The organism is Chitinophagales bacterium (assembly GCA_040877935.1).
Taxonomy (GTDB): domain Bacteria; phylum Bacteroidota; class Bacteroidia; order Chitinophagales; family CAIOSU01; genus JBBDNB01.
Genome location: JBBDNB010000059.1, coordinates 1 through 48566 on the forward strand (window position 1 = coordinate 1; position 48566 = coordinate 48566).

Below are 48566 nucleotides of genomic sequence, written 5' to 3' on the forward strand. Positions count from 1 at the left end.
TTATTAACAGAAATCCAATGATAGTATAGTGATTGGAGGTCTCGACCAGACACTAAATATAGGAGTAATGGACAAAATGGAGGCTGAAAAGTAGACGTTTGTCCCTAATGGACATTTTGGAAGTTGTTTTTTTCTTCAAATTAGATGCATGTGCACGTGTTTTTTCAATAAAGATTTAACAGAGTAGTTAAGATTTCAGTAAAAAATCAGTTTTCATCATAAATACTCCTGCATGCAGTGTATTTTTGATGTTTTGGATCCAGTCAATAATCAATCAATTTCAGATGATAAAAATAGGAGTTACCGCTGCCTTTGAATATGAAAGGAAAGACCGCATTGTTTTTGCTCCAAAATATTTGAGCTATGTAGAAAATGATATGATGCGTTATCTTTCACGATCCGGAGTTTTGCCTGTTATGATTCCCGATGTAGCTGAAGATTTGCAAAAAGAATATCTACAGGAAATGGATGGTTTTCTTTTTCAGGGTGGTACTGATCTGGCACCTGAAAGCTATGGGGAAAAACCAATTGGCCGTTGGAAAGGCGATATTTATCGAGATAAGTATGAATTTAAAATTATGGATTTTGCCTTTCAGTCAGGAAAACCGATATTGGGAATATGCCGCGGATTTCAGTTGCTTAATGCCTATTTGGGCGGCACACTTTATCAGGATATTTTTACTCAAAAGGAAGGCTGTATTGAGCACAGAAATGCAGAATTGTACGACAAAATCAGCCATGAAGTGGAATGGGTTCCCGGTAAAATACTGGCAGAAATCCACAAATATGATAGTAGAAATTTGATTAATACTGTACACCATCAATCGGTAAAAAAACTGGCAGATGACCTGGAAGTTTTGGCTGTCAGTCCTAAAGACGGAATAATAGAAGCCGGGGGCTATAAAAAAGCCAAAGCCGGAAAAATAATGGGGGTACAATGGCATCCTGAGTTTTCACCAAGTCTGGGAGAAAATGTTGTAGATGCAGACATTTTGTACAGCCATTTTTTAGAGCATGTAAGAGAAAACTTAAAATCCTGAATAGTATGAAAATTATAAATCCTGCAACAGAAGCCGTTATTACTGAACTGAAAGAAGACGATGCTTCAAGTGTTAAAATCAAATACGAAAAGCTCCAAAAAGGGCGGAAAAAATGGGCTGCACTTCCGGTAAAAGATCGCCTGGATACCATTGTCAAATTTGGAGACCTGGTAAAACAACAGGCCGATGACCTTGCAAGAATTCTTTCCTCTGAAACGGGAAAACCACTTGCCCAAGCCAAAGGAGAGGTGATGGGGTCGCTCAATAGAATTACACATCTGAAAGCCAATGCCGAAAAATGGCTGGCACCTGAAGTAATTTCCTCTGAAAATGGAATGGAAGAAAGCATTCGCTATGAGGCATTGGGTGTAATTGCCAATATATCCGCCTGGAATTTCCCCTACAATGTGGGGTATAATGTGTTTCTATATGCGCTGGTAAGTGGAAATGCAGTACTTTACAAACCATCTGAATTTGCCAGTCTTACAGGGCTTAAATTTCAGGAATTGCTTTGGGAAGCAGGAGTTCCGGAGGATGTTTTTATAACAGCTATTGGCGGAGGGGCAGTTGGAGAAGCATTGCTGGAACTTCCCATAGACGCTTACTTTTTTACGGGATCTTACAGAACAGGTAAATATATTGCCGAAAAACTGGCGGAAAAACTAGTACCTGTACAACTTGAACTGGGCGGAAAAGACCCGCTTTATGTTGCAGATGATGTCTCTGATGTGAAAGAAGCGGCTGAAAATGCTGCTATTGGTGCGTTTTATAATAATGGTCAAAGCTGCTGTGCCGTAGAGCGCATCTATGTGCATGAAAAAATTTACGATGAATTTTTGTCGGCTTTTGTGGAAAGTGTGAAAAATTATAAAGTAGGAGATCCTACTGCTGAAGATACTTTTTTGGGACCTCTAACGCGTAGGCCTCAACTACAAGTACTCAGGGCACAAGTAGAAGATGCCATAAAACAAGGCGCAAAGCTGGAATGTGGCGGAGAAAGAATAAAACAAAAAGGCTACTTTTTTGAACCTACTGTTTTGAGCGATGTCAACCACCAAATGGAGCTTATGCAGGAAGAATCCTTTGGGCCGATAATTGGCATACAAAAAGTAAAATCGGATGAAGAAGCATTAGAATTGATGCAGGATACAGATTACGGCCTTACTGCTGCTGTTTTTTCAAAAGACAAGAAAAGGGCAGAAAAGTTATTTGAGCAATTGAATACCGGAACTGTCTATTGGAATTGCTGCGATCGTGTAAGCCCCAATGTGCCCTGGTCAGGCAGAAAAAAATCGGGACTTGGGTTTACTCTATCCTATTTGGGCATCCGCGCTTTTGTTCAGCCCAAAGCTTATCATTTGAAGGAATAATTGATGCTGAGGCTGGACAATCAAGGGAATTTATGCTTGGAAATTGCCGACAAATTGAAATATTATCGGCATGGGGTTGTGATGTAGGTTTTGTAGGAGGGAAATAAATATTGTTTTTTGTATTTATACAATAACTGCTGCGCTAATTGTGCATTGAAGAATTTCATCCAATTCTTTTTATTAGATCCACAAATGCTTTAGCAACAACTTTTTCATCAGGAATAGGTCGGTATGCTAAAGCTGATAGTTCTGCCTGATATTGTGTTTTAATCTTTTTCCAGAGCGTTGGGAAATCTGTTATCAAAGGCGATTTTGAAATTGATTTTTCTTTCCAACCTTTGGGCTCATCAAAAATTTCCCTGTCGTGTTTCAGAAGGCTGATAAATTGTTTTTTAAATAAATCAGATGCTATGAATTCCTGACATTCAGGGTGTTTGCTTAAAAAATATAAGTCATAAAAGTGTCGGATTTTTTCTGAAATGCTCACTGAGGGATTAACATCAAAGGAAAACCGAACTAGAGCAACCAATTTCTCCAGCATGGTTTGTTCCTTGCTTAGCACATTTACTTTAATCGGATCCAGTTGATATTGCTTTATGTATTTTTCATTGCCTGATTGAGCTAAATAATCGCCCACCATACTTTTGATGATGCGTTCCTGAAAAGGAAAAGGATTGGCGAAGGAGTTTATTTCGACAATGAGCTTATTGTTGGCATTGTGCTTTTCTGTTGTTATATATTCAAAAACCGATTTCCTGAATCTTGATCCTTTACTGGTAATACCTTCCGTGGGTATTTCGGTCAATTCCTTTGTTATTTCTTTCTCTATCTTTCGAATAATCGTTTTGATTTCATTTCCAGATTTTCCTCCATTATTCACAATAGCTAAGTCAACATCTTCAGAAAAGCGTTCAATCAGGTTGTATCCTTTTGACAAAGAAGTACCACCTTTAAAAACAGTCTCCTCTATATAATTACTTTCTGCTAAACGGCTAAGCAACAAAGTAATCCAGTAGTCTTTCTCTATAAATACCAAATTAATATCCATCTGCTGGGATGCAGCTCTCAGTGTATCGGAAAACAATTTTACATCGTGATGCAAGTTCATATGATATTCCATTTATCGGTAGTAGATAAGATTTTTTCTGCTCCAGCTAGTTTATATTTAGTAATTGGGTTTAGGGATTTGTAAAGCGGAATAGCAGCTTTATTCTTCTGTAATTGTTCCAATAATGCTCCCAGTAAAGCCCTTGTAGCAGGTGGGTATTTTAAAGCTAAACGCACCAAGGAATTGATTTCTTTATCAGAAAAATTCTTTATGAGGACTAAAAATCTTTTGCAGCAAGATATTACGCTAGCATCAGGTATCTTTTTAACATAGCGAATGGCATCCAACAATTGCAATGGAGGGATATTTTCTTTGCTAATGGTGTTTTTCTGTTTGATGAATGCAATGGTGTATTGACCTCTTTTAAATTTGGGTCGCGTTTGATTTTTGCCTATTTGTATAATGTCGCTTACCTGGGTAGTTAATCCCAATTGATTGTAAATGCTGTAACCTGTGAGGTAGCCAATGACCTTTCCATCTTCTTCAAGAAGATCTTTTACCACTTGGTATTGAGGTGGTGCCAATTCACCAAAAGCTGTCTTTTCCGGTTTGTAATATTTACCCTTGCTGAGTTTTTTGATCTTTCCAGAAGCAGCCATCCTATTAAGTGCTTTAATGATTGCCTCTTTCTGTTTCACATCATCTATAAAATCTTCATAGGTAAACACAAACCCTTTTGGTAGCCTATCTATGCTCTTTGCTATGTTAACAGTCATTTTCATGTCTTATCTAAAACAAATAAAGATATACATTTTGTCCAGTTTTTTTAGAAATAAACTGGACATTTTTGAAACGTGTTTGCCTGAATCCGATGATTTTCTTGGGTGAAATTTTGAAAACGCTTCCCCGTGTAAGGGGTGGTAGCGGCATCCTTTTGGGTTGGGGGCAATTTTAGTGTTGCGGGATTTGGGAAAGCGACCAGCGGAAGCTCTTTCCAAAGCCCAGCAACACTTTGCCTCCAGCCCAAAAGATATAGCGGACGACCCGACCCGCAGGGATACACCCAGAAAAAAATAATTGATTGACGCAAACGAAGTTTTGTGTTTTGATTTATTAATCGTAATATTGCGATATAGCAATGAATTAATCTATGGGCATTACAAAATCGAATCTATTTACGAGCGAACAAAATGAACTGGCCTTGGCTGCCAAGGCTTTTGCGCATCCGGCCAGGGTGGCGATAATCCAGTATCTGCTGAATGCCAATACTTGTATCAACGGGCATTTGGTAGAGGAACTGGGATTGGCGCAATCTACCATCAGCCAGCATTTGCGTGAGCTCAAGGAAATTGGTTTGATACAGGGCAGCATTGCCGGCACTTCCATGTGCTACTGTATCAACCCCGAAAAATGGACGGAAATAAGAATGCTTTTCGATCAACTTTTTGGGGCGTTTAATATGCCCAATGCAGAAGGTTGCTGTTGAATTTTTAAACTTAAAAAACAAGAATTATGAAATTATCGGAAGTAAAAACAAAATTGGAATCTCTGGAAAAACTCAATTTTCAATTGCCTGACGGTTCGCTTGTGCCGGAGCATTTTCATGTGACGGAAGTGGGTATTGTGAGCAAAAATTTTATAGATTGTGGCGGAACGGTTCGCAAGGAGGAAGTGGCCAATTTCCAGCTTTGGAATGCCGGTGATTACGACCATAGATTGGCGCCCGAAAAACTGGGCAAAATCATCGCTTTATCTGAAAAGGTTTTGGGCTTGAAGGATTTGGAAGTAGAGGTGGAATACCAATCGGATACCATTGGCAAATACGGGCTGGACTTTGAAGGTGGAAATTTCCAATTGACGAGCAAACAAACCAACTGCCTGGCACAGGACAAATGCGGCATTCCCGATGAGGAGTTGACGGTAATCGACAATCAAAAGGATGCTTGTTGTTCGCCCGGTGGCGGATGTTGCTAAAAAAAAGAGTATGGTTTCAGCTAAAACGGAATTTTATCCAAAACTGACCGAACAGATTGCTGTGACACAGGGCAGGGCAATTGACGATTGCAGAAAGCAGGTGCTGCAGCCCTTGATTGATTTTATTCGGGCTAAAATTAAAAAGAAGGAGGCTGTTCGGCTCAATTTTATTTGCACGCACAATTCCCGAAGAAGTCAAATGGCGCAAATCTGGGCGCATACCGCTGCGCTGTATTATGGGGTGGATGCGGCTTGTTTTTCTGGTGGTGTAGAAATTACCGAATTCAACAAGCGGGCTGTAGAAGCCATATCAGAAGCGGGTTTTAGAGTTCAAAGTTCTGGGGATGAAAATCCCAAATACAAAATTTATTGTGCCAATCATATTGCGCCCATAATGGCTTTTTCTAAACTGTATGACGATGCAGCAAATCCCAATAAAAATTTTGCCGCCATTATGACTTGTTCAGATGCAGATGAGAACTGCCCCTATATTATAGGTGCTGAAGTGCGCATTCCCATTCGCTATGAAGATCCAAAAGTGTATGACAACAACCCTAATGAAGGCGAAAAATACATGGATAGATCTATGCAAATTGCCAGTGAAATGTTTTATGTTTTTTCAAAAATCAATGATTAATGGATCACCCGGACAAACCCTCAAAAAAAGAAATTGCATTTTTTGAGAAATTCCTAAGCCTGTGGGTAGCACTCTGCATAGGAGCTGGAATATTAATCGGTCGTTTTCAAGGGGACAGCATTGCTTTCCTAAGTGAATTTGAAATTTACAATGTAAATATTCCCATTGCCATTTTAATTTGGATGATGATTTATCCCATGATGCTGCAAATAGATTTTTCCAGCTTAAAGGATGTGGGCAAATCTCCCAAGGGCTTGGTGCTGACGGTGATTGTCAATTGGTTGATCAAGCCTTTTAGCATGGCGTTTTTTGCCTGGATATTTTTTGAGCATTTGTATTCGGCTTATATTTCTCCCGAATTGGCTGGAGAGTATATTGCCGGAGCTATTATATTGGGCGCGGCACCTTGTACGGCCATGGTTTTTGTATGGTCTTATTTGTCGGATGGAGATCCCAACTATACGTTGGTTCAGGTTTCTGTCAACGACCTGATTATTTTGGTGGCATTCGTTCCGCTGGTGGGGTTTTTGCTGGGCATTACCAATATCAGCATCCCATACGGCACCTTGGTTTCCAGTGTTTTGATTTTTGTGGTGATTCCGCTTGTAGCGGGTGTCATTACCAATAAAATATTGATTGGTAAAAAAGGGGAGGATTGGTTCAAAAATCGGTTTTTGCCAAAATTTAAGCCCGTCAGTATTGTGGCTTTGTTGCTTACCTTGGTTTTGTTGTTTGCTTTTCAGGGGCCAAATATTCTCAATAACCCCTTGATCATTGTGTTGATTGCCGTACCCTTGATTATCCAAACCTATTTTATCTTTTTTATCGTATGGTTTGCCGGCAAAAAACTAAAGCTCTCCCATGCCATTTGTGCTCCTGCTTCTATGATTGGCGCAAGCAATTTCTTTGAGCTGGCAGTAGCTGTAGCCATTGCATTATTTGGAATGCAGAGCCCCGCAGCTTTGGTAACAGTAGTTGGGGTTTTGGTTGAAGTCCCGGTAATGTTGTCTTTGGTGGCATTGGCCAATAGGTGGAAGTATTGATGGGTTTGCAAACACAACTATCAAACTCAGATCAACATAATTATATTTAAAGCAAAAAAAGAACAGCGGTTGAAAGCCTATATCTGTAAATTCGATTAAATTTATTCCAATTTTTAAAATTTTATTTCGATATTTGGAATTAAATCTTGTGTTTACATTATAAAAATTACTGGAAGTTTAAGCCATGCGTATTGTTACCTACAAAAAGATTAAGGAATTTTCAGAATCTCACGCTGATGCTGAAACACCTTTAAACTTTTGGTATCACACTGTAAAGGCAATGAATTGGGAAAACATCAATGATTTAAGACAGGATTTTAATAGTGTTGATTATGTGGGGAACCACCGTTTTGTGTTCAATATCAAAGGGAACAAATACAGGCTAGTTGCCATTATTTCATTCAATGCCAGGAAAGTTTATATCCGATTTATAGGCACGCATTCGAAATATGACAAGATTAAGGATATCAAAAATATCTAACAATGATACAAACAGAAAAAGAATACAAGGCCATTGTTGAAAGAGTGGAAGAGCTACTGCAAAACCCTGACAATATAGAAACTAAGGACTCCAAGGGATATGTGGAGTTAAACTTATTGTCTGACCTTGTAGCAGATTTTGAAGAAAAATATCATCCGGTTAAAAAGCCTACTCTTGCTGATGTTATAAAATTACGCATGGCTGAAATGGGCTTGAACCAAAAACGCTTGTCCGAACTTCTTGGAATCAGTACTTCAAGGGTAAGCGAGTACCTGAATGGAAAAAGCGAACCCACTTTAAAAGTGGCAAGACAAATAAGCATTAAATTGGGTATAGATGCTTCTATTGTCTTAGGAGTGTAGCTATTCATCCAAATTCAAACAATTAACTTTACATAGCCTCCCTTACAATCTCACTCACAATTTTGCTTTGGCTCATGGTATAAAAATGCAGACAGGGAATTCCCGCTTTTACCAATTCCTTTGATTGATTGATACACCATTCCTTTCCAACTTGTTCTACGGCTTTATCGTCCTTGCATTTTTCAATTTCCAATTCCAATTCATCTGGAATATCCACATGGAAAATACTGGGGATTACCGTTGTTTGTCGCCTTTTGGTCAAGGGTTTGAGCCCAGGGATAATCGGTACATTGATGTCCATTTCCCTGCAAGCCTTTACAAACTCAAAAAACTTTTCATTGTCAAAAAACATCTGAGTCATAATGAAATTGGCACCCATCTCTACCTTTTTCTTCAAATGCTTCAGGTCGGTATTCATATTGGGTGCTTCAAAATGCTTTTCAGGATATCCACCCACACCAATGCAAAAATCAGTTTCTATGGCATTGGCCAAATCTTCTTCCAAATAAATGCCCTTATTCATATTGGCAATTTGCTTCACCAAATCAGAAGAATAGGCATGCCCCCCGGTTTCAGGTGTAAATCGCGCTTCCGATTTTGCGGCATCGCCTCGAATGGCCAGCACATTTTTTACGCCCAGAAAATGCAAATCGATCAACGCATCCTCTGTTTCTTCCACTGAAAAACCACCACAAGTCAAATGTGGCACAGCCTGTACGCCATATTTATTCATGATGGCCGCACAAATGCCCACCGTTCCCGGTCTTTTGCGCGTAATTACTTTTTTAAAAAAACCACCGGGCATTTTTTTGTAAATATATTCCGACCTGTGATAGGTGACATTGATAAAAGGCGGATTGAATTCCATCAATCGATCCAGTGAATTATATATAGATTCTATTCCCCTCCCCTTCATGGGCGGCAGTAACTCAAAGGAAACGGGCGTTTTATCTCCATCTTTTTTTCTCAGGTATTCAGTAATCTTCATGCTTTTATTTTAATGCGAAGAAATGCATTATAAATCAAAAATTTCTGTGAAAATAGAAAATGAACAGATTAAACTTTACATTTGCCCCAATTGTTCTAAGAATAATTTTTATCAAGAAAGGTGGAGGGATATGGCCCTGTGAAACCTTGGCAACCTGAATAAATCAAGGTGCCAATTCCATCCCGCAGTATCGGGAAAGATAATAGATAAGCATCTGTTGAATCTCTTCCTGAATTGCGGGCAAGAGATTTTTTTTATTTTAAAAAGGAAATAAAGCAGATGAACATTAAAGAAATCCTCAAAAATCGCATACTCGTACTCGATGGCGCAATGGGAACAATGATTCAGCGACACAAGCTGGAAGAGGAAGATTTTCGGGGAGAAAGATTCAAAGACCATCCTTCCTCTTTGAAAGGCAATAATGATTTGCTCTCCATTTCCCAGCCGGATATTATCAAAGGCATTCATGCTGCTTATTTTGAATCAGGAGCCGATATTGCGGAGACCAATACTTTCAGCAGTACTTCTATTGCGCAAGCAGATTATCAATTGGAAAATTTGGCTTATGAGCTGAATTACGAATCGGCTAAAATCGCCCGGGAAGTAGCAGATGAGTTTACCGCTAAAAATCCTGACAAACCGAGATTTGTAGCTGGTTCCATTGGCCCGACCAACAGAACCGCCTCTCTTTCGCCAGATGTGAATGATCCCGGATTTAGGGCCATCACTTTTGATGAATTGGTAGAAGCATATATTGAGCAAATAAAAGGATTGGCAGAAGGCGGTGCGGATATTTTATTGGTAGAAACAGTGTTCGACACCCTAAATGCAAAAGCAGCACTTTTTGCCATTCAGCAATATTTTGAAGACAGCGGAAAAGAGCTGCCCATTATGGTTTCGGGCACAATTACCGACCAAAGCGGCAGAACGCTATCCGGCCAAACGACTGAAGCCTTTTTGATTTCCATTTCGCATGTGCCTCTGCTGAGCGTGGGCTTGAATTGTGCACTGGGCGCAAAACAACTCCGCCCCTATTTGCAAATTCTGGACAAAAACTCAGAATTTTTCGTGAGTGCACATCCCAATGCCGGATTGCCCAATGAATTTGGCGAATACGATGAAACACCGGAATTGATGGCCAATCAAATCAAAACATTTCTGGACGAAAATTTGGTAAATATAATTGGTGGCTGTTGCGGCACCACACCGGAACACATCAAAGCCATTGCGGATTTGGCCGCCCAATACCAACCCAGACCATTACCTGAAGAAAAAGCATTGACAGCGTGAGTAAAATATTTTCCCCATTAAAATTAAGCGGATTAGAGCCATTGGTTTTAAATCCAGATTCCAATTTTGTAAATATTGGTGAGCGTACCAATGTTACCGGATCTCGCAAATTTTTGCGCTTGATAAAGGCCGGTTATTTTGATGAAGCCCTGACTGTCGCACTCGATCAAGTGGAAGGTGGCGCGCAGATTTTGGACGTAAATATGGACGAGGGTATGATCGATGGCAAAGAGGCCATGGTCAAATTCCTAAACCTGATTGCCTCCGAACCGGATATTTCACGCATTCCCGTTATGATAGATTCTTCCAAGTGGGAAATCATAGAAGCGGGACTGAAATGTGTACAGGGAAAAGCAGTGGTCAATTCTATTTCGATGAAAGAGGGCGAAGAAAAATTCATTGAACAGGCATCGCTCATTAAAAAATTCGGGGCTGCTACGGTGGTCATGGCTTTTGATAAAAAAGGACAGGCCGATACTTACCAGCGCAGAATTGAAATTTGCAAAAAGAGCTATGATATTCTTACGCAAAAAGTAAAATTTCCTGCCCAGGACATCATTTTTGATCCCAATATTTTTCCCATTGCTACGGGAATAGAGGAGCACAACAATTATGCTTTGGATTTTTTCAAAGCCACCAAATGGATCAAGGAAAATTTGCCAGGTGCGCATGTAAGCGGTGGCGTGAGCAATGTTTCATTCTCTTTTAGGGGAAACAATGCCGTGCGCGAAGCCATGCATTCCGCATTTTTGTACCATGCCATAAAAGCGGGAATGGATATGGGCATAGTAAATCCAACTATGTTGGAGGTGTATGACAATATTCCCAAGGATTTGCTGGAAAGAGTTGAGGATGTTTTGCTCAATAGACGGGATGATGCTACGGAACGCTTATTGGATTTTGCTGAAAGCTACAAAAGCGAAGGAAAAGTAAAAGTAAAAGATGATGCCTGGCGAAAAGAAAGCGTGGAAAAACGCCTGGAACACGCTTTGGTAAAAGGTGTTATAGAATTTATAGAAGCTGATATTGAAGAAGCCCGCCAAAAATTCGATCGCCCCATTCAGGTAATCGAGGGGCCATTGATGGATGGGATGAATGTGGTAGGTGATTTATTTGGCTCGGGGAAAATGTTTTTGCCCCAAGTCGTAAAGAGTGCGCGCGTAATGAAAAAAGGCGTGGCCTATCTGCTGCCGTTTATTGAGGCTGAGAAATCAGAAAAGCGACAAGCTGCCGGTAGAGTATTGATGGCCACCGTAAAGGGCGATGTGCACGATATTGGAAAAAATATTGTGGGCGTAGTTTTGGGTTGCAATAATTACGAAGTGATTGACATGGGCGTGATGGTTCCGCCCGAAAAAATATTGGCAGCCGCCAAAGAACACAATGTTGACATCATTGGGCTCAGCGGATTGATCACGCCATCCTTGGATGAAATGGTGCATTTGGCCAAAGAATTGCAAAAAGCAGATTTTGACATTCCCCTGCTGATAGGCGGAGCCACTACTTCAAAAATGCACACGGCCGTTAAAATTGAACAGAATTATCTGAACGCCCCTACCGTACATGTGCTGGATGCTTCCCGTTCCGTAACTGTTGTTGAGAGTCTATTGGCGCACAAAAAAGAGGCTTTTGTAAAAGCACTGAAAGCGGAATATGAAATGATGCGGGAACGGCACAAAAGTCAGCAGGAGACGAAAAACTATATCAGCCTTGAAAAAGCAAGAGGAAATAGAGTGGATATTGATTGGGAAGATAGCCAAATTGATGTACCTGATAATTTGCAGCAAATTGTTTTTGAGGATTTTGACTTAAAGGAAATCGCTGCCTATATCGACTGGACGCCTTTTTTCCAAACCTGGCAATTGAAAGGTCGCTATCCTAAAATATTTGAAGATGAAACCGTTGGGACTGAAGCCAAAAAACTCTTTGATGATGCACAGGATATGTTGCAAAAAATCATTGATGAAAAATGGTTGATTGCAAAGGCTACTTTTAAATTGTTTCCAGCCAATAGCGATGGCGATGATGTGATTGTTTATGCCGATGAAAACAGGGAGGAGGTTAAAACAAAATTGCATTTCCTTCGGCAACAAAATAAAAAGGCTGCCGGAAGACCCAATTTCTGTCTATCGGATTTTATTGCACCAAAGGACTCTGGCAAAGCAGATTATATTGGGGCTTTTGCCGTTACGGCAGGCTTGAATATTGACGCACAATTGGAAAAATACAAAGCCGATCACGATGATTACAACAGTATTTTACTAAAAGCACTGGCCGATCGATTGGCAGAAGCATTGGCAGAATTACTGCACTCAAAAGTGCGCAAGGAATACTGGGGCTATGACGGAAGCGAGCAACTCAGCAATGAAGATTTGATTCGCGAAAAATACAGGGGTATTCGTCCGGCACCGGGCTATCCCGCTTGTCCGGAGCATACCGAAAAAGGCACTTTGTGGAATTTGCTGGATGTTGAAAATAAAGTTGGTATTCAATTGACAGAAAGCTTTGCCATGTGGCCGGCAGCATCAGTGAGTGGATGGTACTTGGCGCATCCCGAAGCCAAATATTTTGGATTGGGAAAAATCGGAAAAGATCAGGTAGAGGACTATGCGCAGCGAAAAGGCTGGGATTTGGAAAAAGCCGAAAAGTGGTTGGCTCCTGTTTTGAATTATTAGATTTTCAATAGTAGGGGCACACGGTCGTGCTATTGAAAAAATCTCGGGTCAAGTCTGCCCTTGACGACAAGCAAACCCGCAAGGCATTAAAGGGATTTTAATTTTTTTTAGCAGATTCTTCCCTGATATAACTGGTAAACCAGACATTAAGCAATTAATTCTAATTCCCTGAATCCAATAAAGCGATTTAGATTACTTGGTTTTTCTTCTTCCATGCACATTTCTATAACTTCTTTAATGTTTTCTATCGCTTCATCTACTGTTTTTCCGTAGGAATGGCAGGCTTTAAAAACAGGGCAACTTACAATATACATACCATCTTCGTCAATTTCTACAAGTATAGGAAGGTGGATAGAATTTCCTTTTTTTATTGTCTTCATAAATTTATAGCTGATTGCTTTTTACCAAAAATCAATATTAAGCTTTAACCCTGAATTTTGCTTAGGGTTAAAACTACTTGCTAAAAGCCTTCAAAACCAATCTCAAAACCCGATATGCTGTTTGAAACCAGGAGCCTTCTCCTTCCGACAATTTTTCCAGATTAAAATTGCGCTGTACATAAGTATCCAGCAACTGTGCTGGTTTGAGTTCGTATTTCGCCAGCTCGTAATTATCTGAAAGTTTTTCTTCCAGAAATTCGTTTTCCAATTGCAGACGCATTCGCTGCAATTTCATATCCTGGTAATTTTTTATTTCGTGTATCGGGGGGAATGAATTTTCAGACATTTTATTGGTTTTTTTGAAACATTAAAGCAATCATCCAGCGCAGCATAGGCAGCTCTATCAGTTTTTTTCTAAAGGCATACAAGCCCAGTAAAATCAATAGCCAAACTCCGGCCATGATGATAAAACCCAGGGGCAAACTGTTTAGCAAATCTCCTATTTGCAAGGCAGCGGCCAATGATAGAAACAACAAAACGATATACCCGAGAAAGGTGAAAAAAAACGCAATGAGCAGGAAGGTATTTATTTTTGTAACACGCTCGGCCATGTCCAGTTTATAGGCATCCATTCGATTGCGGATGTAACGTTGCAGTAGTTCCTTGCTTTCGCTGCTGATGTCAACAATGTCTTTTCTCTTGCTCATGATTTATGCTTTAGCCTTGCTACTCTCTTTTTGGGATTTTTCGTCAGCTTTGGATTTGCTGTCCTTTTTACCCGAAAGCACATCGTTTTTTATCTCTTCAAAACTGTTCTTCATTTTGGTTTCTAGCTCGGCCTCCCAGTCGCTGATCTTTTCATTGAGTTGCCTGCGCTTTTCCTTTCCGGCTTTGGAATTGATGTAAAGGCCTGTTGCCACTCCTACGGCCATTCCCGCTAAAAAGCCCCATGGAATTCCATAGTTTGATGTTTGTTTTTTCTTCTCTGAATTGCTCATGTGTCTTATTTTAAATTTATTGCGTATAAAAATTAGCTAAAAAAAATTGAATTACCTAATTTATAGTTGCTAATATGTAGATGCAAAGTTGCTTTAAAAATGATCAGACCGCATTTTGCAATTATTTAATACCGTCAGACCATTCTTTGTTAGTTGACTTGATTTTGGTGAATGGATGCTTATTCCTGAAAACCATAAGTGGCTAAATCTCTGTTTTCAAGAAAGTTTTAGCCGGATATAGCTTAATCTATTGGCTTGAACAGTGCGTTCATTTTCAGCTCATTTTGCACCAGCTCCAAGCTGTAGGGGTTTTGTTTCAATCCATAAGTGGTAATCATGGTAAGGAATAAATTCTTACGGGTATTGCTGTTTTCCCTAAATAAATTCACCTTGTTTCTGAGCTCATTGGCATATTTCTTATCGATAGTGAATTCTGCGCTGTAGAATTTCATTTCACAAATATTGATTACATTATCCGCCCTGTCTATAAGCAAATCTATTTGTGCGCCTTCATCTTCGTTTTTGTCAGACCAACTGTGGTTTTCAGAATCAACGGCTGCTATTCCAAGCGCCTTTTTTATTTCTTCTATGTGTTTTAGGCAAACGGTTTCAAAGCTAAATCCCAACCACGATTTATAGGCTTGTCCATTGGATTTCGCCAACCATGTTCCCTTGCCTTTGGCCCTTGATTGCTCAATAAATTTGAGATAAAACAAAGAATACTCATCGTTTAATCTGTACAGGGCATCTTTTTTTAAATTCCCAAATGAATGATATACTTCTATAAAACCAGACTCCTCCAATTCTTCAAGTGTTTGAGTCAATCTTCCGCCTGTCACTAAGCCTGTTTTCTTCAATATCTGTTTTCTGCTAATTCCTTTCCTTGAATTGGCTAAGGCCCGAATGACTGCGCTGTGTCTTTCATGATTTTCAAATAATGAAGCAAAAACATCCTTAAACTCATTCCTCAACGGAGCGTCCTTGTGAAAAAACATGCGGTCAATTGCCTGAGGAACACTTTCGCCTTTTTCAAGTTTATCGAGATAAAATGGAACACCCCCAATTGTCATATAAATTTTAAGGATATCGTAATCAGAATAATGAATTTTCTTGCTTTTCAGAAATAATTTGGTTTCATACAAATTGAATGGCAGCAGCCTTATTTTTTCTGTAATCCGGTTGTGCAGACCGCCTTTATTCCTAACAATTTTCTTTACCATATAGGAGGCAGCCGAACCGCAAATCACAACGATTAGGTCATTTTTTTTGACTGCATAGCTGTTCCAAAAATGCTCAAATGCCATCAAAAACTTCGACTTTCTCGTTGCCAACCAAGGAAATTCATCTATAAAAATAACTTTCTTCTTTTTTGAACTAAGGCCATCCATGTATTCTGACAATTGACCAAAGGCCTGAAGCCAGCTTTTGGGTTTTTCAATACTATCTAGTTTATTGGAAAGCGAAAAATGGAAATTTTCCAACTGATCGGCCATTAGACCATTGTGCAAACCAGTAAGCTCAAACTGTATATGCGATTGATAGACTTCCCTGATCAAAAAAGTTTTCCCAACTCTTCTTCTGCCGAAAATAGCGATCAATTCCGCTTTATCAGATTTCAAAGCTTTTTCAAGCCTTTTGACTTCTTTTTCCCTACCTGCAAGCATTTTTCAAAACTTATTTAAAGCATTTATAAGTGGCCAAATGTACAAAAATAAATTAGATTTGGCCACTTATAGAGTTGATATGTTTTGGAAAATCGATTGAATAGACCATTGAAATCACTAGAAAATATCTGAAAAATTTAAAGCAGAGCATCTTTTATAAGTGGCCAAATCTATGGTAAAATATCAGTTTTGGCCGGATATAGCTCTGTTTTGACATCAAAAGCAAACTTCTGGTTGGAGGATTATAACCGTCCTATGTTCAAATAGCAAACGCATAAGAAATGCGCACTTAAAATAATTAATTATTTGTTGCTTTATAATAAATTCCTTATAATCATAAAATGAAATTATTGCCAATACTCTTTCTATTATTGAGCCTTTCAAATCAGCTCTTTCCCTGTACCTATGTTCAAAATTCATTTTGCGTTTCGAATTACACCTATCCCGAAGATGCGCTAATAGCAGGAAAGATTGTCCAGGTTGATTCCAATGGAATTGACTTAGAAATAATAGAGGTATTAAGCGGATTGGAAATAAGAGATACAATAAGGATTTGGGACATTCCAGATGTTGAATGTAATGGGATTTGGCCAATGTCGGCATCAGAAATGGGCGACCTTAATGATTCAATAATAGTAAACATGTCTTTAATCGACTCTATCAAATACTCCTGGGATGTTTTGGATGATTATAGAAGACCAAAGGATTTGGCCGTTACCCGATACCTGAAATTTTCAAATGATAGTGTTTTTGGTTTTATAAGTGGTTACATCTATGCACCATATTCTGAACAAAACCGAAGCATGAAATATGGCAATTTCAAGAACTTCTTAAATGATTCGGAATGCCAAAGACTTGTGAACATCCAAGAAAGGGCTAAGGATCAAAGCCTTAGTTACTACCCAAATCCCGTTCAATCTACTTTAGAAATTCATCTAGGTGAAGATGATAAGCAAGAAAAAAACTTTGAAGTTTATGCGCTCAATGGAAAGAGAATTCTAAGCTTGGTGAGCAAATCTGAAAAAGTCCAAATTGATTTTTCTTCATTTTCGACAGGGGTGTATTTAATAAGGATCCATCAAAAGGGACATGCTGAAAGTATCCTTAAAGTTTTCAAGGAATAATTATCTAGTTTTATTCGTGCACCTGACTGCCGTTAGGCAAGTTTAGTGGCAAATCCCCAAAATTTTCAATTAATTCACCCCAATCCACCATTTTCCGCAAATTTTTATGGAATTTTAAGGGCATGTCTGAATCCAATGTGCCCCAAACTGAATTAAAACGTACACTCGGCCCCATCATGTTGTGGGGCTTGGGCGTGGGATATGTGATTTCCGGCATGTATTTCGGCTGGAACCTCGGTTTGGCAGAAGGCGGTACTTTAGGCCTTGCCATTGCCACCGGATTTATCATTGTCATGTACCTATGTTTTACTTTTAGCTATACCGAACTGGCCTGTGCCATTCCTAAAGCCGGAGGTGCCTTTGCCTATGCCGATCGTGGGCTGGGCAAGAAAATGGGTTTTTTGGCGGGCATGGCGCAAAACATAGAATTCATTTTTGCCCCACCGGCCATCGCAGCAGCTATTGGTGCTTATTTTAATATCTTTTTTCCAGCCATTCCGGTCATTTACATTGCCATATTTGCCTATCTGGTTTTTACAATCTTAAACATCACCGGGGTAAAAGCGGCAGCTACTTTTGAATTGCTCATTACGATTTTGGCGGTAGCAGAATTGCTGATTTTTGCGGGCGTTACGCTTCCTCATTTTGAGTTTGAAAACCTAAAAGCCAATGCCCTGCCCAATGGTTTTCAAGGCGCATTTGCCGCCATCCCCTTTGCCATTTGGTTTTTCTTGGCCATTGAGGGCGTGGCCAATGTAGCAGAAGAAGCCAAAAATCCACAGCGCAATGTGTTGATTGGTTTTGGCTCCGCAATATTGACTTTGGTGGTTTTGTGTCTCTTGACTTTTGCCTCATCGGTGGGCGTAGCGGGCTGGGAAGCAGTCGTTTATCCTGCCGGAAGTACCGAGGCGTCCGACTCACCCTTGCCACTGGCATTGGCCATAATTGTGGGTGAAAATCATTTTCTCTACCACCTTTTGATTACCGTAGGATTATTCGGATTAGTGGCCTCTTTTCACGGTATTATTTTGGCGGCAGGTCGCTCCACTTTTGAGTTTGGCAGGGTAGGATATGTGCCCAAAAAATTGGGGCAGGTACATCCCAAAACCAAAACGCCCGCCAATGCTTTGGTGGTGAATATGCTCATTGGCATCATTGCCTTATTGACGGGCAAAACGGGTGAAATCATTACCATCGCTTGTTTTGGTGCATTGACGCTTTACATCGTTTCCATGTTGGCATTTTTTGCCCTGCGTAAAAACGAACCCGATTTGGAAAGACCCTTTCGTGTGCCTTTTTTCCCAATCTTTCCAGCCCTGGCATTGATTATTGCCACCATTGCCCTAATTGCCATTACCGTTTACAATCTCAAATTGGCGCTGGTATATGCAATTATGCTGGCACTGGCATATTTGTATTTTTATGTGGTCATCCTAAAAAAAGAAAATCGTACTTAAATTTATCCGTAAAGAATACAAAGAAAGAAGCAATGAGTCCACTCCGAAAACTTAAAAACCTGGAAAATAGCGGTCAGACGGATTTCTTAATAGGATGTAGAACAAATTCAAACCTATTGAAAAATTAGATAAGTAAGCCGTCAGACCGCTTTTAAAAATAAAGAAATGACTAAATGATCAAATAAAAAAATGCACATGACTTTAGAAGAAATCATCTCGAAAATAAAGGACAGCGAACACAACAAAGTGAAAGTTGCCGTGAGCGACCTGGAAGGCATTCTTTGCGGAAAATTCATGCACAAGGAAAAATTCCTTTCGGCTTTGGAAGGAGGCTTTGGCTTTTGCAATGTGGTTTTCGGTTGGGATACCGATGATGAATTGTATGAAAATTCCAAGATTACGGGCTGGCACAGCGGCTACCCCGATGTGGAGGCGCGCATCGATCCGCAGACTTATCGGCATATTCCCTGGGACAATGATGTGCCATTTTTCTTGGCAGATTTCAGTCGCGAGGCAGAAGAAGATTGGGCAGCTTGTCCGCGCAGTTTACTGAAAAGGGTCCGCAAGAAAGCATATTCCATGGGCTACAAACCCGTTTTTTCACAAGAGTTTGAATGGTTCAATTTTGAGGAAAGCCCTCAGAGTTTGGAGCAAAAGGATTACCGAAATCCCAAACCCATGACGCCCGGCATGTTTGGTTACTCTATTTTGAGATCTTCTTTGAAAAGCGAATTTTTCAACGACCTGTTTGATTTGATGGAAAAATTCGATGTGCCATTGGAAGGCCTGCATACCGAAACTGGCCCTGGGGTTTATGAAGCGGCCATTCGCTATGGTGAAATTCTGGAGTCTGCTGACCGAGCCGTGCTGTTTAAAACTGGGGTAAAGGAAATCGCTTACCGGCATGGGATCATGGCAAGCTTTATGGCCAAGTGGAATGCGGAATTGCCCGGCTGTAGCGGTCATGTGCATCAAAGTCTTTGGGACGAAAAAGGGGAGCAAAATCTTTTCTACAATGAAGAAAACGAAGGCATTAGTGCCTTGATGGAAAGTTTTATGGCGGGTCAATTGGCTTGTTTGCCTTATATTTTGCCCATGATTGCGCCTACCATCAATAGCTATAAAAGATTGGTGGAAGGAGCCTGGGCACCCACTACATTGACCTGGGCCAAGGACAATCGAACGGTTGCATTGCGCACCATTCCTGCAGGTCCCAAAGCCACGAGATTGGAAAACAGAGTGGTGGGTTCAGATACCAATCCCTATTTGGCGATGTCGGCCTGTTTGGCTTCCGGCCTTTATGGTATTGAACAAAACTTAAAACTCGATTCACCAGAAACCGTAGGCAATGGCTACAAAGATATGGGGTCGGGGAAATTGCCCGCAACATTAAAGGAAGCTACTGCCGCCATGAAAAACTCGGAAATTCCAGGACTCTTGTTTGGTGAAGCTTTTGCCGATCATTTTGTGCGCACACGGGAGTGGGAATGCCAAAAATTTGAGCAGCACGTAACAGATTGGGAGTTGAAAAGGTATTTTGAGATTATTTAAAGCGGATAAAAAAATATTAACAACTAATTTTCCTTTTTTTGCATTGTACCTGTAATAAACAGCATAAAATATTATTATGAGTTTGCCTAAGCCACATTATATTAAAGATGATTCCGGTAAAAAAGTAGCAGTAGTTTTTTCTATGAACCAATATGAAAAAATATTAGAGGAATTAGAAGAACTAGAAGATGTAAGAGTTTATGACCAGGCCAAAAAAGAAGATGATGGCACTAGGATTCCTTTAAAAGAATACATAAAAAAACGCAAAGCCCGTAATGCCTGAATATGAGGTACAGCTTACTGGAAAAGCCAGAAAGCAACTGGATAAACTATCAGATAATATTGCTGATCCAATAATAGAAGCCATTGATCATTTAGCTGAAAATCCTCGACCAAGATCCTGTAAAAAACTTAAAGGGAGAGCAGCTTATAGAATTCGCAAAGGAAAGTACCGTGTTATTTATGAAATAAAGGACAAGCAACTAATCGTAATTGTTATTGCTGTTGGACTTCGAAAAGATATTTATAGGTAAAGGTTCATTCAAATCTCAATACATTGCTTACATGCAATGGCATACCACTCCAAAAACTTTGCTTAACTTTGAAGCCAATAATTTAAAACAGATGAAATACAATACCACCAGAAACCAATTGGTTTTTAAAGAATACGGCAGGAATGTGCAGCGCATGATTGAGCACATTACCACCATGGAAGATTCCGAAAAGAAAAAAGAATTGGCACTGGCCATTATAGATTTACTTGGGCAAATGAATCCGCACTTGAAAAATGTGGACGATTTCAAACACAAATTGTGGGATCACCTCTACATGATGTCGGACTACAAACTGGATGTAGATGACGCACCCTATCCCGCTCCACCAAGATTAGAGGATCAGCCCAAACCAAAACATCCCGGTTATCCAAAGCACAAAATCAAATTGCGCCACTACGGCAAAAATGTGGAATCGCTGATAGAAAAAGCCAAGGAATTTGATGATGAGGAAAAGAAAAAGGCTTTTGCAGAAGTGATTGGCAATTACATGAAATTGGTTTATCAAAACTGGAACAAGGAAAATGTGAATGACCAAATCATAATGGAAGACATTCAAAAGCTTTCCGGCAATAAATTGGAATTGACTGAAGATTCCAATTTAGACACATTGGCAAAATCCAATAGAAGCAAGCGTAAACCATACTCTGGCAAGAAAAGAAGCAATAACCCCCGCAGCAATAACAAAAGAAATCGCAGGAAATAGTGGATACTTTTGAAGTAAAAGGCGGTAAAAAACTAAGCGGTAGCATTACACCACAAGGCGCAAAGAATGAAGCCCTACAAGTGATTTGTGCCGTATTGCTCACCAAAGAAAAAGTAAAAATTTCCAATATTCCCGATATCCGGGATGTCAATCTTTTGATTGAAATACTTGGCGAACTCGGTGTCAGTATTGAAAAGGAAAACGAACACACTTATATTTTTCAGGCCGATAATGTTGACCTAAAATATTTGCAATCCAATACTTTTAAGAAAAAAGGCGGTGGATTGCGCGGTTCCATCATGATAGTAGGGCCATTGTTGGCGCGCTTTAAGAAAGCATATATGCCACGTCCGGGTGGAGATAAAATCGGTAGAAGACGATTGGATACCCACTTTATTGGCTTTGAAAATCTCGGGGCAAAATTCACTTTCGATCCAGAGGATAATTTCTATTCTGCCGAGGCGAAAAACATGCAGGGCACCTATATGCTTTTAGACGAAGCATCTGTTACCGGAACTGCCAATATTGTGATGGCAGCAAGTATGGCAAAGGACAAAACAACTATTTACAATGCCGCTTGCGAGCCCTATTTGCAACAGCTCTGCAATATGCTCAATAGAATGGGTGCAAAAATCTCTGGTATTGGCTCCAATTTATTGACCATAGAAGGAGTAAACGAATTGGGCGGAACGGACCACCGCCTATTGCCCGATATGATTGAAATTGGGAGTTTTATCGGCTTGGCAGCCATGACCGGTTCTGAAATTACCATAAAGGATGTTCAGGTGGAACACTTGGGCATGATTCCAACTGTTTTCCGCAAATTGGGTATTCAGCTCAATATTGAAAAAGACAATATCCATATTCCTGCGCAAGAGCACTACGAAATACAGACTTTTATCGATGGCTCGGTAATGACCATTGCAGATGCGCCTTGGCCGGGCTTTACACCCGATTTGCTCAGTATAGTTTTGGTGGTAGCAACACAGGCAAGGGGCACGGTATTGATTCACCAAAAAATGTTTGAAAGCCGCTTGTTCTTTGTAGATAAATTGATCGACATGGGGGCGCAGATTATTTTGTGTGATCCACACAGAGCCTCGGTTGTAGGTTTGGATAAAGCCTATCCACTGCGCGGTATTTCCATGTCTTCGCCTGATATCAGGGCGGGTGTTTCACTTTTGATCGCAGCACTTTCTGCCAAAGGCACTTCCCATATTCACAATATCAATCAAATTGACAGGGGCTACCAAAACATCGATCAGCGACTGAACGCTTTGGGCGCTTCTATTAAGCGGGTTTGAGTCTAAGTTTTTAATTATCAAATTCAGGTTAGTAGAGCTGACACAGCTATTCTTTATTTTTGACGCATGCCTAAAACTCTGATTTCAATAATTGGCCCTACTGCTATTGGTAAGACATCCCTTGGCATAGAACTGGCTCAGAAATTCAATACTGATATAATTTCAGTTGATTCCCGTCAATTCTACCAAAATATGGATATAGGCACAGCCAAGCCAAGCCCGGAAGAGCTTAAAAAAATACCACACCATTTTATCGATATGCTTTCTGTAGAAGAAAATTACAGCGCAGGGCAATTTGAAAAGGATGCATTAAAAACAATTGAAGCACTATTTCTTAAAAAAGATGTGCTGATTGCAGTAGGTGGTTCCGGACTATATATCAAAGCATTGTGGGAGGGGCTGGACGAATTTCCTGAAATTCCGGTTGAAATCAGAAAGGAATTGAATGAACAACTTGAAAATGAAGGCTTATTATTTTTACAGAATAAATTAAAAACGCTAGACCCTGAATTCTACAAAAGTGGTGAAATCCAAAACCCGCAACGGGTAATTCGCGCACTTGAAGTTTGCCTGCATTCAAATAAGGCTTTTTCGGAGTTTAAAAATCAAAAACGTGCTAATCGCTCCTTCGATATTTTAAAAATTGGATTGGAAATGGAGCGCAAAAATTTGTATGAGCGCATCAATCAAAGAGTGGATCAAATGCTGGAAGCAGGGCTGGAAAAAGAAGCAAAAGCATTTTATCCTTTAAAGAAGTTGAATGCATTGCAGACAGTAGGTTATCAAGAGTTTTTCGATTATTTCGATTCCAAAACCACAAAGGAAAAAGCAGTAGAATTAATTAAACGCAATACCCGAAGATATGCCAAACGACAATTGACCTGGTTCAGAAATCAGGAAGCAATTCATTGGTTTCACCCCGCAGAAAAAAAACAGATATTTGCCTTCGTTTCTGAAAAGTTGGACAAGTTTTGAAAAACTACATAGATTTCTACACAAAATTAGACAGGCATATTGTTTATCTGTTGATTGCAGAGTTCTTTTTACAGTTTATCAATTCATCCTTTTTTCTACTGCTCAATTATTATTTTGATGCCATTGGCCTGGAGGATTACCAAATTGCCGACCTTGTATCCTATCGTTTTCTAGCAGTAATGCTATTTGCTTTTCCGCTGGGTTTTTTCATTAAAGGAAAAAAAGTAAAGCCCTTTTTCCTGTAGGCAACCGTCATGGTTCCCACCTTTGCGCTGATTATTATTTTCAGTGCGCAATATCATTATTATACTCTGCTAAAAGCTGCAATGGTATTGTGGGGTGTCGGTTTTACTTTTATACAAATTACTGCACTACCGTTTATGTTGTTAAATACTTCCTCTGATAAGCATTCAGAATCAATCACCGCATTTTTCCAGACCTGGAGTATTTCAATATTCATTTGCGGTATTGTAAGTGCCTTTTTACTGGAATATGTTTCGATGTATTTTGATGAAAAAATATTGCTGTTGATCTTTTCTTTTTTGGGATACACCGCCATTTATTTCATTTTGAAAATTGATATTCAGGAAAAAGTGACCCAACGCATTCCCTGGAAAAAACTGGCAGGACACCACGATTGGGGGAGAATAATAATGGTATGTATTCCCACTTTTATTATTGCCATAGGTGCGGGGTTTACCATTCCCTTTATCAATCTGTTTTTTCTTAATGTTCATGGTATAGGAACTTCTGTATTTTCAATTCTCGGCTCTATTACCTATGCATTGGTTGCTGTTGGAATGGTTATGATTCCGAATATTAGAAGAAGATATGGCTATGAAATTGCAATTACTTTTATTCAGACACTTTCTATTCTTGCGCTGGTGTTGATGGCGACAACAGAGTGGTACACTGAAATGGCTTTTGCCGTATATATTGCCGTGACTTTTTACATTATTAGACAACCGCTAATGAATATGGCCGGGCCAATGACTTCTGAGCTGTCGATGTATTATGTAGGGGATAAAAATCATGAACTTGTAAGTGCATTGAATGCAAGTATTTGGTCGGGAAGCTGGTTTATAAGCGGTCAAATTTTCAGGGTCTTGCGGGCGCAGGATTTCGCTTATGTCAATATTTTCCTTATCACGGCTGGATTATATGCTGTGGGTGTGATTTGGTATTATTTTTTGATCAGGGATTTCAACAAGCAAAAAATGCAATTGACTTGACGTTTTTTCCAACAGCTTTAAAGCTTTAATCGAATGAAAAAAATACTCCTTTTGTCAGACACACATGGCTTTCTTGATCCTGCACTGGAAAAATACATAAAAGCAGCAGATGAAGTATGGCATGCCGGTGATATTGGCACAAATGAAGTAACAGATCAATTGAAAAAATGGAATATACTAAGGGCTGTTTACGGCAATATTGATGGAAAGGAATTGCGTCTGGAATTTCCTAAAAATCAAATTTTTGAATTGGAAGGAGTTAAAATATTTATGACCCATATTGGGGGTTATCCTAGTAGATATGCCCCTGGTATTTTACCACAAATTGAAATGCACAAACCCAATATTTTCATCTGCGGACACTCGCATATCCTGAAAGTGATGCCTGATAAAAAAAGGCATTTAATTGCGATGAACCCTGGGGCAGCAGGAAATTATGGGTTTCACAAAATCAAAACTTGTTTGCGCTTTCAACTGAATGCAGGAAAAATTGAAAAACCGGAAGTCATTGAATTGGGATTGAGAGGGCAGGTAAAGTAAATTAATTTTAGAGTTCCCTATACTACTTTTGAGGAGACGGTATTCTTAGACTTGCACAACTTGAGATAAAAATACCCTTAAAAATTATGTAGCAATCTCATCTTTTGTGTTTTCTGAATAAACGGAATCCACCAATTGTTTTCCAAAATCCCAAATGCGTTTGCGCATGCCCAGATAGACAAACAACACCATTAATATTACATAAGCCTGTATTGCGTAAAGCCTCCTGGCAACCATATATTCGGAAGGGATATTTATAGCCGAATCTAAAAGTGCAATTTTAGTTCCCGGAAAATGATAAACAACAAACAACATATAAGCACAATACAGGATGTCCCAGATTAAAAAAGCTATAATAAAACGGTCGGCAATTTTCTTAAACATTTTTGTATTAGGCTTGAAATTTAGATTATGAGATTGTATTATGTTAGACGTAAGCGAATATAAAAAAGTTGCTCAATCATTCAAAAAAATTAATCTTTCCATACAGGCGCTTCATTTTTCCAATTTGGATTGTACTTCACAAACATATTGACCCAGATCATTCGAGCTGTTCGAAACTCATAAGGGATTAATATCAAGTGAATTAAACTGACCACAATAATTGAATGAAGTACACTAAGTCCAAAAATGAAATGAGCAACAGCAATCATGATCAATAACAAACCCACACTTAGCGCATAGCCAATATACATTGCTCCCCAGTAAAAGCCTATTTCTCCAAGCTCGGGATCCTGACCACACACAGGGCAAGTTTTATTCATTTCAAAAAGCCGTGAAATCTTATAGGGGTTTTCTTCCACAAACATGCTCGACTCATGACAGCGAGGACATTTGTGAAAAAATATACTGTACAGAAAGCTGCCCTTTTTAAACATTCTAAATACTTTTAAGTAATTTCAATTTTCTTTTTCAAAAGTAAACTGATAATAAATACTTTTAGCTAAGTTGCTTTGGTTTATTTTTATAAATTAATCTTGTTAAAAAAGAAATGCGGGCTGTTTTCATTTGTTTCAAACAAATTTAATGAGATTTAACAGGCCGCACAATTGAAAAATATGCTTCTCCAAAATCGTGCAAATAAATATTATCTGCTGTTGCTTATCTTTCCTTTATTGTTTTTAACAGAGGCATGTGATAAAAAGGAAAAAACGCGTGATGTTGTTCTCAGAAATTATGCAAATGGTGAACCACAGGTAATTATTACTTTTCAAGGAAAAGGAGAAAATGAAAAAAAGATCAGGCAAATTGAATACTATGAAAATGGAAAAGTAAGAAGTGAGGTAAATTTCAATGGTAAAAAAGAACACGGAAAAGCTACTACCTGGTATGAATCAGGACAAGTTAAATTTATAGAATATTACAATGAAGGCCTCAAAGACAGTGTATATCGTTTTTGGCATGAAAACGGCCAATTAGGTGCTGAAGAATATTACGATAATGGTGAAATTACAGGTGAATCTAAAACCTGGTTTGAAAATGGAAAACTTGCTACACATGCTTTTCATGAAGAAGGGGCTTATGAAGGCGAATTTAAAAAGTGGTATGCCAACGGAAATATAATGCAGGAAGGCCAGTATAGCAATGACAAAAAAGAAGGCATATGGCGTTATATGGGCACCAATGGCCAGGTAGAATCAGAGGGGGGGTATCAAGACGATAAAAAAGAAGGATTTTGGTCTTACTGGTATAAAAACGGACAGAAAAGAGCTGAAGGAAATTATGTGAAAGGTGAAAAGCAGGGCAAATGGCCATTTTGGTACTCTAACGGCAAACTCGTAGCAGAAACATACTTTAACAATGGCCTTAAGGACGGGCTATGGCGAGAATGGTATGAAAATGGGCAGTTAGGGTTTGAAGGCAATTACAAAGATGGCAAAGAACACGGCACAATTACGACCTGGTATGAAAATGGCAATAAGAAGTGGGAGCGAAACTATGTTATGGGCAAGGAACACGGAACTTCTAAAACCTATTGGCCTAACGGTAAAATATCAACCATAGGCCACTTTATTGACGGAAAAGAACATGGCTTATTTATTGGATATTATCAGAACGGACAAAAAGAATTTGAACGATTTTATGAAGATGGCAAAGCTGATGGAGATTTTATACGTTTTGACCGTCAGGGTAATGTTAAGGAAAGATTTTACTTTGAAGACGGGCAATTAATCAGGCGCGAGAATTAAAATACAGTTTACAAGATGAGCACACTCAGGCAGCTCTTTTTATCCAGAGTAGCGCAAACTACTGATTTTCCATTATTACTTGAAATTGAACGTGCCGAGGGCATCTACCTTTATGACACTAAAGGCAAGCAATATATTGATCTGATTTCTGGTATTAGTGTCAGCAATGTGGGGCATTGTCATCCCAAAGTAGTTAAAGCTGTTCAAGAGCAGGCAGAAAAATTTATGTTTCTGATGGTTTATGGGGAGTATGTGTATGCGCCACATGTATGTTTTGCAGATTACTTATGCAAACAATTGCCAAGTTCACTTGATCGCGTTTATTTCGTCAATTCAGGCTCTGAAGCTGTAGAAGGAGCAATGAAAACTGCCAAAAAATATACCGGAAGAGCTGAGATCATTCACTTTAAAAATTCCTATCACGGCAGTAGCCATGGTGCCTTGAGCGTTATGGGCAATGAATATTTTAAAAACCCCTTCAGGCCGCTATTGCCCGGCATCAAAGCACTGGAATTCAACAACAGCGAAATGCTGGATGAAATCACTGATCAAACTGCCTGTGTGATTGCTGAGCCGGTACAGGCAGAATCAGGTATTCACCCGGCAAGTGAGGCATTTATGAAAAAGCTCAGAAATAAATGTACTGAAACCGGGGCCTTGCTAATATTGGATGAAATTCAAACCGGAATGGGTCGTACAGGGACACTCTTTGCTTTCGAACAATATGGTATTGTTCCAGATATCTTGCTCTCTGCAAAAAGTCTGGGAGGCGGAATGCCAATTGGTGCCTTTATTACCTCTTCAGCAATTATGTCTTGCCTAAAAGAGAACCCCATTCTGGGTCATATTACTACTTTTGGTGGGCATCCTGTTTCATGTCGTGCCGGTCATGCAGCGCTGGAAATTTTACTGGAAGAGGGGCATATCGATCAGGTAGAGGAAAAAGGCAAATACTTGGAAAATTTGCTGCAACATCCTTCGATTCTGGCAAAAAGAAGAAAAGGCCTGATGATGAGTTTGGAGTTCGAAAATTTTGAGCAGAACAAGCGCATTATTGATGCCTGTATTGAAAAAGGTGTGGTTACCGATTGGTTTCTTTTTTCGGATAAATGCATGCGCATTGGTCCTCCGCTAATCATCAGTTTTGAGCAACTGAAGAATGCAGCTGAAATAATCATTAAGGCTATTGAGCAGAATGCTTGATAAAAGCAGAATTATCAGTAAAATTCCTTTTCTTAGACTATACTCAGATTCAAGAAAATCAAATCTACAAGCATGAAACAATTCGGAAAATACCTATTGCAAGGTCTGCTTTTATTTGCCCCGCTCATTATCACCGTTTATATTTTTCTGGCCACCTTTCTCTGGCTCGACAATATGGCCAATGACTTGATAGAAACCTTGTTTGGTTTTCGCTTTATGGGGCTGGGTTTTGTGGTAATGATTTTGTTGCTCGCTGCTCTCGGCTGGCTGGGTTCTACCCTTTTGTTCCGTCCATTCTATAATTTTATGGAGCAGGTTTTTCAAAGTACACCTTTGCTTAAAATTATCTACACTTCATTGAAGGATCTGTTTTCTGCTTTTGTGGGGAAAGAGAAAAAGTTTGAAAAAGTAGTGCTGGTCAAATTTGCAGGAAGCGAGCAATTACAAAGAATGGGATTTCTGACACAATCAGATCTTGAAGGCATTGGTTTGAAAGCCAAAGTGGCTGTTTACTTTCCGCATTCTTACAATTTTTCAGGCAATCTGTATATCGTTGACAAAAGCTGTGTAACACTTATTGATATTGACGTATCTACTGCAATGAAATTTATGGTTTCCGGTGGTGTAGCTAAAATTTGAGCATAAAAAAACCTGCCAAATTTATTTGACAGGTTTTTTAAAATTTATGCCTAAAGTTTAGCGCAATACCTGAACCTTGGTTTCCATTAGAATTCTTCCATCATTGTCTCTGCCAATTAAAAAGTACAACCCTTCAGCCAATTCTGCTGTAGAAATAAAGTTTTCTGAACGATCAGCACGGGTAACAACATGTGCTTTTCCATTTAAGTCAATAAGTGATAAAGTAATGTCTTTATCCTGGAAAATATTGCTTTTTACATAAAACCCATTGCTACTTGGATTGGGATACAGTTGATAATCTATATTTGCGCGATAGTCCTCAATACCCGGACAAGCCCCATATATCACATCAATAGATGCTTCGGCAGTACAATTGTTTGATCCGGTATAGGTATAAAACACAGTAGAGCTGTTTAGATTAGAATCAACAAGTACTGTAAGATCCAATGTACTTCCACTCACGCCCACCCCGCTAAAAGTACCTCCGGGTGGTGTCGCCTCTAATGCTAAGGTGCTGACTTGATCAAAGCAAATTGTTGTATCACCAAAAGCAAAATCAACATTTGGCAGTGCATTGACTTCTACAGTTTCCTGTGCAGTGTTTGAGCAAGAAGTATTGTTGTCTGTTACAATTACCGTATAGGTTTCATCAGATGAAGGATTCACCTGGATGCTTGCAGTAGTCTCATTATTATTGCTCCATTCATAATCTGTGCCTCCACTTGCGGTCAAAGTTGTAGTTTCCCCTTCGCAAATTTCCGTGTTCCCGATAATGCTGGCATTTGGCAAGGCATTTACTACAACCGTTTCCTGAATTGTAATGGAGCATGTATTTGTATCCGTAACTATAACCGAATATGTAGAATCAGATGTTGGACTTACTTGAATACTTGCTGTAGTTTCAAAATTGCTCCACTCGTAATCAGTCCCTCCACTTGCAGTCAAGGTGGTCTGATCGCCAGTACATATTTCTGTATCACCTGTAATCTGTGCATTTGGAAGCGGGTTAACGGTGAGCAAAATACTGTCGGTTCCGGTACAGCCCAATGCGTCTTCAAGTTCCACTGAATAGTATTGATCAGCCCCGGGACTAACCAGTATGCTATCATTTCCGGAAAATGTACTCCAAGTAATATTGTCTGTTGTATTTACAAATAAATAAGTGCTGTCTCCTGCACAAATCACGGAATCACCCGTAATTTCAGGCTCGGGATTGGCGTGGAAAGTTACTGTGGCAGTACCTGTCCCTGTACAACTCTGGTCATCCACAGTTACTGAATATGATCCATCTAAAGTAACAGATATAGTCCGGGTGGTATCCCCTGTATTCCATATATAATCCGCCCCTGAATTGGCTGCATTCAACACCACCGTATCGCCTTCACAGGCATCTACATCGTTAAGTGGCACATTCAGGTTTGAACCGGTAGTTACTACTGCTGTATCTGTAATAGAGCAACCAGAAGAAGGGTCGGTAATGGTTACTACATACGTGTCGGGTGTGCTCACGGTTATTGTTTGACTGCTTTCAGTAGTTGACCAGTTGTAAGTGGCTCCCGGATTTTCAGCATCTAATGTTACAGGATTTCCATTACAGATAATCGCATCAAATAATGCAGGGCTTGGCTCGGGAAGTACATTCACCGTCACCTGATCAGCATCAGTACACCCGGTAGCTCCCGTAACCGTTACAGAATATGTACTTGTAGAGGATGGGCTTACAGTAATACTTGCATCTGTAGAATTGTTGTTCCAAGCATAACCCACACCACCTGATGCAGTGAGTGTAACAGTATCACCAGGACAAATATCTTCATCAGCTCCTGCATCGGCTATTACTTCATTGATGGTGATGGTTTTTTCAAGTGTGTCTGGATAATTTCTGCTTGCAATTAATCTTACCGTAAATTGACCGGATGAAGTATAAGTGTGACTTGGGTTTTGCTGTGTGCTTCCATTGCTTCCATCACCAAAATCCCACTGCCATGATGAAGGATTTTGAATGCTACTGTCGGTGAATTGCACCACTTGGCCCACACAGGCGTCTTCAAAGCCAAAATTGGCCAAAGGTTCTGGTGTTGCTTGTGTAATGATCAATGTAGTGGAATCCAGATCACCCTGTAAATCGGTAGAAACCTCTGCTACGGGCAATTTACCTTCTCGGGTATGGAAGTAATAATTTACAAGTGTGTCGTATATAAGATCTACTTGATTCCATTGTGCAGGAAGGCCAGGAAATACGGAGAACTTTGCAAAAATAGTATCAACAATATATTCTACTCTTTTGTCTTTGATGCTTTTGTAAATTCCATAGTCGGTTTCAACTAAACCATGAGCCTCAACAGTATCGAAATGTTCTGACTCTCTCTTCAACCAAACGGAATCAACACCAAAAGCAGACCCATCGCCTTTCTCACTGATTTTATAACTGCCACTAAAGTTTTTGAGGTATTCCAATGGATAATCATAAATAAGAGATGGTGGATCAATTTCGATAGTCATTGTTACCCCTAAATTAAGTGGGTCACCGGCCAAACCAACTAAATGACTGCTTGCTGTCGAACTTTCAAAGTAAACAAAAGTAATATTGTCGGCAGTCATGCAAAGATTGGAACTTGGATAATCAGAAGCATAGGGCGTAGTTGCCGGATCTACAGCATTTGTTACTGCGGTGGTATGTTTATTGTGCCCCCTGAAATCCCAATACAGATCGGCTCCGGTATTCATAAAACCGCTGATGTTTGGAATGGTATCGGTTTCACGGGTTGCATTTTCGCCTATTTGTATGATCTGGTTTTCACTTACAGTGATTTGTGCTGTAGTAATTTGCGTCAGCAATATCATTACAGCAGGAAGTATATATTTTTTCATGGGGTATGGTTTGTTTGGTATAAGATAATAAAAATGGGATTGATTATCAGCTATTGAGCATAACCGGCATTACTAGCATCATCAATTCCTCATTGTCGTCTTTTTCAGCAGGCAAAAGAATGCCGGCACGGGTTGGCCCACCCAATTCAAGATTGATTTCATCGCTTTCTAAAATTCCGAGCATTTCAGCCAAAAACTTGGCATTAAAACCAATTTCCATGTCCTCGCCTTTGAAATTACAGGTCAATCTTTCATTTGCTTCATTGGAAAAATCAAGGTCCTGGGCTGAAACCTGCAGGTCGCTACCTGCTATGCGCATCATTACCTGGTTGGTGGTTTTGTTTGAGAAAATCACAATTCGCTTGAGTGAATCCTGCAATTCCTTTCTTCCTATGGTCAACAGACTTTCATTGTTCGTTGGAATTACTGCATTGTAGTCCGGAAACTTGGCATCAATTAATCTGCATATGAGCTTGATGTTTTCAAAACTAAAAAATCCATTGGAGTTGTTATACGAAACATCTACTACAGCATCTTCATTATTTGGCAAAGCATTTTTCAAAAGATTCAACGCTTTTCTTGGAACAATAAAACTTCCACTTTCATCACTCTTCGTGTCTAACCTGCGGTAGCGCACCAGCTTGTGTGCATCTGTTGCTACAAAAGTAATTCCATCCTCATCTAACTGTACAAGGACTCCTGTCATTGCAGGCCTAAGATCATCGTTGCTAACAGCAAAAAGCGTTTTGCTTATAGCATTGTTCAATACTGAAGCAGGCATATGAATATCAGAAACATTTTCTGCTTCCGGGATTTTCGGGAAATCTTCACCATTCTCTCCGGCCAGTTTATAGCGTCCATTTTCTGATGTAATTTCTATAGCATAGGATTTTTCATCATAACTGAAAGTCAATGGCTGCTCAGGCAGAGTCTTCAAAGTTTCCAAAAGAATTTTTGCAGGCACGGCAATCAGCCCTTCCTTTTCCGATTGAATTTCCAGTGTTGAAGACATGGAAGTTTCCAAATCTGTAGCAAAAACCGTCAGTTTATTGGGTTCTATTTTAAAAAGAAAATTCTCCAGAATTGGCAAGACCGTATTTGCACTGATCACTCCACTTACCAATTGCACTTGTTTCAATAAATTACTAGTCGATACAATAAATTTCATTGCTGTGTTATTTTTATATTTCAAATTGCCCAAAGGGTTTGCAGTATTAATTTAACCTATCCTTTACGATTTATTCCTTTCTGTCACAATTGTCATTTCCATCAAGGGAATTAAAAGGATAATAATTAACTGCCAAATATAGCGATTATCCCGATACGGAACAGGTTTTAAATGAAAATATTTACCCGCATAATTTTCAACAGAGGCAGCAGCTATAAAATAAAATTGCGGCACAAATAAAGCTGTGCCGCAATTTTAAAAAATAATTTCAAGCCATTAGTCGCGTTGCAGGATCAACTTGTGGAAAACAGGTTTTTTTCCTTCAGTTACCAATCGTGCTAAATAAACACCTTCTGATAAATCTGCTGTATTCAGCACTTCTTCATATGTGCTGTTGGCTTGTGCATGGCCATCAAACAATACTGCAATGCGCTGTCCGGCCATATTGAACAGTTCGAGTCTTGCCCTTACCGTTTCTGAAACAGTAAAAGTCAGATAAACTTCATTGGAAAAAGGATTGGGATAACTGCCCACATCTCCAAAGTGACCCGTTTTTTGTCCATTGGCACATGGCCCTACATAATCGCCATGGGCAAGATGAGCAGCCAATGCGCTTGAGTCAATACAAATACTGTGCTCATTGCCCGGATTTCCGGGAGGTACGTGGCATATCAGTACTTTGTTGCTGTCGCAGGACGGCTGCGTTGATGAAGTATCAATTACCTCTACAATTACTTCATCTGAAGAAGTACAGCCATTGGAATCAACAACCGTAAAGGTGTATGAATTTGTTACTGAATCACATACTGTAGTAGATGCTGTAGTGTCACCATTGCTCCAGGAATAATTATAAGGTGCTGTGCCTCCACTTACAGTTCCCATTAAGTCAACACAGGCGGGAGCAAAAAGCGTGGTGTCGGCTCCGGCATCTGCTACAGGTGAATCATACACCACCACATTGATGGTATCTGAAGCACTGCAGCCCAATGTGTCGGAAATTTCCACAAAATAAGTTCCGCTTTGGCTTACTGCCAGGGTTTGAGCAGTGGAGCTGTCGGACCACAGATAGCTAAATGATCCTGAACCGGCATCGAGCATCAAAGTATCGCCCGAACAAAAGGCAGTATCGCTTCCCAGATCAACAGTGCAGGGTGGAGGCGGAGGAGTGGGACAATTGCCCAGGAAACATCCGTGTGCCAAATGTGCTGGAACAGCAGGGGCACCCACACATATGCTATGTGCATTGGCCGGATTGCCTGGCGGCACGTGGCAAATCAAAACTTTGTCGTTGTTGTTTCCACAGCGTACATCCACAACTGTAACGGATACCGTATCCGATGCGGTGCAGCCATTGGAATCCGTAATGCTCACGATATAATCGGTATCTACCGTATCGCAGACGATAATGGAGGCAGTGGTATCGCCTGTACTCCATAAAAAAGAAAACGGGGCGGTCCCCGTTGCACTTGCATTTAATGTGACACAAGAATAAGGCGCATAGCCCAAATAAGTGCTTGTATCATTTCCTGCATCTACCGAGCATTGTGCCTGTAGGTGTTGAGTTGAAAAAAGAAAAACAAAAGCTGATAGAACAGAAAGGGCGAAGATTTGAGTGAGATTTTTCATAGCTGAAAGTTTTAGTGAAACTCCATTAAGTTAATGAAAATCCCTGTCTTAATCAAATTCCATTAGTGCTATGGGGCTGTTAAAAAAGACTAAGAGAGGTATTGTTGTAAACAAAAATGGATTTTACTGGAATAATTTATTAACCCTGCTTTTCCACTCATCTTCAAATACCACCTGAAACTCCACTTTCTTGTCAGGAAAGTCAAGATTGAGTTCTTTCCATGTTTTTTTGGCACCCATTTCATTGCACAGGGCAAATACATCCTGTTTGTATTTAGTGTCTTCATTTTTCAAGTGTAGCCCTTTGGTTTCAAGAACATACACGTTTCCATAATCATTTTCATTTTCTTTGTTGATCTCCGATGCAATGAAGTCGGGATAGATTTTATTCTTTTTCCAACCCTGAATGTGATAATCCTGCTTGCTCATGTTTCGGTACCACCACAATAGGTTTTCTTGCTTGTCAAGGTATATTGCTACCGATCTTTCCAGCTCATTTACATTTTCTTCAGGAACATAATCAAACAAGCTTTTCTTTACGGGTGTATTGTCATCCCTTACCAATTGTTTGTTACTTCTAACTTTTATTCTGGGTGGAATTTTGAAACCTCCCTTATCTGTGATAAGGAAAAAGCAGATTTTTTTCTCTTGTACCAATTTTTTAAAAACTTCTTCTGCAAGTCGGTTTCGTTCTTTTTCCAGTACTTTTTTAAGTTCTTCAATAATGAAAACCAAGTTGGCTGAAACAGCATCCTTATCGTAACGGTCTAAAAAGAGTTGCAAAGCTTTCTTCCCTAAGTCATGACCAATCCACGGATTGGGAATAATATCCAGGATTTGCCTTGTTAGGAAAACATCATCAATTTCCAGTTTTCCAGTTTTTTCAAATCGGCCTTTTTCCTTGAGCAGTTCCTGTTCTTCTTCTGAAATGCCGATGATCAATTCCTGTTCCTTTCGCCTGAAATTGGAAAGTGAAACATCTTTTAAAGCATCAAGATTAACGTGGCTCCAATCTATTTCATTAAGGATATCAGCCTCAAAAATAATATCGCGCCAACTGTCTTTTTCCTGTACCACAAACTTGGGCAGGTAAATTTTGCCTTCATATTTTTTGAATGGTTCCCGATAGCGCATTTCCCTTTCAGCCAAAACTGACCCGTTGGCTTCATCACCGCTGTCAAGCGAAATGCGTCCTGCAATATCGCCCAGACCTTCGCTTTCTAAATTACTTTTGATTCCTTTTACAAGCGTAGCGGCATTTTGGCGATAGGTGTACACATAACATTCGTCCAGGTCTTTTACTTTGGTTTTTCGTGCAAATGGCTGGCGAAGAATCCTGCCAATCAACTGTGTAATTCCGGTTTGTGAGCTTGGGTTTGTCAAAATGGTCAAGATGTAGGCAAAAGAGCAGTCCCATCCTTCCTGTAAAGCATATTTGGTTATGATATACCTGATTTCGCAATCATCTGAAAACAGGTCAATGCCTTCAATGTCATTTTTGTCGCTGCTTTTTATGGCAATGTGCTCTTTGGGAACATTGCATTGCTTGATGAGAAATTCCTTAACATCCTCTGAGTGGATGCTTTTTCCTGTTCGCTGGTCTTTTCCTGTGTTTTCTACCTGGATGAGGTTGATGGGGCGAATATAAGCACCGGTGTTCTGCTCATATTCATGTGCTTTCTTTTCAAGCTGCTTCCGCTTTTCCAATGAGCAAAGCATAGTATCTTTCCAATCCAGGCTGGATTTATTGGTCAGGTGAATATCCAATTTGATCATTTCCTCCTCATTCAATTCCCTGCCTGTAATTTCAATCAACTTATTGGTGTTTTTCGGTGGTGTAGCAGACAACTCAATAAGCATTTTCGGGTTGAAATTCCTAATGGTATTGCGGGCATTGTCACTGTATGCTTTATGCCCTTCATCAATAATTACAATGGGTTGCAGCACTTTCAATGTATTTCCCATAGAGGTTTTTAGCGTTCTTCCAAAAGCCTCTCCTTTTTCTCCGAAATAATCAAGGTTGGGGATTTGCTCCAACAGTGCTTCATTGGCATTGAAATTATCCTCTGATGGGAAAAAATCAGTGAAAGCACCAGAATCCTGGAATATTTTTAATGTCTCCTTGTTTTTTCTATTGGCAGAAGGGAGCATAAGCATTAAAACAACCAGGTTTTCTTCTGTATCCAACCTGTTGAAGTGATCTGTTTTTTCCTTAATAAGCGTTTTGCCCCCACTGGAAATATCCAATGTTTGCCTATATGGATGCTCCCTATTGCGAAGGTTAATAAGGGTTTGGCTGTATATCTGGGTAGTGGGCACAATCCACAGTACAAGCCCAGTTTGTTTTTTCAAGTAGGTTTTGTTGACAAGGTCAATGCTGTGGCAAGCCAAAATGGTTTTACCTCCACCAGTAGGTACTTTGATATAAAACTCGGGCAATGGCTCACCAATCCCATTTGTACTTGAATGATAGACTTTACCAATACTCTTTTCCCATGCCTTTCTCGGAAAGTTGTAATCCATTGCCATTTCCGGGTCAAATTCAATGGCTTTCTCATACTTGCCTTTGAACTCGGAAAGGGCCAAAAGGTATTCCCTCAGCCTTTCAATTACTTTCTTTTGGTATTCTTTTAATTCCATTAGCCTTTCATTTTATAAATTTCAAAAGGCAACTGACAAAAATCTATGCGCAATTCCAGCAAGGTATGCGTATCCACAAATTTGGCGGGCGCAAAGACCAGTCGTTTCCTCCCTTCGCTACCGCTACGGGAGGCAGGCTTGCCATTGTGGGCTCCCAATGACCTGGCACGCTCCAAAGTAAGGGCAGTTGATTTCAAGTATTCCAGATCAGGTTTGTAAAACAGGTAAACTTCATAATCCTTGCTGCTGCCGATGAAGTTTGTCTTTTTATCCAGTTGATCTGCATTGAACTCCTCTCCTGTTGCGGTATAAAACAGATAGCGCGCAAAATCCTCATAAGAAGGGAGATTTTCTCCGTGCAGGATGCTTTCCATTTCTATGGGATCGCCCAGTTCAAAATAGCTGAATGTGCCGCCTGTTCCTTCTTTAAAGTTCTTGGACGATGGTACACCTTTGATAACACGCCTTACTCTTTCTGCAGTAATTTCATTGGCATAATCTTCCATTTCCACCAAAATAAACTTGCGATTGCCACCATCTTCCTTGTTCAGGTCTAAAACGGCATGGGCGGTAGTACCAGAACCTGCAAAAGAATCAAGAACGATATCATTTTCATCAAGCACTAAGTCAAAAACCTCGCTCAACACATCTCTACTCTTTGGAAAGTCAAATTGTTTAGAGCCAAGAATTTCCTTTACAGCAGCAGAGGCAGCTCTACCATCACGATAAAAAACAGACCCGAATGGTTCTTTTGTTACGTCCTTAAGGTATGTTTTACGACATGGAACGGTAGATTCATCTGGCCCAAAATGAATTCTTGGTGGATTTTCAGCCAAGGCTTTCTTTGTTCGCTCTTCATCCCATCGCCAACCAGTGGATGGTTTTTTGCATGGCTTCTTTGTGACAGGATGAATTATGTCATATCTCGGTCGATTTTTTCTGCCATCATCTGGTCCAGCAAAATTATCTGGAAAGTATAATCCTCTTTCATCCGAAAAGCTATAGTGTTTATGCCTTCTCTTTTCATCTTCCTTTGGCAAAGAACTATACCAAAATTGCATTTCTTCACGAATCTTATCGTGATCCTCCTTGTACTTTTTCCTTAGCTTGGAATAATAATCTAAAACCTCATCAACACCGTCTTTGAACTTTCGCCAGTTACCTAATTTTAAGTTCTCTTTTTTATTCTTGGTGTAAACGAGAATGTATTCATGGATTCCAGCGATAAGCTTTGCATCACCTCTTTTTGATTTTTGCCAAACAATATCCGCTACGTAATTGTCTTCGCTGAATATTTCGTCCATCAGGCATTTTAGTCTGTGTAATTCATTATCATCAATGGAAATAAAAATAACGCCATCCTCACTTAGTAATTCACGCAACAACTTTAATCTTGGCATCATCATACAGAGCCATTTGTCGTGCCGGGTCAGGTCGTCCTTGTCCACCACTTTGCCCAGCCAATCTTTTATCATAGGGCTGTTAACATTATCATTGTATGCCCATGCTTCATTTCCGGTATTATAGGGCGGATCAATGTATATGCACTTGACCTTTCCGGCATAGTTGGGCAAAAGGGCTTTCAGGGCTTTGAGGTTGTCGCCCTGCACAATCAGGTTGTCGTATAAGGAAACATTGTCCGTCAGGCTCTTTTCCTTTTTTGGCACCAATTGGTGAAATTTCACCGCCAGGTGGTGGTTCTGTACAAATGTTTTTCCTTTGAAATTGAGTGTTGGCATATTAATTCCTTTTCTTTTTATTGTATGTTATTTTCTCTTCTGCCACCTTCAAAGCCTCCTTTGCTAATTTCTCTCCCTCAATTTCATAAACAATCCGGTCGCTCAACCAAGCAATTAGCATTTCTTTTTTATTGGCTCCAAAATATTTTGCCAACTTTTCCACTTGTTCCTTGCTCGGTTTTCGTTGCCCCGTTTCTATCTTGCTCATTATTGCCTGGTCAACTTGAAGGTAAGCTGCCAATACACGCAAGGGGTCTCCTTTTTCTTCCCGCAATCTGCGGATCATTTTACCAACACTTTCTGTCATTGAAAATTTAATTCATGACAAATATTGTCAACAATGGGGAAAAATCAAAAATTAAAAAAGGAAAGTTATAAACATTAAGAGAGATACTTCCCAACCAACGGCATTCTTCTGCCCATACCGAATGCTTTGGGGGAAACCCTTAGAATTGGAGGGGTCTGGAATCTTTTGTACTCGGTGGTATTTACCATTTTCAGCACCCTTTTTACCAATTCTGCATTAAAACCGGCATTTATCAGCTCTTTGGGCCCCTGTCGTTTTTCAATGTACTGAAAAAGCAGCTCGTCCAATATTTTGTAATCGGGCAAAGAATCGCTGTCTTTCTGATCGGGGCGCAATTCGGCAGAGGGTGCTTTTTCTATAATGTTGCGCGGTATGATCTCCTCATCTTCATTGATGAATTCGGCCAGTTCATACACTTCGGTTTTATACACATCGCCCAAAACGGAAAGTCCGCCACACATATCGCCATATAAAGTGCCATAGCCCACAGCAGCCTCACTTTTATTGGAAGTATTGAGCAGGATATTTCCAAATTTATTGGACAGCGCCATCAGCAAAACACCCCTGGTCCGGGCTTGTATGTTTTCTTCTGCCAGGCCAAATTTCAAGCCTTCAAAAAAAGGTTTCAGGACTTTTAGGTAAGTGTCAAATAATTCCTGAATACTGATTTTATCGTACTTTATGTCCAGTCTCTTTACCAGCTCTACTGAATCATTGACCGAATGCTCACTGGAAAAATCCGAAGGCATTAGGACGGCCCAAACATTTTCTTTGCCCAATGCCCTTTCTGCCAATACCAGCGTAAGCGCGGAATCAATACCGCCTGATAGACCAAGGATGGCTTTTTGAAAACCCAGCTTTTTGAAATAATCGCGAATGCCCAAAATCAGCGCATCGTGTATTTTGGAAATTTTTCCCGAATCCGGGAATTCGCCACCACTGCTTTCTGCCAATTTCCCAGTGTCAATTATTTCAAAATCTTCCCTGAACGAAGCCAGTTGCCTTACAATTTTACCTTCTTTATTGCTCACCAGTGAAGTGCCGTCAAAAATCAATTCAGTTTGTGCGCCTACATGATTCACATATATAGCAGGAGTTCCATAGCGTTGATTATTGGCCTTTAAAATTTTCTTTCGCACATCAGCCTGATCATAATCAAAAGGGGAAGCAGAAAGATTGATAATCAAATCAGCCTTTTGGGCATTCATTTCATCGAGCGGACAAGTTATATACATGGGATTTTCATTGCCAATATTCCAAATGTCCTCACAGATACTTACTGCAATTTTTTGCCCTTTAAATTCTAAAAGCTGAAAATCTTTATTGGGCTCAAAATAGCGGTATTCATCAAAAATATCGTAGGTAGGCAAAAGGGTTTTTTTGAAAATCTGTTTAACTTTTCCTTCAGCCAAAAAACAGGCAGCATTAAAAAGCGGTTTGCCGGTACTGGCCGTATTTCTCATCGGAGTACCTACCAATGCAGCAATGGACTGGCAATGCTTGGCAATCTGCTCAATTGCAACAGCACATTTATTTATAAAATCATCAAACTCCAGGAAATCACGAGGTGGATAGCCGCAAATAGCAAGTTCTGAAAAAACAACAAGGTCTGCGCCTTCATTTTTTCCCCGCTCTATTTGCTCGATTATTTTTCTGCTGTTTTCTTCAAAATTACCAATGTGGTAATTCAGTTGCGCCAGAGCAATTTTCATTTATTTTCCCTGTCTTTATTTTGATAAAAATATTCTCAATGGTTATCCCTAATACAGTATTTATTAAAAGATCACCGCTGCTCTCAGCCCCATATTGTTTATGAAAATTTTGTCTTCATCATTGTCTTTAATGATATTTACAAAACCATTATTGTAGAATAGTCCAGCCTGAATCTTAGTTCGGGTGCCCAGAGAATATTCAATACCTGCACCAATATGCAAGCTCATATTGTAGAATTGTGAGCGAATGCCGAGTTCATTGTCTTTTTTGGTAATATTCACAGTTTCGTTAAATTGATATGGATCCGCTCTTTCAGCATCTGCCGAGCCCTTTATCCTGAATTGATTGATTATCCCAAATTCCCCGTAATAAGTGATATAACCCATTTCATTGGTTTTTAGCTTAAGATATAGCGGCAAGTTGATGTAATGCAGGCTCATTTTTACACGAGTATCACCAAGTGTGTCAAGACTGTTGTTTGTATATGTCATGGTGCCTCCCTGCAACATAACGGATAAGCCGGTTGACAAAGCATAGTTTTCGGTAAAATGTATATCTGTCAATACCCCATATTCAATTCCAAATTTTGCCTTATTGCGTTCGATATTACCATTATCGATTCGCAACCAGGAAACGATCGGGTTGGCCATTAAGCCAATACTTACCTTCTGATCCACTCTTGCCTGAACCAATGTAGATACAAAAAGTAATAGTATAATTGCAGTAAGTTTTTTTTGGAATTTCATAACAGCCATTTTTAATTATTCAATCGTAATAAATGTCTTGCACAATTTTAAAATGTAAAAATACGGGTTCATTTTCTATACTTCTACTAATCGCTGTATTATTCACAGCTTGTGATTGGGGGAATACTCCCTACAAGGTTGATGTTACGAATATTCAGGCAGATTTAAAAATCAAACGTTTTGAAAAAGACCTGCGACAAGTTGCTGATACTAACCAATTTTCAGAAAGCCTGAAAATACTTGAAGCAGATTATCCCGTATTTTTTCCTGTATTTAAATCAGAAATTTTTGGTTGGCACAAAGAAAATGACAGTGCTTTTGTGGCCGATTTTCGAGCCTTTGTATTTGATCCATACGTGCAGGAAGTATATGATACGGTAGAGTTTCGGTTTGGTAATTTCTCAAAATATGAAGCAGAATTGCAAAAAGCATTTAAGCACTATAAATATTATTTTCCGGAGCGCGAAATCCCAGAGATTGTCACTTTTGTTTCCAATTTTACTTATGCCTCTTTTACAATTGATAGCAGTGTGCTGGCCATTGGGCTGGATATGTTCTTGGGAGATACATTTAAATACTACAGCAGTATTTTTCCAGAGTACCTTACACAAACGCTAAAGCCCGAATACCTTACTGCCAACTGCATGAATGTAGTGGGCTCTATGGTTTATGATATTTCACCGGAAAACAACGCTTTGCTAAGTGCAATGATCAGTGCCGGGAAAGAATTGCATTTTATAGACCGCATGATGCCTTCGGCTCCCGACTATCAGAAAATTGGATATACTCCCGAACAGACCAAATGGTGCAAGGAAAACGAAGGGCAAATCTGGAATTTTTTTATCGAAAAGGATTTGCTGTTCAATACCAATCAATCTGAAACAAAAAAATTCATGAGCCCTGGGCCTTCTACGCCCGGTATGCCCAAAGATTCGCCTGGAAAAATAGGGGTTTGGACAGGTTGGCAAATTGTAAGAAGTTATGTGCTCAAAAATCCGGAAACCAAGCTGGATGAATTGATGGAGCTGAAACCAGAAGAAATTCTAAGTGGCAGCAGGTATAAGCCGAGGGTTTAGGTTAAAGCTCCCCACGCGGCAATCACCTCCGTTCCAACCAACGCCTCAGAAACACATCATTAACACGGTATTCTAATTTTTCATTAGAGCGCTCATCATCCACTAAACCTTTGGTGACAAGTGCATTGAGGCTTTTGCTTACCGTGGAAACTCCAGAAAGTTGATGTTTGCGCAGGAACTCTTTGGCTGTTGGTTCTACCAATACGTTTTCTTTGGCAATAGCAGTTAATAGCTGGAGCTGATGTTTGGGCAAAAGCTTGATCAATGTATGGAAATAGGCTTCTTTTTCTGTCAGGATTTCCATCAATAACTTTTTAGTTTTCGCCAAGCTCAACTGTTTCTCTGGCAGTGCATAAAGCCGATTGCAAACAAATTGTGTGTAAAAAGTGTGTATGTCCGTCCATTGAAGAATATAATCCAGAACGGTTTCAGAAACTTCTTTTCCTGCTTCTTTCAGATGTTTTTGGATAAATTTTTTATACTTAGCAAGCCCCAGTTTTTTTAAGCCTAAATGCTGGGTGCTTTGGTAAAACGGCCGTTTGGCATCACTGAACATTGGCAGCAGGAGATGTTTTTCGCTACCGGAAAAAATGTAGTTAGCATTTTTTTGTCGCTGAATATGTTTTCTCAGAATTGCTTCGACATTTTTCTCAGGGTAATTGTTAATCTGCTGGAATTCATCAATTGCTATCACAATTTGGTTTTTATGGTTTTCCAAGTATTTGATAACAGCCGCAAGGGAGTGTTCCCTTTCGGGAGCCGTTCCCAACCCCAATTGCACTTCTGGTATGCCAGTATATTCATCTATGGAAAAACTGGCTTTAATGCCTGAAAAAAGCTCTCCAATACGCTTTATGAAATTTTCTTTTTTACTTTCAAGCGCATTGAGCGCAGCCGAGGAAAAGGCATTGATGAAGCCTTCCAGGTCAAGTGTGTCGTGAATATCCACATAAACAGTGGTGACATTTTTGTCCTTTTTTTTCACCTGATGAAAAAAATGATGAATGAGCCCCGTTTTGCCCAATCTTCGAGGTGAATAAAGAACGATATTCCTGCCGTTTTGATAAGCTTCTGTTAATATTGTAATTTCATGTTCACGGTCACAGAAATAATTTGGGTTTGCATAACCGGCTACAATAAAGGGGTTGCTTGGATTTTTCATATTACAAAGCTATGAAAAAATTTCTTGGTTTCACTAAAAGTGAAGCACTAAAGGTGAAATCACGCACAAACACAAATATTCAAGTCCAAACGCTCAGAGAAAAGTAAACAACCTCCGGGCAAGCCTAGAAGCATTCAAATCTCGATTATCGAGTAAATTTAAGTCGGCTTTATAGGTTAAAGCTCACCCTTTAAAAACCTTCCAGTATGGTTGTCGCTTTTTTGAGCCAGTGCTTCAGGAGTGCCTTCAAACAAAATATAGCCGCCTTTGTGTCCGCCCTCTGGGCCGAGATCCACAATATGATCAGCTACTTTTATCACATCCATATTGTGCTCTATCACAATTACGGTATTTCCTTTTTTAACCAGCTTATCCAGCACCTGCAAAAGCAAACGAATGTCTTCAAAATGCAGGCCTGTTGTTGGTTCGTCTAAAATGTACAATGTACTGCCCGAATCTTTCTTGCTCAATTCTGAGGCGAGTTTTACGCGTTGTGCTTCTCCACCCGAAAGCGTAGTGGATGATTGCCCCAGGGTAAGATAACCCAGGCCAACATTTACCAGTGTTTCTAATTTTCTGGAAATAGAAGGAATGGCTTCAAAAAACTCAGCCGATTCGCGAACGGGCATATTTAATACATCGCTGATGGATTTTCCTTTGTAGCGCACTTCAAGCGTTTCTCGATTGTACCTTTTGCCCAGACATTTTTCACATTCCACATGCACATCTGGTAAGAAATTCATTTCAATAACTTTGATTCCGGCACCCTCACAGGTTTCGCATCTACCGCCTTTCACATTAAAGGAAAAGCGCCCGGGTTTGTAGCCCCTGATTTTTGCTTCGGGCAACTGGGCAAAAATATTTCTGATGTCACTAAACACTCCAATATAAGTTGCAGGATTGGAGCGCGGTGTTCTTCCAATGGGCGATTGGTCTATATCGATTACTTTGTCGATCAATTCCAGGCCGTGAAAATCGGTATAGGGCATTGGTTTTTTTCTGGATTTATACAAATGCTGCCGCAAAATGGGATAAAGCGTTTCGTTGATCAGCGTGGATTTACCGCTGCCCGAAACGCCTGTTACTACAGTATATGTAGCGAGCGGAATGCGCAGATCAACGGTTTTAAGGTTGTTTCCCGTGGCACCGAAAAGCTCAATGAATTTCCCATTGCCTTTTCTTCTTTTTTGGGGAACAGGTATGCTTTTCTCTCCTCTCAGGTATTTTGCAGTAAGCGAATTTTTTTCTGCAAATTCTGAAGGAAGTCCTTCAGCTACAATTTCACCACCCAATTTACCGGCTCCCGGTCCAAGATCAATGAGGTAATCTGCTGCCAGCATAATGTCTTTGTCGTGTTCTACAACCAATACGGAATTGCCCATTTCGCAAAGTTGCTTTAGCGAATTAATCAGTCGCTCATTGTCTCTTTGGTGTAAGCCAATACTTGGCTCATCTAAAATATAGCTGATACCAATGAGTTGCGAACCGATCTGTGTAGCAAGGCGAATGCGCTGCGATTCCCCACCTGAAAGCGTGCGGGTAGGCCGGTCGAGATTGAGATAATTCAAACCTACATTCAGCAAAAAGCCCAACCTGCTGCGGATTTCCTTTAGAATTTCCTTTGCTATGACTTTCTGTTTTTCATTCAGTTTTGCTTCCACATTGTTGAACCAGTCAAGCAGGCTTTGTAAATCCATCCGGCTGAGTTCGGCTATATTGGCTCCACCTATTTTAAACTGCAGTGATTCTTTTTTCAAGCGGGTGCCATCACATTCAGGACAATCTATTTTTTCCATAAAACTCTCAGCCCACTTGCGAATTTTGTCAGAAGAGGAATTGTGATAACTGTGCTTCAACAAAGGAACGACACCCTCAAAAGCATCGGTGTATTTTCGTTCCCAGCGACTCAGTTTGGTGTCTTCTGAATATTGGGGTTTGAAATTTCCGTACAAAAGCAATTCAAGTGCCTTTTGCGGCAATTCTTCTATCGGGACAGACAGGCTGAAATCGTATTTCTTGGCCAATGAGCGCACCTGTTTAAAAATATTATTTTCCCGTACCTCACCAAGTGGAGCGATTGCTCCTTGATTGATGCTCTTTTTATAATCAGGGATAATAGCATTCATATCTATTTCACTAATTACCCCCAGTCCTTTGCAATGCGGACAAGCCCCATAAGGACTGTTGAAGGAAAAAGAATTGGGGGAGGGTTCTTCATAAGCAATACCTGTTTCCGAACACATCAGGTTTTTGCTGTATTGTTTGATTTCGTTGCTTTCATAATCCAGCACCATCAACATTCCCTCGCCCATTTTCAGCCCCTTTTCTATAGCATTGTTAATCCGTTCTTCATATTCTGGCTGAATTAAAAGCCGATCTACTACTGCCTCTATATCGTGAATTTTGTAGCGGTCGATCTGCATATTGGGCAATAGATCTTCAATCTCTCCATCTATTCTTACTTTTAGAAACCCTTGTTTTCTAAGACGTTCAAACAATTCGCGGTAATGTCCTTTGCGTCCTTTTACCAAAGGTGCAAGCACTATGATTTTTTTATCCTTATAATGCTCCAGCAGTTGCGCTTTTATTTGCTCTTCACTAAAGCGTATCATTTCATTGCCCGTAGCCATGGAATAAGCTATACCTGCCCGGGCATAGAGTAGGCGCATAAAATCATAAATCTCGGTGATGGTGCCAACCGTTGAGCGCGGGTTTTTATTGGTGGTTTTTTGCTCTATGGAAATAACAGGGCTCAATCCAGTGATCTTATCTACATCGGGACGCTCCATGCTTCCGAGAAATTGCCTGGCATAACTGGAAAAACTTTCAATATATCTGCGCTGGCCTTCGGCAAAAATAGTATCGAAAGCCAATGATGATTTTCCGCTTCCGCTAATGCCGGTAATTACAACAAACTGATTGCGGGGAATGTGCACATCAATATTTTTCAAATTGTGCACACGGGTTCCATAAACATGGAGGTATTGCTTTTCCTGTTCGCTTATCTGAGGAAGAATTTTAGTGCTGGTACTCTTATTCATAAAGATTTGCAAAAATAAGGGAAATGAAGCGCATTTCTTAGCAATGATTTTTTTGCTTAAATGTTTAGCACAGATTCAAATTGTGCTTTTCAACCAATTTGAGGCAATAAAAATTAGCAGGAAATCAGGGATAAGGAAGAAATTTTAAAAAGGCCTTTCAAAATCCTTTTTTACAAAAGATTTATTGCGCTTAATATAGTAAGAACCTTCCCCTTCCAGCTTTTTGAGCTGTAGAGGGTTCTTTTTGCTCAAGCGATAAAAGAAAGCCAAGGGCGTGAGCATCAGGTAAAAAATTACGGTGAGAATAATCCGGGAATTGACCCAACCTACTTTTTGCCCGATAAACATCCAGGCGGACACGATTTTCTCAGCCCAACTTTGCCGGATGATACCGACCAAACCCAGCAAGGCAGCAAATAAATTGAGCCAGAAAAACTCAAAAAACCACCCCAGCAAACTAAAGCCGATAAGAATAACCAGTAAACTGCTGTAGGTTTTTTTTGCAGTCAAAGCTTAAAACAATGTATAGACAAATGGCGCAGCAGCCGATCCGCCACCAACTACCAATAGCAGGCCAACCAGCAATAAGGTAAGTATGATGGGCAAAAGCCACCATTTTTTGCGCTCTTTTAGGAAATCCCAGAATTCAGATAAAAACTCAATCATGCGATGAAATTATTTAAAAAAAGGGAAAGCGAGAATTTTATTTGAAATTATCTAAAGTTGTTGTTAAATGTTCTTGAAAATGGGGAAGGGTTACAAAGTTGGGGGCGCACGGCCGTGCGTCCCCAACTTTGTAATCTACTCTTTTCTCAAAATCATAGTTGATCTTCCAATATTTTCTCCAATTACAGCTTCAATTTTATATCCGAGATCATACCATTTAGCCAGTTCTTCCTTTATCCTTATTGTATTGAGGGCTAATGTTTCTGGCTTGTCGTAAAATACATTTTTCAACTCTATTGTTTCAATGGAATTGTCAGGCTTGGTTACTAACATCATATTTAGTGTCTGGTCGAAAAGCACCATAAATCTAAGATTCCATTAATTTTTCAA

At 39.8% G+C, this 48566-nt stretch carries 48 protein-coding genes and 1 riboswitch; of the genes, 25 read left to right on the forward strand and 23 right to left on the reverse strand.

The features are described 5' to 3' along the window. Window positions 1-284: 284 nt before the first annotated feature. On the forward strand, window positions 285-1040 hold the full coding sequence (locus WD048_16485; GenBank protein ID MEX0813817.1) for a gamma-glutamyl-gamma-aminobutyrate hydrolase family protein: 756 nt from the start codon (window positions 285-287) through the stop codon (window positions 1038-1040). A 5-nt stretch (window positions 1041-1045) separates the two neighbouring features. Continuing rightward, complete coding sequence (locus tag WD048_16490; protein ID MEX0813818.1) at window positions 1046-2410, forward strand: aldehyde dehydrogenase family protein; 1365 nt, start codon at window positions 1046-1048, stop codon at window positions 2408-2410. A 163-nt stretch (window positions 2411-2573) separates the two neighbouring features. Here the strand turns inward: WD048_16490 and WD048_16495 are convergent, their stop codons facing one another. After that, complete coding sequence (locus WD048_16495; GenBank protein ID MEX0813819.1) at window positions 2574-3518, reverse strand: nucleotidyl transferase AbiEii/AbiGii toxin family protein; 945 nt, start codon at window positions 3516-3518, stop codon at window positions 2574-2576. After that, window positions 3515-4234, reverse strand: coding sequence for a DUF6088 family protein (locus WD048_16500; GenBank protein MEX0813820.1), 720 nt, complete (start codon window positions 4232-4234; stop codon window positions 3515-3517). Before WD048_16500 ends, WD048_16495 begins: the two co-directional genes overlap by 4 nt. Before the next feature lie 374 nt (window positions 4235-4608). On the opposite strand from WD048_16500, the gene WD048_16505 reads away from it, so the two are divergent. The 6 genes from WD048_16505 to WD048_16530 all read left to right on the forward strand — a co-directional run bounded on the left by WD048_16505 (window position 4609) and on the right by WD048_16530 (window position 7955). Then, window positions 4609-4944, forward strand: coding sequence for a metalloregulator ArsR/SmtB family transcription factor (locus WD048_16505; GenBank protein ID MEX0813821.1), 336 nt, complete (start codon window positions 4609-4611; stop codon window positions 4942-4944). A gap of 26 nt (window positions 4945-4970) precedes the next feature. Then, window positions 4971-5432 (forward strand): DUF6428 family protein, encoded by a 462-nt coding sequence (locus WD048_16510; protein ID MEX0813822.1) that lies wholly within the window; start codon window positions 4971-4973, stop codon window positions 5430-5432. A 10-nt stretch (window positions 5433-5442) separates the two neighbouring features. Then, window positions 5443-6069, forward strand: a complete 627-nt coding sequence (locus WD048_16515) for a protein-tyrosine-phosphatase (GenBank protein MEX0813823.1) — start codon at window positions 5443-5445, stop codon at window positions 6067-6069. After that, window positions 6069-7112, forward strand: a complete 1044-nt coding sequence (arsB, locus tag WD048_16520) for an ACR3 family arsenite efflux transporter (protein MEX0813824.1) — start codon at window positions 6069-6071, stop codon at window positions 7110-7112. The genes WD048_16515 and arsB overlap by 1 nt, the downstream gene beginning before the upstream one ends. A gap of 184 nt (window positions 7113-7296) precedes the next feature. Further along, window positions 7297-7593, forward strand: a complete 297-nt coding sequence (locus WD048_16525; GenBank protein ID MEX0813825.1) for a type II toxin-antitoxin system HigB family toxin — start codon at window positions 7297-7299, stop codon at window positions 7591-7593. A gap of 2 nt (window positions 7594-7595) precedes the next feature. Further along, window positions 7596-7955: a helix-turn-helix domain-containing protein gene (locus WD048_16530; GenBank protein ID MEX0813826.1), complete on the forward strand. Its 360-nt coding sequence runs from the start codon at window positions 7596-7598 to the stop codon at window positions 7953-7955. A 28-nt stretch (window positions 7956-7983) separates the two neighbouring features. Here the strand turns inward: WD048_16530 and metF are convergent, their stop codons facing one another. After that, complete coding sequence (metF, locus tag WD048_16535; GenBank protein MEX0813827.1) at window positions 7984-8943, reverse strand: methylenetetrahydrofolate reductase [NAD(P)H]; 960 nt, start codon at window positions 8941-8943, stop codon at window positions 7984-7986. A 105-nt stretch (window positions 8944-9048) separates the two neighbouring features. Beyond that, a riboswitch (SAM riboswitch) is annotated at window positions 9049-9149 on the forward strand. A 73-nt stretch (window positions 9150-9222) separates the two neighbouring features. On the opposite strand from metF, the gene WD048_16540 reads away from it, so the two are divergent. Both WD048_16540 and metH read left to right on the forward strand, forming a co-directional pair. Continuing rightward, complete coding sequence (locus WD048_16540) at window positions 9223-10233, forward strand: homocysteine S-methyltransferase family protein (protein ID MEX0813828.1); 1011 nt, start codon at window positions 9223-9225, stop codon at window positions 10231-10233. Further along, complete coding sequence (metH, locus tag WD048_16545) at window positions 10230-12908, forward strand: methionine synthase (GenBank protein MEX0813829.1); 2679 nt, start codon at window positions 10230-10232, stop codon at window positions 12906-12908. The genes WD048_16540 and metH overlap by 4 nt, the downstream gene beginning before the upstream one ends. Before the next feature lie 146 nt (window positions 12909-13054). Here the strand turns inward: metH and WD048_16550 are convergent, their stop codons facing one another. From WD048_16550 to WD048_16570, 5 genes are all read right to left on the reverse strand, one after another. Then, window positions 13055-13288: a type II toxin-antitoxin system HicB family antitoxin gene (locus tag WD048_16550; protein ID MEX0813830.1), complete on the reverse strand. Its 234-nt coding sequence runs from the start codon at window positions 13286-13288 to the stop codon at window positions 13055-13057. Window positions 13289-13361: 73 nt separating this feature from the next. Then, window positions 13362-13583 (reverse strand): hypothetical protein, encoded by a 222-nt coding sequence (locus tag WD048_16555; GenBank protein ID MEX0813831.1) that lies wholly within the window; start codon window positions 13581-13583, stop codon window positions 13362-13364. A gap of 52 nt (window positions 13584-13635) precedes the next feature. Then, on the reverse strand, window positions 13636-13995 hold the full coding sequence (locus WD048_16560) for a phage holin family protein (protein MEX0813832.1): 360 nt from the start codon (window positions 13993-13995) through the stop codon (window positions 13636-13638). A gap of 3 nt (window positions 13996-13998) precedes the next feature. Beyond that, window positions 13999-14286 (reverse strand): YtxH domain-containing protein, encoded by a 288-nt coding sequence (locus WD048_16565; protein MEX0813833.1) that lies wholly within the window; start codon window positions 14284-14286, stop codon window positions 13999-14001. A gap of 242 nt (window positions 14287-14528) precedes the next feature. After that, window positions 14529-15950: an ATP-binding protein gene (locus WD048_16570; GenBank protein ID MEX0813834.1), complete on the reverse strand. Its 1422-nt coding sequence runs from the start codon at window positions 15948-15950 to the stop codon at window positions 14529-14531. A 341-nt stretch (window positions 15951-16291) separates the two neighbouring features. Between WD048_16570 and WD048_16575 the strand changes: the two genes are divergently transcribed. From WD048_16575 to WD048_16625, 11 genes are all read left to right on the forward strand, one after another. Then, window positions 16292-17074: a T9SS type A sorting domain-containing protein gene (locus WD048_16575; protein MEX0813835.1), complete on the forward strand. Its 783-nt coding sequence runs from the start codon at window positions 16292-16294 to the stop codon at window positions 17072-17074. A 122-nt stretch (window positions 17075-17196) separates the two neighbouring features. Next, window positions 17197-18531 carry an ethanolamine permease gene (gene eat, locus WD048_16580; protein ID MEX0813836.1) on the forward strand — a complete coding sequence of 445 codons (1335 nt, stop codon included), beginning with the start codon at window positions 17197-17199 and terminating at the stop codon, window positions 18529-18531. A gap of 195 nt (window positions 18532-18726) precedes the next feature. After that, window positions 18727-20082, forward strand: a complete 1356-nt coding sequence (locus WD048_16585) for a glutamine synthetase family protein (protein ID MEX0813837.1) — start codon at window positions 18727-18729, stop codon at window positions 20080-20082. A gap of 76 nt (window positions 20083-20158) precedes the next feature. Then, window positions 20159-20365 (forward strand): hypothetical protein, encoded by a 207-nt coding sequence (locus tag WD048_16590; protein MEX0813838.1) that lies wholly within the window; start codon window positions 20159-20161, stop codon window positions 20363-20365. Beyond that, window positions 20358-20615 carry a type II toxin-antitoxin system RelE/ParE family toxin gene (locus WD048_16595; GenBank protein ID MEX0813839.1) on the forward strand — a complete coding sequence of 86 codons (258 nt, stop codon included), beginning with the start codon at window positions 20358-20360 and terminating at the stop codon, window positions 20613-20615. Before WD048_16590 ends, WD048_16595 begins: the two co-directional genes overlap by 8 nt. A gap of 31 nt (window positions 20616-20646) precedes the next feature. Continuing rightward, a complete protein-coding gene (locus tag WD048_16600) occupies window positions 20647-21339 on the forward strand; it encodes a DUF4290 domain-containing protein (GenBank protein MEX0813840.1) in 693 nt (230 codons plus the stop codon). After that, window positions 21339-22643, forward strand: a complete 1305-nt coding sequence (gene murA, locus WD048_16605; protein ID MEX0813841.1) for a UDP-N-acetylglucosamine 1-carboxyvinyltransferase — start codon at window positions 21339-21341, stop codon at window positions 22641-22643. The genes WD048_16600 and murA overlap by 1 nt, the downstream gene beginning before the upstream one ends. Window positions 22644-22709: 66 nt before the next feature. Continuing rightward, window positions 22710-23618, forward strand: coding sequence for a tRNA (adenosine(37)-N6)-dimethylallyltransferase MiaA (gene miaA, locus WD048_16610; GenBank protein MEX0813842.1), 909 nt, complete (start codon window positions 22710-22712; stop codon window positions 23616-23618). Beyond that, window positions 23615-23863 (forward strand): hypothetical protein, encoded by a 249-nt coding sequence (locus WD048_16615; protein ID MEX0813843.1) that lies wholly within the window; start codon window positions 23615-23617, stop codon window positions 23861-23863. Before miaA ends, WD048_16615 begins: the two co-directional genes overlap by 4 nt. A gap of 9 nt (window positions 23864-23872) precedes the next feature. Continuing rightward, the gene (locus WD048_16620) at window positions 23873-24850 is read left to right on the forward strand and encodes a hypothetical protein (GenBank protein MEX0813844.1); all 978 of its coding nucleotides are present in this window, start codon (window positions 23873-23875) and stop codon (window positions 24848-24850) included. A 33-nt stretch (window positions 24851-24883) separates the two neighbouring features. Beyond that, window positions 24884-25390 carry a metallophosphoesterase family protein gene (locus tag WD048_16625; GenBank protein ID MEX0813845.1) on the forward strand — a complete coding sequence of 169 codons (507 nt, stop codon included), beginning with the start codon at window positions 24884-24886 and terminating at the stop codon, window positions 25388-25390. Window positions 25391-25474: 84 nt separating this feature from the next. Here WD048_16625 and WD048_16630 read toward each other — a convergent pair whose 3' ends face one another. Continuing rightward, entirely contained in the window at window positions 25475-25774 is a 300-nt protein-coding gene (locus tag WD048_16630) for a hypothetical protein (GenBank protein ID MEX0813846.1), read from the reverse strand. An 89-nt stretch (window positions 25775-25863) separates the two neighbouring features. Beyond that, a complete protein-coding gene (locus WD048_16635; protein ID MEX0813847.1) occupies window positions 25864-26268 on the reverse strand; it encodes a DUF983 domain-containing protein in 405 nt (134 codons plus the stop codon). Window positions 26269-26448: 180 nt separating this feature from the next. On the opposite strand from WD048_16635, the gene WD048_16640 reads away from it, so the two are divergent. The 3 genes from WD048_16640 (at window position 26449) to WD048_16650 (ending at window position 29421) form a co-directional block, all read left to right on the forward strand. After that, window positions 26449-27579 carry a toxin-antitoxin system YwqK family antitoxin gene (locus WD048_16640; protein ID MEX0813848.1) on the forward strand — a complete coding sequence of 377 codons (1131 nt, stop codon included), beginning with the start codon at window positions 26449-26451 and terminating at the stop codon, window positions 27577-27579. Between the two features lie 15 nt (window positions 27580-27594). Then, on the forward strand, window positions 27595-28782 hold the full coding sequence (locus WD048_16645) for an aspartate aminotransferase family protein (GenBank protein ID MEX0813849.1): 1188 nt from the start codon (window positions 27595-27597) through the stop codon (window positions 28780-28782). A 72-nt stretch (window positions 28783-28854) separates the two neighbouring features. Then, window positions 28855-29421, forward strand: coding sequence for a DUF502 domain-containing protein (locus tag WD048_16650; protein ID MEX0813850.1), 567 nt, complete (start codon window positions 28855-28857; stop codon window positions 29419-29421). Window positions 29422-29478: 57 nt separating this feature from the next. Here the strand turns inward: WD048_16650 and WD048_16655 are convergent, their stop codons facing one another. The 8 genes from WD048_16655 to WD048_16690 form a co-directional block, all read right to left on the reverse strand. Beyond that, the gene (locus WD048_16655; GenBank protein ID MEX0813851.1) at window positions 29479-32292 is read right to left on the reverse strand and encodes a PKD domain-containing protein; all 2814 of its coding nucleotides are present in this window, start codon (window positions 32290-32292) and stop codon (window positions 29479-29481) included. A 46-nt stretch (window positions 32293-32338) separates the two neighbouring features. Continuing rightward, window positions 32339-33460 carry a DNA polymerase III subunit beta gene (dnaN, locus tag WD048_16660; protein ID MEX0813852.1) on the reverse strand — a complete coding sequence of 374 codons (1122 nt, stop codon included), beginning with the start codon at window positions 33458-33460 and terminating at the stop codon, window positions 32339-32341. A 276-nt stretch (window positions 33461-33736) separates the two neighbouring features. Then, window positions 33737-35086, reverse strand: a complete 1350-nt coding sequence (locus tag WD048_16665; GenBank protein MEX0813853.1) for a T9SS type A sorting domain-containing protein — start codon at window positions 35084-35086, stop codon at window positions 33737-33739. A gap of 123 nt (window positions 35087-35209) precedes the next feature. Next, entirely contained in the window at window positions 35210-37726 is a 2517-nt protein-coding gene (locus WD048_16670) for a DEAD/DEAH box helicase family protein (GenBank protein ID MEX0813854.1), read from the reverse strand. After that, complete coding sequence (locus WD048_16675; GenBank protein ID MEX0813855.1) at window positions 37726-39465, reverse strand: site-specific DNA-methyltransferase; 1740 nt, start codon at window positions 39463-39465, stop codon at window positions 37726-37728. Before WD048_16675 ends, WD048_16670 begins: the two co-directional genes overlap by 1 nt. Window position 39466: 1 nt before the next feature. Continuing rightward, a complete protein-coding gene (locus WD048_16680; protein MEX0813856.1) occupies window positions 39467-39772 on the reverse strand; it encodes a helix-turn-helix transcriptional regulator in 306 nt (101 codons plus the stop codon). 74 nt (window positions 39773-39846) lie between these two features. After that, window positions 39847-41484, reverse strand: a complete 1638-nt coding sequence (locus tag WD048_16685; protein MEX0813857.1) for an NAD+ synthase — start codon at window positions 41482-41484, stop codon at window positions 39847-39849. A 63-nt stretch (window positions 41485-41547) separates the two neighbouring features. After that, on the reverse strand, window positions 41548-42231 hold the full coding sequence (locus tag WD048_16690; GenBank protein ID MEX0813858.1) for a porin family protein: 684 nt from the start codon (window positions 42229-42231) through the stop codon (window positions 41548-41550). 32 nt (window positions 42232-42263) lie between these two features. Here WD048_16690 and WD048_16695 point away from each other — a divergent pair, with 32 nt between their 5' ends. Beyond that, the gene (locus WD048_16695; protein MEX0813859.1) at window positions 42264-43307 is read left to right on the forward strand and encodes a hypothetical protein; all 1044 of its coding nucleotides are present in this window, start codon (window positions 42264-42266) and stop codon (window positions 43305-43307) included. A 22-nt stretch (window positions 43308-43329) separates the two neighbouring features. On the opposite strand, the gene WD048_16700 is transcribed toward WD048_16695, so the two are convergent. The 5 genes from WD048_16700 to WD048_16720 form a co-directional block, all read right to left on the reverse strand. Further along, window positions 43330-44469, reverse strand: coding sequence for an ATP-binding protein (locus WD048_16700; GenBank protein ID MEX0813860.1), 1140 nt, complete (start codon window positions 44467-44469; stop codon window positions 43330-43332). Between the two features lie 176 nt (window positions 44470-44645). After that, on the reverse strand, window positions 44646-47510 hold the full coding sequence (gene uvrA / locus WD048_16705) for an excinuclease ABC subunit UvrA (protein ID MEX0813861.1): 2865 nt from the start codon (window positions 47508-47510) through the stop codon (window positions 44646-44648). Window positions 47511-47654: 144 nt separating this feature from the next. Further along, window positions 47655-48020 (reverse strand): SxtJ family membrane protein, encoded by a 366-nt coding sequence (locus tag WD048_16710; protein ID MEX0813862.1) that lies wholly within the window; start codon window positions 48018-48020, stop codon window positions 47655-47657. Between the two features lie 3 nt (window positions 48021-48023). Beyond that, window positions 48024-48176, reverse strand: a complete 153-nt coding sequence (locus tag WD048_16715; protein MEX0813863.1) for a DUF5989 family protein — start codon at window positions 48174-48176, stop codon at window positions 48024-48026. Between the two features lie 135 nt (window positions 48177-48311). Further along, the gene (locus tag WD048_16720) at window positions 48312-48512 is read right to left on the reverse strand and encodes a hypothetical protein (GenBank protein MEX0813864.1); all 201 of its coding nucleotides are present in this window, start codon (window positions 48510-48512) and stop codon (window positions 48312-48314) included. Window positions 48513-48566 lie beyond the last annotated feature (54 nt).

Excerpts from the sequence above, each read along its gene's own strand:
- WD048_16485 (MEX0813817.1), top strand. The coding sequence starts at position 285 with ATGATAAAAATAGGAGTTACCGCTGCCTTTGAATATGAAAGGAAAGAC.
- WD048_16490 (MEX0813818.1), top strand. The coding sequence starts at position 1,046 with ATGAAAATTATAAATCCTGCAACAGAAGCCGTTATTACTGAACTGAAA.
- WD048_16495 (MEX0813819.1), bottom strand. The coding sequence starts at position 3,518 with ATGAACTTGCATCACGATGTAAAATTGTTTTCCGATACACTGAGAGCT.
- WD048_16500 (MEX0813820.1), bottom strand. The coding sequence starts at position 4,234 with ATGACTGTTAACATAGCAAAGAGCATAGATAGGCTACCAAAAGGGTTT.
- WD048_16505 (MEX0813821.1), top strand. The coding sequence starts at position 4,609 with ATGGGCATTACAAAATCGAATCTATTTACGAGCGAACAAAATGAACTG.
- WD048_16510 (MEX0813822.1), top strand. The coding sequence starts at position 4,971 with ATGAAATTATCGGAAGTAAAAACAAAATTGGAATCTCTGGAAAAACTC.
- WD048_16515 (MEX0813823.1), top strand. The coding sequence starts at position 5,443 with ATGGTTTCAGCTAAAACGGAATTTTATCCAAAACTGACCGAACAGATT.
- arsB (MEX0813824.1), top strand. The coding sequence starts at position 6,069 with ATGGATCACCCGGACAAACCCTCAAAAAAAGAAATTGCATTTTTTGAG.
- WD048_16525 (MEX0813825.1), top strand. The coding sequence starts at position 7,297 with ATGCGTATTGTTACCTACAAAAAGATTAAGGAATTTTCAGAATCTCAC.
- WD048_16530 (MEX0813826.1), top strand. The coding sequence starts at position 7,596 with ATGATACAAACAGAAAAAGAATACAAGGCCATTGTTGAAAGAGTGGAA.
- metF (MEX0813827.1), bottom strand. The coding sequence starts at position 8,943 with ATGAAGATTACTGAATACCTGAGAAAAAAAGATGGAGATAAAACGCCC.
- WD048_16540 (MEX0813828.1), top strand. The coding sequence starts at position 9,223 with ATGAACATTAAAGAAATCCTCAAAAATCGCATACTCGTACTCGATGGC.
- WD048_16550 (MEX0813830.1), bottom strand. The coding sequence starts at position 13,288 with ATGAAGACAATAAAAAAAGGAAATTCTATCCACCTTCCTATACTTGTA.
- WD048_16555 (MEX0813831.1), bottom strand. The coding sequence starts at position 13,583 with ATGAAATTGCAGCGAATGCGTCTGCAATTGGAAAACGAATTTCTGGAA.
- WD048_16560 (MEX0813832.1), bottom strand. The coding sequence starts at position 13,995 with ATGAGCAAGAGAAAAGACATTGTTGACATCAGCAGCGAAAGCAAGGAA.
- WD048_16565 (MEX0813833.1), bottom strand. The coding sequence starts at position 14,286 with ATGAGCAATTCAGAGAAGAAAAAACAAACATCAAACTATGGAATTCCA.
- WD048_16570 (MEX0813834.1), bottom strand. The coding sequence starts at position 15,950 with ATGCTTGCAGGTAGGGAAAAAGAAGTCAAAAGGCTTGAAAAAGCTTTG.
- WD048_16575 (MEX0813835.1), top strand. The coding sequence starts at position 16,292 with ATGAAATTATTGCCAATACTCTTTCTATTATTGAGCCTTTCAAATCAG.
- eat (MEX0813836.1), top strand. The coding sequence starts at position 17,197 with ATGTCTGAATCCAATGTGCCCCAAACTGAATTAAAACGTACACTCGGC.
- WD048_16585 (MEX0813837.1), top strand. The coding sequence starts at position 18,727 with ATGACTTTAGAAGAAATCATCTCGAAAATAAAGGACAGCGAACACAAC.
- WD048_16590 (MEX0813838.1), top strand. The coding sequence starts at position 20,159 with ATGAGTTTGCCTAAGCCACATTATATTAAAGATGATTCCGGTAAAAAA.
- WD048_16595 (MEX0813839.1), top strand. The coding sequence starts at position 20,358 with ATGCCTGAATATGAGGTACAGCTTACTGGAAAAGCCAGAAAGCAACTG.
- WD048_16600 (MEX0813840.1), top strand. The coding sequence starts at position 20,647 with ATGCAATGGCATACCACTCCAAAAACTTTGCTTAACTTTGAAGCCAAT.
- miaA (MEX0813842.1), top strand. The coding sequence starts at position 22,710 with ATGCCTAAAACTCTGATTTCAATAATTGGCCCTACTGCTATTGGTAAG.
- WD048_16620 (MEX0813844.1), top strand. The coding sequence starts at position 23,873 with ATGGTTCCCACCTTTGCGCTGATTATTATTTTCAGTGCGCAATATCAT.
- WD048_16625 (MEX0813845.1), top strand. The coding sequence starts at position 24,884 with ATGAAAAAAATACTCCTTTTGTCAGACACACATGGCTTTCTTGATCCT.
- WD048_16630 (MEX0813846.1), bottom strand. The coding sequence starts at position 25,774 with ATGTTTAAGAAAATTGCCGACCGTTTTATTATAGCTTTTTTAATCTGG.
- WD048_16635 (MEX0813847.1), bottom strand. The coding sequence starts at position 26,268 with ATGTTTAAAAAGGGCAGCTTTCTGTACAGTATATTTTTTCACAAATGT.
- WD048_16640 (MEX0813848.1), top strand. The coding sequence starts at position 26,449 with ATGCTTCTCCAAAATCGTGCAAATAAATATTATCTGCTGTTGCTTATC.
- WD048_16645 (MEX0813849.1), top strand. The coding sequence starts at position 27,595 with ATGAGCACACTCAGGCAGCTCTTTTTATCCAGAGTAGCGCAAACTACT.
- WD048_16650 (MEX0813850.1), top strand. The coding sequence starts at position 28,855 with ATGAAACAATTCGGAAAATACCTATTGCAAGGTCTGCTTTTATTTGCC.
- WD048_16655 (MEX0813851.1), bottom strand. The coding sequence starts at position 32,292 with ATGAAAAAATATATACTTCCTGCTGTAATGATATTGCTGACGCAAATT.
- dnaN (MEX0813852.1), bottom strand. The coding sequence starts at position 33,460 with ATGAAATTTATTGTATCGACTAGTAATTTATTGAAACAAGTGCAATTG.
- WD048_16665 (MEX0813853.1), bottom strand. The coding sequence starts at position 35,086 with ATGAAAAATCTCACTCAAATCTTCGCCCTTTCTGTTCTATCAGCTTTT.
- WD048_16670 (MEX0813854.1), bottom strand. The coding sequence starts at position 37,726 with ATGGAATTAAAAGAATACCAAAAGAAAGTAATTGAAAGGCTGAGGGAA.
- WD048_16675 (MEX0813855.1), bottom strand. The coding sequence starts at position 39,465 with ATGCCAACACTCAATTTCAAAGGAAAAACATTTGTACAGAACCACCAC.
- WD048_16680 (MEX0813856.1), bottom strand. The coding sequence starts at position 39,772 with ATGACAGAAAGTGTTGGTAAAATGATCCGCAGATTGCGGGAAGAAAAA.
- WD048_16685 (MEX0813857.1), bottom strand. The coding sequence starts at position 41,484 with ATGAAAATTGCTCTGGCGCAACTGAATTACCACATTGGTAATTTTGAA.
- WD048_16690 (MEX0813858.1), bottom strand. The coding sequence starts at position 42,231 with ATGAAATTCCAAAAAAAACTTACTGCAATTATACTATTACTTTTTGTA.
- WD048_16695 (MEX0813859.1), top strand. The coding sequence starts at position 42,264 with ATGTCTTGCACAATTTTAAAATGTAAAAATACGGGTTCATTTTCTATA.
- WD048_16700 (MEX0813860.1), bottom strand. The coding sequence starts at position 44,469 with ATGAAAAATCCAAGCAACCCCTTTATTGTAGCCGGTTATGCAAACCCA.
- uvrA (MEX0813861.1), bottom strand. The coding sequence starts at position 47,510 with ATGAATAAGAGTACCAGCACTAAAATTCTTCCTCAGATAAGCGAACAG.
- WD048_16715 (MEX0813863.1), bottom strand. The coding sequence starts at position 48,176 with ATGATTGAGTTTTTATCTGAATTCTGGGATTTCCTAAAAGAGCGCAAA.
- WD048_16720 (MEX0813864.1), bottom strand. The coding sequence starts at position 48,512 with ATGATGTTAGTAACCAAGCCTGACAATTCCATTGAAACAATAGAGTTG.